This is a genomic window from Actinomadura sp. DC4 (genome assembly GCF_030406325.1).
In the GTDB taxonomy this organism is placed as follows: domain Bacteria; phylum Actinomycetota; class Actinomycetes; order Streptosporangiales; family Streptosporangiaceae; genus Actinoallomurus.
The window spans coordinates 167,137-224,807 of sequence record NZ_JAUEQY010000005.1 but is presented as its reverse complement, the minus strand read 5'-3'; the positions used below and the strand labels follow the sequence as shown (position 1 = coordinate 224,807).

Below are 57,671 nucleotides of genomic sequence, written 5' to 3'. Positions count from 1 at the left end.
CGGTGCCCGGGAGGAGCACGATGTCGTGGACGGCATGGTCGGTGAGCCAGGGCCGGTCGTCGGCCGAGAGCGTCCCGGTGAGGAGCAGGCCGCCCTCGTCCGCGATCTCGACGGCGGCGGCGAGCAGCGGATGCCCGGTCGCCCGCAGCCCGGCCGATCCGAGGTCGGCCGAGGAGCCGCGCTCCAGCCAGTACCGCCGATGCTGGAAGGGGTAGGTCGGCAGCGGCACCCGTCGCCCGCCCGGGAAGGCGGGCGACCAGTCGACGTCGACGCCGTGGGTGAACGCCTCGCCAAGGGACCGCAGCATCTGCGTGACGTCGTCCTCACCGCGCCGCAGCGACCCCAGCACGGCCCCGCCCGCGTCTTCCACGACCTCCCGGAGGCCCACACCCAGCACCGGATGCGGACTGACCTCCACGAACACGTCACAGCCTCGGTCGACCAGCCGCCGTACGGCGCCCTCGAACCGGACCGTCTCCCGAAGGTTCCGGTACCAGTACTCCGCGTCCAAGGTCACCGGCTCGTCCGTCACCGACGACTCGAACCACACCTCACCCCGCGTACCGGCGACTCCGTCCAAGTCCGCCAGCAACCGCTCCCGCAACACCTCGACCGCCGGAGAGTGCGAGGCGTAGTCCACGTCGATCAGCCGGGCACCCTCGACCCGCTCCAGCGCGGCCACCTCACCCGCGAGCACGGTCGAGCGCGGTCCGTTGATGGCCGCGATCGACAGTCCGTCTTCCACGGGGATCTCGGCGGCGGGTCGCGGTACCGACGCCATCCCGCCCGAACCCGACAGGTCACGGAGAGCCCGGCTGCGCAGCGCGACCACCCGCGCGCCGTCCTCCAACGACAGCGCGCCCGCCGCACACGCCGCCGCGATCTCACCCTGCGAATGCCCGACGACGGCGGCGGGCTCGACACCGAAGGACCGCCACACCTCCGCCAGCGACACCATCACGGCCCACAACACCGGCTGAACCACATCGACCCGACCCAGCAACTCTTCATCCGCCACCGCTTCGCGAAGGTCCCAGTCCACCCACCGGCTCAGCGCCTCACCACACTCGGCGAACCGCCGCGCGAACGCCGGCGACCACTCCAGCAGCCCCGCGCCCATCCGCACCCACTGCGAACCCTGGCCCGAGAACACGAACGCCACGTCACCGGCCGCCTCCACCGGCCCGGCCGGAACCGGATCCTCAACCCCGACGACCACCGCACGATGCTCGAAAACCGCACGAGACGCCAGCGAGAAACCGATATCGACCGGCCGCTCCTCCACCGCCGGCAACCGCCGGGCCTGCTCGCGCACCGCCTCCGGCGTACGAGCGGACAGGACCCACGGGACGATCGGCGCGCCGGGTTCCGCCGGGGCCTGAGTCTCCTCGGGGACCTGTTCGAGGATGACGTGCGTGTTGGTGCCGCTCGCGCCGAAGGACGAGACGGCCGCGCGGCGCGGCCGGTCGGCGGACGGCCAGGGCAGCTCCCGCGTCGCCAGCTCCACCGCGCCCGCCGACCAGTCCACGTGCGGCGACGGCTCCGAGACGTGCAACGTGGGCGGCACCGTACCGTGCCGCATCGCCGCCACCATCTTGATCACACCCGCCACACCGGCGGCCGCCTGCGTGTGCCCGATGTTCGACTTCACCGACCCGAGCAGGGCCGGGCGATCGCGCCCCTGCCCGTACGTCGCCAGCAGCGCCTGCGCCTCGATCGGGTCGCCGAGGCCGGTGCCGGTGCCGTGCGCCTCGATGACGTCGACGTCCTGGGCGGTCAGCCCGGCGGCGTCGAGCGCCTGGCGGATGACGCGCTGCTGCGAGGGGCCGTTCGGGGCGGTCAGGCCGTTGGAGGCGCCGTCGGAGTTGACCGCCGAGCCGCGCAGCACGGCCAGCACCTCGTGGCCGTTCGCCCGCGCGTCCGAGAGGCGTTCGACGAGCAGCAGGCCGATGCCCTCGGCGGCGCCGAACCCGTCGGCGCGCGCGTCGAACGCCTTGCAGCGGCCGTCGGGAGCGAGGCCGCGCTGGCGGCTGAACTCCACGAGCAGCCGTGGCGTGGACATCACGGTGACGCCGCCGGCGAGTGCGAGCGAGCATTCGCCCCGCCGCAGTGCCTGCGCGGCGAGGTGCAGCGCCACGAGCGCGGAGGAGCAGGCGGTGTCGACGGTGACGGCCGGGCCCTCCAGCCCGAAGGTGTAGGCGACCCGGCCGGAGGCGATGCTGCCGGCGCTGCCGTTGCCGAGGTAGCCCTCCAGGCCCTCGGGGATGTCGCCGATGCCGTCCGCGTAGTCGTGGTACATCACGCCGGTGAACACGCCGGTCCGGCTGCCGCGCAGGGCCTCGATGTCCAGCCCGGCGCGTTCTAAGGCCTCCCAGCCGACCTCCAGCAGGAGCCGCTGCTGCGGGTCCATCGCGAGCGCCTCGCGCGGGGAGATGCCGAAGAACTCCGCGTCGAACCCGGCGGCGTCCTCGATGAACCCACCGGCCCGTACGTAGGTCTTGCCGGCCTGGTCGGGGTCCGGGTCGTAGATCTCCGGGACGCGCCAGCCGCGGTCCTCCGGCAGCGGGGTGATCGCGTCGCGGCCGTCGCGCACGAGCCGCCACAGGTCCTCCGGCGATCGGACGCCTCCGGGGAACCGGCAGCTCATCGAGATGATCGCGATCGGTTCCGCCGCGGCCGACTCGCTGTCGGCCAGGCGGCGCCGGGCGTCGCGCAGTTCCGCGGTCACCCATTTCAGGTGTTCGCGGAGCTTGTTCTCGTTGGCCACGTCACCTCATCCCTCACGGGCCGCTACTTCCCGAACTCTCGCTGGATCAGGTCGAACAGCTCGTCGTCGCTGGCCGACTCCAGTTCCTCGTCCTCCTCGGGGCGCTGCCAGCTCGACAGCACCGCGCGGAGCCTGGCGCCGACCGCCTCCTTCACGGCGTCGTCCTCGACCGCGCCGAGCAGCCGGTCGAGTTCGGCGAGCACCGCGGTCTCCGGCGCCTCGGGCACCAGCTCGGCGAGCAGATGTGCGGCCAGCACCAGCGGCGTCGGATGGTCGAACACGAGCGTCGCGGGTAGCCGCAGCCCGGTGGCGGTCGCCAGCCGGTTGCGCAGCTCGACCGCGGTGAGCGAGTCGAACCCCAGGTCGGAGAAAGCGCGGCCCGGTGCCAGCGACCCGGCCGAGGCGTGCCCGAGCACGGCGGCGGCCTGCTCCCGTACGAGGTCGACGACGAAGGGCTGCCGGTCCTCCTCGGGCATTCCGGCGAGGCGCCCCGGCAGGGCCACGGCCCCGCCGCCCGCGGCTCGGCGTACGGGCCGGCGTACCAGGCCGCGCAGCAGCGCCGGGATCCGCTCGGACGCCCGCAGCGCGCCGGTGTCCAGCCGGGCCGTCACGAGCACCGGGTCGTCGGCGCCGAGCGCGGCGTCGAACAGCGCCAGCCCCTCCTCGGTCGAGAGCGGGCCGAGGCCGAGGCCCGTCATCCGGTGCAGGTCGGTGTCGCCGAGGTGGCCGGTCAGGCCGGACCGGAGTTCCCAGAACCCCCAGGCCAGGGAGACGGCGGGGCGTCCCTCCGCGCGCATCCGGGCCGCGAGCGCGTCGACGGCGGCGTTCGCGGCGGCGTAGTTGCCCTGGCCCGCCGCGCCGAGCAGCGCGGCGGCCGAGGAGAACAGCACGAACGCGGACAGGTCGCGGTCGCGGGTCAGCTCCTCCAGGTTGAGGGCGGCGTCCAGCTTGGGCCGGAGCACGGTGTCGAGGCGCTCGGGGGTGAGCGCGGTGACCACTCCGTCGTCGAGCGCCCCGGCTGCGTGGACGACCACGGTCAGGTCCGGAATCTCGGCGAGCAGCTCGCGCAGCGCGTCCCGGTCGGCGGCGTCGCAGGCCACCGTGCGGACGTCGGCGCCGAGCGCGGTCAACTCCTCGGTGCCGGCCGTTCCGGTCCGGCTCGCGAGGACGAGCCGCCGTACGCCGTGCTCGGTGACGAGGTGGCGGGCCACCGCGCCGCCGAGCGTGCCCGTGCCGCCGGTGATGAGGACCGTTCCGGCCGCGTCCAGCTTCGCGCCGGGCCCGGCGGTGGCGCGCACGAGCCTCGGCACGTACGCCTGCCGCTCGCGTACGGCCAGCTCCGGCTCCTCCGCGGCCACGGTCGGCTCGGCCGGGTCGTCGGTGTCGAGCAGCACGAACCGGCCCGGATGCTCGGACTGCGCGGACCGGACCAGGCCCCGTACCGCCGCCGTCGCGAGGTCCTCGACCCGCTCGCCGTCGCGTACCGCGACCGCCCCGCTCGTCACGACCACCAGCGGCGGCCCGTCCGCCTCCTCCAGCCGGGACCGTACGGCCGCCAGTGCGTCGGCGAGCGCGGCGCGCACGTCGCCGGGCTCGACGCGATGGACCCGTGCGGGAGTCTCGGCGGCGGTGCCGGCCGGCGTCCACTCGACGTGGTGCAGGGTCGCGTGACGTGCCTGCCGGAGCCGGCCCTCGGCCACGGGCCGCAGCACGAGGGACTCCACCGTGGCGACCGTGCGACCGGCCTCGTCGGCCACGAGGACGCCGACCGCGTCCGTACCGGCCCGGTGCAGGTGGACGCGCAGGGCGGTGGCGCCCGTCGTGTGGAGGGAGACGCCCTGCCAGGCGAACGGCAGGCGGGGCACGCCGTCGAGGTCGGGCAGCAGGCCGCCGGCGCCGAGCGGCCGCAGCGCGGTGTCCAGCAGCGCCGGGTGCAGGCCGAACCCGGCGGCGTCCTCGTCCTCGGGCAGCGCGACCTCGGCGAAGATCTCTTCACCGCGCCGCCACGCGGCCCGCAGCCCCTGGAACGCGGGCCCGTACCGGTATCCGGCGGCGGCGATCCGCTCGTCCAGCGCCGCGAGGTCGACAGGCTCCGCGCCGGCCGGCGGCCACGCGCCGAGCGCGGACGCTTCGGGGCGGCCGGTCGCGAGGATGCCGGTCGCGTGCCGCGTCCAGGGCTCCTCGGCGCCTTCCGGGCGCGCGTGCACCGTCACCGAGCGGCGGCCGTGTTCGTCGGGGCCGCCGACGGTGACCTGGACCGCGGTCGCGCCCTGGTCGGGCAGCACGAGCGGCTCGTGCAGGGTCAGCTCCTCGACCCGCTCGCAGCCGGCCTCGTCACCGGCGCGTACGGCCAGTTCCACGAACGCGGTTCCGGGCAGCAGGATCGTCCCGGCGACCGCGTGGTCGGCGAGCCACGGCTGGTCCTGGACCGACAGCCGTCCGGTCAGCACCACACCGCCGCCGTCGGCCAGCGGCGTCACGCCGTCCACGATCGGGTGCCCGGTCGAGCCGGCGGACACCGCGCCGCCCGGCGGCAGCCAGTAGCGGCGGCGCTGGAAGGGGTACGTCGGCAGCGGCACGCGGTGCGCGCCGGGGACGGCCGGGCGCCAGTCGACGCCGACGCCATGGGTGAACGCCTCGCCGAGGGACCGCAACAGTTGCTCGGCGTCGTCCTCACCACGCCGCAGCGAGCCGAGCACCGCGCCGCCGGTGTTCTCGACGATGTCCCGCAGCCCGACTCCGAGTACGGGATGCGGGCTGACCTCGACGAACACGTCACAACCACGGTCGAGCAGCCGCCGTACGGCGTCCTCGAAGCGGACGGTTTCTCTGAGATTCCGGTACCAGTACTCGGCGTCGAGGGCCGCAGGCTCGTCCGTCGCCGACGACTCGAACCACACCTCACCCCGCGTACCGGCGACGCCGTCCAAGTCGGCCAGCAGCCGGTCCCGCAGTCCCTCGACGGCGGGGGAGTGCGAGGCGTAGTCCACGTCGATCCGCCGGGCGCCCTCGATCCGCGCCACAAGACGCTCCAGCGCGGCGACGTCACCGGCGACGACGGTCGAGCGCGGCCCGTTGACCGCCGCCACCGACAGCCCCTCCTCCAGCGGCACGTCGGCGGCGGGCAGCGGCACCGAGGCCATTCCCCCCGATCCCGACAGGTCCCGGATCGCCTGGCTGCGCAGCGCGACGACGCGGGCGCCGTCCTCCAGCGAGAGAGCGCCCGCCGCACACGCCGCCGCGATCTCCCCCTGCGAATGCCCCACAACGGCAGCGGGCCGTACGCCGAAGGACCGCCACACCTCCGCCAGCGACACCATCACCGCCCACAACACCGGCTGCACCACGTCCACCCGGCTCAGCAGGCCCTCGTCCGCCACGGCCGTCTCCAGGTCCCAATCGACCCACCGGGCCAGCGCCTCACCACACTCGGCGAACCGTCGCGCGAACGCCGGCGACCAGGTCAGGAGACCCGCGCCCATCCGCACCCACTGCGAACCCTGGCCCGAGAACACGAACGCCACGCCGCTCGCGCTCCCCACCGGCCCGGACGGGATGAGGTCGCGCAGTCCTCCGGCGGCGGTGTTACGGTCCCGGGCCACGATCGCGGCCCGGTACGGGAGGGCGGCGCGGCCGGTGGCGAGGCTGAAGGCCACGTCGCCCAGGCGGTGGTCGTCCAGGCGCGGCACGAGCCGTTCGGCCTGCTCGGCCAGGGCCGCCTCACTGTCCGCGGACAGGACGAGGGGCAGCACGGACGGCGCCTCGTCCTCCGCGGGCGCTTCCTGCGGCGGGGCGGCCTCGATGATCACGTGGGCGTTGGTCCCGGTGCCGCCGAAGGACGAGACGCCGGCGCGTCTGGGCGCGTCGCGTTCCGGCCAGGGCCGGGTGGCGGTGAGGAGTTCCACCGAGCCCGCGGACCAGTCCACGTGGGGGGTCGGCGCGTCGATGTGCAGCGTGCGCGGCAGGGTGCCGTGCCGGAGCGACAGGACCGTCTTGATCACGCCGGCGACGCCCGAGGCGCCCTGGGTGTGGCCGATGTTCGACTTCACCGAGCCGAGCAGGAGCGGGTGGTCCCGGTCCTGCCCGTACGTGGCCAGCAGCGCCTGGGCCTCGATCGGGTCGCCCAGTTCGGTGCCCGTGCCGTGCGCCTCGACGGCGTCGATGTCCGTGGTGGTCAGCCGGGCGTTCGCGAGGGCCTGCCGGATCACCCGCTGCTGGGCCGGGCCGCTCGGCGCGGTCAGACCGTTCGAGGCGCCGTCCTGGTTGATCGCCGAGCCCCGGATCACGGCCTGGATCGGATGGCCGGCACGCCGCGCGTCGGACAGTCGTTCGATGAGGAGCACGCCGACGCCCTCGCCCCAGGCGGTACCGTCGGCGGCGGCCGCGAACGGTTTGCACCGGCCGTCCGGGGCGAGCCCGTGCAGGCGGCTGAACTCGACGAACCCGGCCGGGGTCGCGTTCACCGCGACACCGCCGACCAGCGCGAGCGAGCATTCGCCCTGCCGCAGCGACTGGCTCGCCAGGTGCAGGGCGACGAGCGAGGACGAACACGCGGTCTCGACCGTGACGGCCGGCCCTTCGAGGCCGAAGGTGTAGGCGACGCGGCCGGACACCGCGCTCGGCAGGCCGCCCATCGTCAGGTGCCCGCCGACGTCCCGCGCGCCCGTCTGCCGGCCGGGCCCGTAGTGCAGGTCGGCGCCGTAGCCCTGGTAGTACGTGCCGACGAACACGCCCGCCTGCGTGCCGCGTACGGTGCCGGGATCGATCCCGGCCCGCTCGAACGTCTCCCAGGTGGTCTCCAGCAGCAGCCGCTGCTGCGGGTCCATCGCGAGCGCCTCGCGCGGGGAGATCCCGAAGAACTCCGCGTCGAAGTCGCCCGCGTCGTGGATGAACCCGCCCTGCCGCACGTACGACGCGCCGGTCGCCTCCGGGTCGGGGTCGTAGAGGTCCTCCAGGTTCCAGCCTCGGTCGGCCGGGAAGCCGGAGATCGCGTCCCGCTCGCCGGCCACCAGCCGCCACAGGTCGTCCGGCGACCGGACCCCGCCGGGGAAACGGCAGCTCATCGCCACGATCGCGAGGGGTTCGTCGAGCGCCACCGCGTTCGGCGCGACCTCTTCCTCGTCGCGCTCCCCGTACATCTGGCCGAGCAGCCAGGCCGCGAGCGCGAGGGGCGTCGGATGGTCGAAGACGAGCGTGGCCGGGAGGCGCAGGCCGGTCGCGGCGCTCAGCCGGTTGCGCAGCTCGACGGCGGTGAGCGAGTCGAAGCCCAGGTCCTTGAAGGCGCGGCCCGGCGCGACCGCGCCGGGCGAGTCGTGGCCGAGCACGGCGGCGGCCTCCGTACGGACCGTGCCGAGGAGGGCGCGCTCGCGTTCGGGTCCGGGGAGGCCGGCCAGGCGCCGCGCGATGGCGGTGTCCTCTTCCGGTCTCTCCTCGGCGGCCTGCCGGGCCTCGGGGATCGCCTCGATCAGCGGCCGCCGGCGGGCCATCGTGTAGGTGGGGACGAACGCCGGCCAGTCGATGTCGGCGACCACCGGGCAGGGCTCGCCCGCCGCGACCGCGCGCCCCAGCTCCGCGAGCGCGATCTCCGGGGCCATCTCCGGGATGCCGCGTGCCCGCAGCTGCTCGCGTACCTCGCCGTGCGCCATGCCGCCCGCCCACGCTCCCCAGGCGATCGACGTGGCCGGGCGGTTGTGTGTACGGCGTCGCCGGGCGAGGGCGTCGAGGGCGGCGTTGGCCGCGCCGTACGCGCCCTGGCCGCCGCTCCCCCAGACACCGGCTCCGGAGGAGAACAGCACGAACGCGTCCAGGTCGGCGCCGTCGAAGAGCGCGTCGAGGTTCTCGGCGCCGGCGACCTTCGCGCGGGTCAGCTCGTCCAGGTCGGCCGGGGTGAGGTCGCGGATCGGCCGGGACACCTGGGGCACGCCGGCGGCGTGTACCACCGCGGTGAACGAATGTGCTCTCACGACGGTTTCGAGGGCCGTACGGTCGGCGACGTCGCAGCGCTCGACCGTCACGGCCACGCCGAGTTCGGCCAGATCGGCGGCGAGGTCGTCCGCGCCGGGGGCGTCCGGGCCGCGGCGGCTCGTCAGCACGAGGTGTTCGGCGCCCTCGCGCGCCAGCCAGCGGGCGAGGTACGCGCCGAGGCCGCCGGTCCCGCCGGTGACCAGTACGGTGCCGCGCGGCCGCCAGGTGCCGTCCGGACCGGCGCCCGCCCTCACGAGGCGGCGCGCGAACGTGCCGGACGCGCGTACGGACAGCTGGTCCTCGCCGGTGCTGCCGCCGAGCGCCGCGGCGAGCCGGGTTCGCGCCGGTCCGTCCATCGTCGCGGGAAGGTCGATCAGGCCGCGCAGGAGGTCGGGCTGTTCGAGGGACAGGGTGATGCCGAGCCCCCAGACCATCGCGGCGCGCGGGTCGGTCTCGGCGTCGCGGGTGAGCAGCCAGAGGGGGAGCTCGGCGTCGCCGAGGCCGCGCACCAGGGCGACGGTGTCCTCGAAGCCGAGCAGTGTCACGACGCCCGCGTACGGGGCGGTGTCCGGGGTATCGCCGCGCCACTCGTACGTGACGGCCTCGGCGCCGTGCTCGTCCAGCGCGGTGGCGATCGGTTCCACGTCCTCGTCGGGGCCGTGGACGACGAGCCAGGTTCCGGACAGCGCCGGGGACCCGTCCGGGACCGGGTGCCACTCGATCCGGTACCGGCGACCGCCCGCGGCGGGTGCGCCCGGCCGGTCCAGCCAGTAGCGGCGGCGCTGGAAGGGGTACGTCGGCAGCGGCACCCGCCGCCCGCCGGGGAACGCGGGCGACCAGTCGACGTCGACGCCGTGGGTGAACGCCTCACCGAGGGACCGCAGCAGCTGCGTGACGTCGTCCTCACCCCGCCGCAACGAACCGAGCACGGCCCCACCGGCCTCTTCCACGACCTCCCTGAGACCCACACCCAGCACCGGATGCGGACTGACCTCCACGAACACGCCACAACCACGATCGAGCAACCGCCGGACCGCGCCCTCGAACCGGACCGTCTCACGCAGATTCCGGTACCAATACTCCGCATCCAAGACCGCGGGCTCATCGGTCACCGACGACTCGAACCACACCTCGCCCTGCGCGCCCTCGACACCGGCGAGGTCGGTCAGCAGCCGATCCCGCAACACCTCGACCGCAGGAGAATGAGAGGCGTAATCCACGTCGATCAGCCGAGCACCCTCCACCCGCTCCAGCGCGGCCACCTCACCCGCCAGCACCGTCGAGCGCGGCCCGTTGACCGCCGCCACCGACAACCCGTCCTCCAAGCGGATCTCGGCGGCCGGCAGCGGCACCGACGCCATCCCACCCGAGCCCGACAGATCCCGGAGCGCCCTGCTCCGCAGTGCGACGACGCGGGCGCCGTCCTCCAGGCTCAGAGCACCCGCGACACACGCCGCCGCGATCTCGCCCTGCGAGTGGCCGACGACAGCGGCGGGCCGTACGCCGAAGGAACGCCACACCTCCGCCAGCGACACCATCACCGCCCACAACACCGGCTGGACCACGTCCACCCGGCTCAACAGGCCCTCGTCCGCCACGGCCTCGCGCAGGTCCCAGTCCACCCAACGGCTCAGCGCCTCACCACACTCGGCGAACCGCTCGGCGAAGACCGGCGACCAGGTCAGGAGACCCGCGCCCATCCGCACCCACTGCGAACCCTGACCCGAGAACACGAACGCGACGTCACCGGCGGCCTCCACCGGCCCGACCGGAACCGGCTCCTCGTCCCCGACGACCACCGCACGATGCTCGAAGACCGCACGCGACGCCAACGAGAACCCGACGTCGACCGGACGCTCACTCACCCCCGACAACCGCCGGGCCTGCTCCCGCACCGCCTCAGCCGTACGAGCGGACAGGACCCACGGGACGGGGGCGGCCACGGCCTCCGGCTCGGGTGTCTCCTCTGGCGGTACGTGTTCGAGGATGACGTGGGCGTTCGTGCCGCTGACGCCGAACGCCGACACCCCGGCCCGGCGCGGCCGGCCGGCGGACGGCCACGGCAGCTCCCGCGTCGCCAGCTCCACCGCACCCGCCGACCAGTCCACATGCGGCGACGGCTCATCCGCGTGCAGCGTCCGCGGCACCACACCGTGCCGCATCGCCGCCACCATCTTGATCACCCCGGCCACACCGGCGGCCGCCTGCGTGTGGCCGATGTTCGACTTCACCGACCCCAGCAGCAGCGGCGTCTCCCGCCCCTGCCCGTACGTCGCCAGCAGCGCCTGCGCCTCGATCGGGTCGCCGAGCACGGTCCCCGTGCCGTGGCCCTCGACGGCGTCGACGCCGGCCGGGTCCAGGCCCGCGTTGGCGAGCGCCTGGCGGATCACCCGCTGCTGCGACAGGCCGTTCGGGGCGGTGAGGCCGTTGGAGGCGCCGTCCTGGTTCACCGCCGAGCCGCGCAGTATCGCCAGTACCTCGTGCCCGTTCGCCCGCGCGTCCGAGAGGCGTTCGACGAGCAGCACGCCGACGCCTTCGGACCATCCCGTACCGTCGGCGCTCGCCGCGAACGCCTTGCAGCGGCCGTCGGCGGACAGGCCCCGCTGGCGGCTGAACTCGATGAACACCCCAGGCTCGGGCATCACGGTCACGCCGCCGACGAGGGCCAGTGAGCACTCGCCCTGCCGCAGCGACTGGGCGGCCAGGTGCAGGGCGACCAGCGAGGCCGAGCATCCGGTGTCGACGGTGACCGCCGTGCCCTCGAACCCGAACGTGTAGGCCAGCCGACCGGAGACGACGCTGCCGGTGTTGCCGGTCAGCAGGTAGCCCTCGAAGTCCTCCGGCGCCTCGTGCAGCCGCGGGCCGTAGTCCTGGACCATCGCGCCGACGAAGACGCCGGTGTCGCTGCCCTGGAGCGAGCGCGGGTCGATCCCGGCGCGTTCGAAGGTCCCCCAGGCGGTCTCCAGCAGCAGCCGCTGCTGCGGGTCCATCGCGAGCGCCTCGCGTGGGGAGATGCCGAAGAACTCCGCGTCGAACTCGCCGGCGTCGTAGAGGAACCCGCCGGACCGCGTGTAAGAACGCCCGGGGCGGCCGGGCTCGGGGTCGTACAGCGAGGAGAGGTCCCAGCCGCGGTCGGCGGGGAAGTCGCCGATCGCGTCCACGCCCTCGGCGACGAGCCGCCACAGTCCTTCGGGCGAGCGGACGCCGCCGGGCAGGCGGCAGTTCATCGCGACGATGACGATCGGGTCGTCACCGGCGGGGGCCGCCGCCACGGCGGGCGCGGCGGCGGGCGCGCCGTCGACCAGCGTGCGCAGGTGCCCGGCCAGCGCGGCCGGGGTCGGGTGGTCGAACAGCGCGGTCGTCATCAGGCTCAGTCCCGTACGGGACTGGAGCCGGTTGCGCAGGTCGACGGTGCTCATCGAGTCGAACCCGAGCCACTTGAAGGTCCGCGCCGGGTCCACGGACGCGGCCGAGCCGTGCCCCAGCACGACGGCGGTCTCGCCGCGTACCAGGTCATCGAGGGCGCGGTCGCGTTCGGCGGGGATGAGCGCGGCCAGCCGCCGCGCGTACGAGGAGTCCTTCTCGGCGGGGGCCTCGACCAGTTCGGAGAGCAGCGGGCTGTGCCGCCGCGTCGCGAACGCCGGGACGAACCGTTCCCAGTCCACGTCGGCCACCACGGTCGCGGTCTCGCCGCGGTCCAGGGCGCGCTGCAGCGCGGCGAGCGCCCGGTCCGGTCGGAGGGGCGTGACGCCCTGGTCCGCGAGGTGGTCCATCCCGGCGGCCATGCCGTCGCCGGCCCACGGTCCCCAGGCGACCGCGGTGGCGGGCAGGCCGAGCGAGCGGCGGTGGTGGGCGAGCGCGTCGAGGTAGGCGTTGGCCGCGCCGTACGCGCTCTGGCCGCTCGCGCCCCAGATCCCCGAGCCGGAGGAGAACAGGATGAAGGCGTCGAGGCCGGCGGTCAGTTCGTGCAGGTTCGCCGCGGCGGTCGCCTTCGCCCGGAGCACGGCCTCCAGCCGGTCCGGGGTCAGCTCCGCCACCGGCGCCTCGTCGAGGACGCCGGCGGCGTGGACCACCGCGGACAGGCCGGGAAGCTCCTCCAGCAGGGCGGCGAGGGCCTCGCGGTCCGCGACGTCGCACGCGGCGATCCGTACGGCCGAGCCCAGCTCTTCGGCGAGCCCGGCCGCGCCGGGCGCGGACGCGCCTCTTCGGCTCGCGAGCACGACCTGCCCGGCCCCGTTCCCGACGAGCCAGCGGGCCACGTGCGCGCCGAGCGCACCGGTGCCGCCGGTGACCAGGACGGTGCCGCGTGGACGCCACGGCGTCCCGGTCCCGTGCGGGGCGCGGGCCAGCCGCCGCACGTACGTGCCGGTGGGCCGCACGGCGACCTGGTCCTCCTCGCCGGTGCCGGACAGCACCGCGCAGAGGCGGTCGACCGCGGCCTCGTCGAGTTCCTCGGGTAGGTCGACCAGACCGCCCAGACCCTGTTCGAGCGCGTAGGCGCGGCCGAACCCCCAGACCAGGGCGCCTTCCGGATGGGGCAGCGGGTCCGACGGCGCGACCGACACGGCGCCGCTCGTGGCGAGCCGGACGGGCGTGCCGTCGAGCGCCTTGACCAGCTCGACCGTGCCCTCCAGGTCCAGCAGCGACAGTACGGTGACCGGCTCGTCGGTGTCGGGCCACGTGACCGTACGGGCGTCCGCGCCGTGCCGGATCAGGCCGGCCGTCACCGCCTCGGCGCTCGCCGAGCCGGGCGGGGCGACGACGAGCCAGCGGCCGGTCGGCGCGGGACGCCGGTCGGCGAGGCGGCGCCACTCGACGGTGTACCGCAGCCCGTCCAGGTCGTCGCCGCCGACCCGCGCCGGGGGCACGTACCAGAAGCGCTGCCGCTGGAAGGGGTAGGTCGGCAGGTCCACGCGGCGCGCGTGCGGGAACGCCGGGCGCCAGTCCACCGCGACCCCGGCGGCGTACGCCTCGGCGACAGAGGTCAGGAAGCGCCGCAGCCCGCCCTCGCCGCGGCGCAGCGAGCCGAGCACCGGCACGTCGGCCGTCTCCTGCGTGCCCGCGACGAGGACCGGGTGCGGGCTCATCTCGACGAACGCGCCGTGCCGTGCGGCGTTCCGCACCGCGTCGCTGAAGCGGACCGTCTCGCGCAGGTTGCGGTACCAGTAGTCCGCGGTCAGCTCACTCGTGCCGACCGGCTCGCCGGTGACGGTGGAGTAGAAGGGCATGGCCGACGCGCGCGGCGCGACCGGGGCCAGGTCGGCAAGGAGCCGGTCGCGGACCGCTTCGACCTGCTCGGAGTGCGACGCGTAGTCCACCGAGATCCGCCGCGCGTCCCCGACCCGTGCCAGTACCTCCTCCAGCGCGCCCGGCGCGCCCGACACCGCGGTCGAGCGCGGCCCGTTCACCGCCGCGATCGACAGCGGGAGATCCAGCCGCCGTACGTCCTCCACCGGCAGCGGGACGGCCACCATCCCGCCCCTGCCGGACAACTCGGCCAGCGCCCGGCTGCGCAGCGCGACCACCCGTGCGCCGTCGTCCAGGGACAGCGCCCCGGCGACGCACGCCGCCGCGATCTCCCCCTGGCTGTGCCCGATCACCGCGGCCGGCCGGACGCCGTACTCCCGCCAGAGGCCGGCCAGCGCGACCATGACCGCCCAGAGCGCGGGCTGGACGACGTCGACGCGGGTGAGTTCCTCCCCGCCGCGCAGGACGTCGAGCAGCGACCAGTCCGTGTACGGCTCCAGCGCCGCCGCGCACTCGGTGAGCCGTCGCGCGAAGACCGGGGAGGTGTCCAGGAGTTCCTCGGCCATCCCGGTCCACTGCGAGCCCTGGCCGGGGAAGACGAAGACCGGCTCGGCGGTGTCGGCGGCCCGGCCGCGTACGACGTGTTGGGAGGGTTCGCCGTCGGCCAGGGCGGCGAGGGCCTGTTCGAGCTCTGCCGCGTCGCCGGCCACGACGACGGCGCGGTGCTCGAACGCGGTGCGGGTCGTGGCGAGGGAGAGCCCGATGTCGTCGAGGCGCTCTCCCGTACGTCCCCGCAGGTCATGGGCCCGGTCGCGCAGAGCCTCGTCCGTACGGGCGGCGAGCACCCAGGGCAGGACCCCGTCCGTGTCCTCGCGGGGGGCGGGGGTCTCCTCCGGTACCTGCTCGATGACGACGTGCGCGTTCGTGCCGCTGACGCCGAAGGAGGAGACGCCGGCGCGTCGGGGGTGGCCGTTCTGCTCCCAGGGCTCCTCGGTGGCGAGCAGGGCGACCGCGCCGGCCGACCAGTCCACGTGGGGGGAGGGTTCGGCGGCGTGCAGCGTGCGCGGCAGCACGCCGTGCCGCATCGCCTGCACCATCTTGATCACGCCGGCCATGCCGGCGGCGGCCTGGGTGTGCCCAAGGTTCGACTTGACCGACCCGAGACGGAGCGGGCCCTCCCGCTCCTGCCCATCTCGGCCATACGTGGCGAGGAGCGCGCCGGCCTCGATGGGGTCGCCGAGAGTGGTGCCGGTGCCGTGCGCCTCGACGGCGTCCACGTCGGCGGGTCTCAGCCCGGCGTCCGCGAGCGCGGCCCTGATGACCCGTTGCTGCGCGGGGCCGTTCGGCGCGGTCAGGCCATTGGAGGCGCCGTCGGAGTTCACCGCCGTACCCCGGACCACGGCGAGCACCTCGTGGCCGGCGCGCCGGGCGTCGGAGAGGCGTTCGAGCAGCAGGACGCCCGCACCCTCGGCCCAGCCGGTGCCGTCGGCCCCCGCGCCGAACGCCTTGCAGCGCCCGTCGGGGGCCAGCCCGCGCTGCCGCTCGAACTCGGCGAAGATGCCCGGGTTGGCGAGCACCGTGACGCCGGCGGCCAGCGCCAGTTCACAGTCGCCGTGCCGCAGGGCCCGTACGGCCTGGTGGAGGGCGACCAGCGAGGACGAGCACGCGGTGTCGACGGTCACCGCGGGACCGCGCAGGCCGAGGGTGTAGGCGACCCGGCCGGAGGCGACGCTCGCGGTCGTACCGGTGAGGACGTAACCGGCCAGGTCGTCGCCTGCCTCGTGCAGGCGGGGGCCGTAGTCCTGCGCCATGGCGCCGACGAACACGCCGGTGTCGGTGCCCTTGAGCGAGCGCGGGTCGATCCCGGCGCGCTCGACCGCCTCCCAGCAGGTCTCCAGGAGCAGTCGCTGCTGCGGGTCCATCGCGAGGGCCTCGCGCGGCGCGATGCCGAAGAAGGCCGCGTCGAACTCGGCGGCGTCGTGGAGGAAGCCGCCGCGAAATCCGTCGTCGTCCCAGCCCCGGTCGGGTGGTGCGTCGCCGATCGCGTCGACGCCGTCGCGTACGAGCCGCCACAGGTCCTCCGGGGACCTGGCCCCGCCGGGGAACCGGCAGCCCATGCCGACGATGGCGATCGGCTCGTCCTCCGCGGTCGCCGGCCGGGCCTTCTCCTCCGGCTCACCTCCGGCGAGGTGCTCGGCCAGCGCGGCCGGCGTCGGGTGGTCGAAGAGAGCGGTGGTCGCGAGCCGTACACGAGTGATCGCGCTCAGCCGGTTGCGCAGGTCGACCGCGAGCAGGGAGTCGAAGCCGAGGTCCCGGAAGGTCAGCTCGGGCGCGATGTCCTCGGGCCCGCCGCGTCCGAGCGCGACGGCGGCCTGCGCGCGTACGAGGTCGAGCGGGGCCAGGTCGGGCCCGGTGGGTACCGGCTCGCCGGGCGTCGCGTCCAGCCAGTGCCGCTCGCGCTGGAAGGGATAGGTCGGCAGAGCCACGCGACGGCCGCCCGGGAACGCCGGCCGCCAGTCGACGTCGATGCCGTGGGCGAACGCCTCGCCGAGCGAACGCAACATCTGCTCGACGTCGTCCTCGCCGCGCCGCAGCGAGCCGAGCACGATCCCGTCGGTGTCCTCCAAGATCTCCCGGAGCCCGACGCCGAGGACCGGATGCGGGCCGACCTCGACGAACACGTCACAGCCGCGGTCGACGAGGCGGCGCACGGCGTCCTCGAAACGGACCGTCTCACGCAGGTTGCGGTACCAGTACCCGGCGTCCAGCGCGGCCGGTCCGTCCGCCACCGAGGACTCGAACCGTACGTGCGGCTCGATGCTTTCGACGCCTTCCAGGTCGTCGAGAAGGCGGTCCCGCAGTCGCTCGACGGCGGCCGAGTGAGAGGCGTAGTCGACGTCGATCCGCCGGGTACCCTCGATCTGTCGCACGAGGCGCTCCAGGGCGACGACCTCACCCGCGACGACGGTCGAGCGCGGCCCGTTGATCGCGGCGACCGACAACCCTTCTTCCAGCGGGACCTCGGCGGCGGGCAGTGGAACCGAGGCCATGCCCCCGTCGCCGGACAGCTCCCGTATCGCCTTGCTCCGCAGCGCGACGACCCGCGCGCCGTCGTCCAGGGAGAGCGCGCCGGCCACGCAGGCGGCGGCGATCTCCCCCTGGCTGTGCCCGACGACGGCGGCGGGCTCGACGCCGAAGTCGCGCCACACCTCGGCGAGGGACACCATCACGGCCCACAGCACCGGCTGGACGACGTCGACCCGGCTCAGCAGGTCCTCGTCCGCGACGGCCGTCTTCAGGTCCCAGTCGACCCAGCGGCGCAGCGCCTCGCCGCACTCGCTGAACCGTCGTGCGAACGCCGCTGACCAATCCAGCAGCCCGGTGGCCATGCGGACCCACTGCGAGCCCTGACCGGCGAAGACGAACGCGATGTCCCCGGGCGTACCGGCGGCCGTGGAGACCAGGTCGGTGAGACCGTGCCGGAGGGTTCCCGTTTCGGCGCCGACGACGACGGCGCGGTGCTCGAAGACCGAGCGCGTACGGGCGAGTGAAAACGCCACGTCTTCCGGCCGGCCTTCGACCCGCGACAGCCGGCGGGCCTGCTCCCGCAGCGCCTGCGGCGTCTTCGCGGACAGGACCCACGGGACGGGACCCGCGTTCCCCGCCTTGCTTCCACCTACCGCCTCGGCCTCGGTCAGGACCACGTGGCAGTTCGTACCGCCCATCCCGAACGCGCTGACGCCGGCCACGAGTGTCCGTTCCGGGTCCGGCCAGAGACTGCCTTCGCCGGTGACCCGGAGGTTCAGCTCCTCCAGGGGGATGTCGGGGTTCGGGTGGGCGAAGTGCAGACTCTTGACGAGCCGCCGGTGGCGCAGGCAGAGTGCGGCGCGCAGCAGTCCGACCACGCCGGCCGCGGCCTCCAGGTGACCGACGTTGGTCTTCGCCGAGCCGACGAGCAGCGGGGACCGGCGGCCGGGCGCGGTGCCGAGCTCCGCACCGAGCGCGGCGGCCTCGATCGGGTCGCCCAGCCGCGTCCCCGTACCGTGCAGCTCGACGTACTGCACCTCGGCCGGGTCGACGCCCGCACGCTCGTACGCCTGCCGGAGGACGTCTTCCTGGGCCTCCCGTACCGGCGCCGTCAGGCTGTGACCGCCACCGTCGTTGTTCTGCGCGCTCCCCCGGATCACGCAGTGGATCGGATCGCCGTCCCGTACGGCGTCGGCGAGGCGCTTGAGGACGAACACGACGCCGCCTTCGCCACGGACGTAGCCGTTGGCGCGGGCGTCGAACGTATGGCAGCGGCCGTCCGGCGACAGGCCGCCGAACAGGTCGACGGCGGTGGTGCTCTCGGACGTGAGGATGAGGTTCACGCCGCCGGCGAGCGCGACCGAGGACTCGCCCGTACGGAGGCTTTCGCAGGCCAGGTGCACGGCGACGAGGGAGGAGGCCTGGGCGGCGTCGACGGTGAGGCTGGGTCCGCGCAGGCCGAACAGGTAGGAGAGCCGGTTGGCGAGCATGCCGCGGCTCAGCCCGGTCAGGCTGTGCGCGGTGAGCCTGCCGCCGCCCCAGGTGAGGGCGGTGTAGTCGTCGGCCATGGCCCCGACGAAGACGCCGGCGCGGCTGTCGCGGAGGACGGCCGGGACGATTCCCGCGTCTTCCAGAGCCTCCCAGCCGAGTTCCAGCATCAGCCGTTGCTGGGGGTCCATCGCCGCCGCCTCGGGCGGGGAGATGCCGAAGAACGGAGCGTCGAACCCGTCGACGCGGTCCAGGAAGCCGGCTCGCCCGAGGTCGAACTCCGCACGGCCCGGCGGCATGTCCCGTACGGCGTCGGTGCCCGAGGTGAGCAATCGCCAGAAGGCACCGGTGTCCGGCGCCATGGGCAGCCGGCACGAACAGCCGACGACGGCGATGGGTTCGTGGGTCATCGCGACGACGAGTGGGACAAATGAGCCCCCATTTTTGACCAGAGCGGCGGACGGTTCGTTGGTAACGGCAGCCTGGCGTCTTTAGCGCAATTCTGAATTGTACGTGCGATGCCTGAAGCCCCGCTAAAGCTGGGCAGGGGTTATCGTGGTGCGAGGCGACCCTGCGGAAGGTAGCGAAATGCGGGACATCCAGGCAGCGATCACTTCCGGCGCGACATCGCAAGAATGGCAGCACCTTACTCTTCCAGAGTCGTACCGCGCACTAACGGTGCACAAAGACGAGGTCGGCATCTTCGAGGGTCTTTCGACCGCGGAGAGAAATCCACGAGAGTCACTTCACATCGACGAGGTGGCGCTCCCCGAGGTCGGCCCGAACGAGGCGCTGGTCGCGGTGATGGCGAGTTCCATCAACTACAACACCGTGTGGTCCTCGATCTTCGCCCCGATCCCGACGTTCGAGTTCCTCGAACGCTACGGCCGCACGTCCCCCTTGGCCGCCCGGCACGACCTGCCGTACCACGTGCTCGGCTCGGACCTGGCGGGCGTGGTCCTGCGCGTCGGGCCGGGCGTGCAGCGCTGGAAGCCCGGCGACCATGTGGTCGCGCACTGCCTGTCGGTCGAGCTGGAGGACCCCGCGGGCCATGATGACGCGATGCTCGACCCGGAGCAGCGCATCTGGGGCTTCGAGACCAATTTCGGCGGTCTGGCCGAGATCTCGCTGGTCAAGGCGAACCAGCTGATGCCCAAGCCGGCCCAGCTGTCGTGGGAGGAGGCCGCCTCGCCGGGCCTGGTCCACTCGACGGCGTACCGGCAGCTGGTGTCCCGCAACGGCGCCGACATGAAGCAGGGTGACATCGTGCTCATCTGGGGCGCGTGCGGAGGGCTGGGCTCGTACGCGACGCAGCTCGTCCTGGGAGGCGGGGGCGTCCCGGTATGCGTGGTGTCCTCACCGGAGAAGGCGGACATCTGCCGGGCGATGGGCGCCGAACTGGTGATCGACCGCTCCGCCACGGGTCTGGAATTCTGGAGAGACGAACATACGCCGAACCGCAAGGAATGGCGCCGATTGGGCGGATTGATTCGCGACCTGACCGGCGGCGAGGATCCCGACGTGGTCTTCGAACACCCGGGCCGGGAAACCTTCGGCGCCAGCGTCTATGTCGCCCGCCGAGGCGGCACGATCGTCACGTGCGCGTCGACGTCGGGGTATGACCATTACTTCGACAATCGCTACCTGTGGATGCACCTCAAGCGGATCATCGGTTCCCATTTCGCCAACTACCATGAGGCCTGGCGAGCGAACGAACTCGTCCGGCGAGGGCACATCCATCCGACGCTATCTCGGACTTACACCCTGGACCAGGCGGCCGCGGCCGTCTGCGAAATGCAGCAGAACTCCCACCACGGCAAGCTCGGTGTTCTCTGCCTCGCGCCAGCACCCGGCCTCGGCGTCACCGATCAGGCCCGGCGGGAGAAATTCGCCCACCGCTACAACTTCTTCCAGACCCACGATCGTTAGTTCTGCGTACTCTCACCCCGCCAGCCCTCACGCCACCGCGAAAGCGGACAAACGATGCCGCGCCTCACGCCGGATGTAGGTGTTCAGTCGCGATACAGGATCTCGTGCGGAGCCGGTACCGCGAATCCCGTGAGGTCGACGCCGAAGTCCCAGCAGTCCATCGTGAGCGAGTAGGGCCTCCCTCGCCGTCGATACTTGGTCACCGCCTGCTCGCGGGTCCAGCGGAGGTGACCGTCTTCGGTGAGCCAGACGTCGAGGGTGAGGGTCTCGATCTCGTGGCGGCGTACATGCCGATAGACGCCTGCCAACAACGGATCCTGTTCGTTCCGGCGTGGTGTGATTCGTAGCGAGTAGCGCCTTAGCTCTTCGCCGTCCAGTTCGTCGACCGTGGCGGCCACGAGCTGCGCCAGATGGCGAATCGAGGCAACCGTCTCGGCATGCCCGGTCTCCCAGTTCGCTGGGGTCGCCCCTTCGCCGTTATGGCTTCCACAGCATCGGCGATGTGGCTGAGAGGCGCCTGAACCGGTGACGGGCGGCCACCGAACGCCAGGGAGAACTTCATTTCCTGCCCTCTTCCGCGCACTCGGGAAGGATCGACGAGGTGGTCATTTCGGGGTCCATTTCACGCTGCCGGCGGACACGTCGACGGGGCCTTCCACGGAGAAGGCGTCCGACTCGGAGAAGTGCTCTGTCGTACTGAAGTCCTTGGCCTCGCCGGATGCCGTCGCGGATCCTTCGTCCCCGGTTCGCACGTAGGGCCCGGTCGAGCTCACTACGACCGTGATATCCGGATATTTAGTGATCTTCCACTTCAGGCTGGTCGGCGTGCCGAGGAGGAAGACCGAGAACGGGCAACCCTTCGGGGACGTGTCCGTGCTCTGCGCGCACTGGTCGAGGTAGGCGCGTACCTGGGTGTCGACCTCGGACTCCGCGCCCGGCTTCACGCTCGCCTGAAGCGTCGCCTGGCCGCTGTCGCCGACGTAGAGTTCCTGCTCGGTGGCCTGCACCACCGGATTGTCGGGCACCCTCAACGCGTATCCGCCGGGCAGTGCGCTGGCCTGGATCGTTCGCGGTGCGTCCGGGGTGGCGGGGGCGTCGGTCTTCACCCGTACGCCGTTGACGCTGATCTCCGTCACGCCCGCCGCCGAGATGCCGACCGGAGGGAGGCCCTGGACGCGCCAGCGGTTGAACGTCTTGTGGCGCTCGCGCGTGATCGCCAGAGACGCGGTGAGGCGGCGCTCGCCGACGCGGAAGCTCACCACCGCCAGTTCCGGGTCGCTGCGTGTGTTGATCCGCTCGATCCTCAGGTCCGCCGGCGGGACGTAGTCGTGGCTGCGCAGGACGGCACTGCGCAGGAGCGGCTCGTCGCCGGTGTCCCTGGTGTCCACCGCGCGAAGGGCCGCGGCGGCGTCACGGTGGGCCAGCGCGCCGAAGAAGCCGTGGAGCGCGGCTTCGGGCGTGAAGAAGATCCGGTCCACGATCACGGGGACGACGAGGAGGGCCAGGAGCCCGGCGGCCGTGACGACCGCGACCAGCCGGACCCGGCGGGAGACCGGCCGCCGGTCGACCCACACAGACTCGGGGCCGACCACGGCCGCCGACTCGGGCGCCTCGGCGTCCTCCCAGCGCAGGGCGCGACCGCACGCGGCGCAGGACACCGCGCCGGCCTGCTGCTGGTGGGCGCCGCACGCCGCGCACCTCCGGGACGTCATCGAAGGTTCGTCTCCCGCGCGGCACCGCGCAGGAACGCGGCCACGAAGGTCTGCGTCCTCTGGTTCCGGTGCTCGGCCAGTTCCTCATGGTGGCGTACGGGCGGCTCATGCGTGCAACCGGCGAGTTCACGCCAGTCGTAGGCCGCGCGCCGGAGGTCCGCGTGCCAGCGGATGCCCTCGGTCGGGTTCACCGCCCGGGTCATGACGTAGCGGTGCCAGTACCAGAACATGATCAGCTCGGCACGCAGGCCCTCGTGGGCGGGCCAGCAGTCCGGCAGCATGACCCACGGAGCGTACGCCTGCTCCAGCCAGCCGACCCAGGCGGTGAGACGCTGCCAGGACTGGTCGTGATGTTCGTCGGAGAGATGTTCCCAAACCCAGGGTGGTGGTTCGGGCCGGTCAGCAGCCATCAGTCACCTGCGCCTCCTCGCTCCCGATTCTCCGCAGCGGCCGACGTGTCGCCGTAGTCGTCACGGTCGCCGCCTTCCTGTTGCTCGTCGGCGGCGGCCGCGATCCGCGCCAGCTGATGATCCTCATGGTCGTCGTACGACGCGCCGGCGTCCTGACCCTGGGCGCCCTGGGCGCCCTCGGCGTCCGGGGAGTGGTCAGCCCCCTCGGCCTCGTCGTATTCGCCCGGGCCCTGCTCTTCCGGGGCGGCGTCGGCCTCGCGGGGCTCGGCGGCATCTTCGTCCACAGGCTGTGGAAAATCATCCTCGGATTCGCCGGTCTCCGGACGCTCGTCTGTGGCGCCCTGAGCCGACTCGGGTGACGCCACCTCGTCGGCCTCCGCGCTCCCCGAGGAATGCGACTCCGGCTCGTCCTGCGTCGCGTCATTCGCCTGGGACTGCTTGAGCTCAGCCTCCTTCGCGCGAACCGCCTCCAGCGCCTCGGGCGTAGAGGTGGCCAACTCGCGGGGCGGCCTTGCCGGCACGGTCGAATCGTGTCCCTGGGGGACTTCCACGCCCTCGTAGCGTTGGGCCTGCAGCCAGTCCGCCGCCAGCTCCTCATCGGCTTCGAGCGATCCGGAGCGAGAAAGCTCATAGAGAGCATGATTGTCGCTCTTTGCCTGGAAGCTCTCCGGCGTGTGAAACTGAATCTCGACGAACTGACCGGTGTCCTGGTCCGTCCACGTGGTATTGATGCCCTTATACGGAGGGTTGTTCCAGGTGTTCTTGTGCGTTTCCTCTGGTTTATAAGGCTTTAGACCCTGCGCCTTGAGATGGTCGAAGCCCGCAGCGACCCCATCGGAGTACGATTCCGACGGGAAACAGATCGTGTAACGGTTCATATCGCGCGTTTCCGCGATCACATCAGAGGCATCTGCGCCCTCGGAGACATCGGAGGCGACCTTTCGCCGCAGCGAGTCGAGGCCTTTCACGGAATTCTCCAGGCCTTCGAGTTCACCACCGTAAGGAGTGCTGGCGGCTTTCAGGCCCTCGAGTTTCGCATTCAGCGACCCTCCCGCCTCCGCCGCCTGAGCATGCGCGGCACGGACCGCCTCATCGTCCTCCGGACTGAGGAAGAGATGAGCCTCATGGCCTGTACCACGCCACCCAGCCGACGCGTCGCTCACAGCTCGGTCGCCCCGGAGACCCCTCTGATATCACGCAGAATCCGCTCGGCGGTCTCCGCGTCGACGTCCTTGAGGTAAAGCGTATTGTTAAAGGCCGGATGCTCGAACTCCACCACCGACGACGTCTTTATCCACGTGTTCTCACGACCGAACGCCTCGTCCAGTACAAGCTCTGGGCTACTCCGTCGACGAAGCACCGTGAACGGCTTGCCACCCGATTCCCAGGCCGATTCGCTGTAACGAGCCCAGTAGGACACGAAGCGCTGACGATCTCGGGACAGCTCGTCGGCCTGCTGCTCGGAGATCGGTTCGAGAACTTCGACCGGCGGTGACTGCGGCACCCTTTTCGGTGCGAGCGGATGCCATTCCCAGTCGAGGAGCGACAAGTACTCCCAGTTATCACCGGAGCTCCGCCACAGCGGCCCTGGACGTTCGATGGTCCGGTCACGGCGCGAATCCATGTAGTACTGATAATCGGTCATGCCTACCTCTCGTTCCCGTGGAAGCCCTGGATTCCCGCGTACTCGGGAATGAGCCCGGCCGGCCGCGTCTCCACCCTCAGCGGCGGGTCGCTGCGGTAGAAGAGCCACGCGTGGAACGGTGGCATCATCTGAATCGCGCTGACCGGCAGCGCCGGGTAATAAAAGCTGCTCACCGTCTGCTGAGACCCGGTCTGCCCGTGCCCGCTGATCCCCACCTTGCCCGGCCGCAGCGGACCGGACGCCTCGACCGCCATCCCCGGCTGATACGTCACCGACGACTGACGCTCCTCCCCGGCCCAGGAGGAGACGTCGGCGAGATCCTGCCCGTTCGACAGGCCCCCGTAGATCAGCTTCGCCGTGGTCGCGGCGAGGATCGCGGCCTGCTGCTCGACGCCGTACCGGACGCGGAGCTGCGCCAGGCTCTGCGCCGCCCACAGCGTGATGATTCCGCGCCCGCCGCCTTCGCTGACCAGTGACGGCAGGCTGTGCAGCGGCGCGATGTTGGCGATCTCGTCCAGTGCGAGGAGCAGCGGAGGCTCCAGGCGTCCGCCCTGCCGTGCCGCGAGTTCGGACGCGCGCTGCGCGATGCTGTCCACCAGGCCCACCACCAGCGGGGCGATGGCCTGCTGATGGTGGGACGGACCGATGATGAACAGCGAGGAGTTCGTCCGCAGGAAGGCGTCGACATCCAGGTCCGTTCGCGAACACGACTCCAGTACGGTCGGCTCCGCCGTCGCCTCGATCGTGTTGCGCGCGACCGAGAAGAAGCTGCCGCGCTCGCGGTCGCCGAGGAACTTCACCGCCTCCAGATCGTCCGCCCACATACCGCCCGCGCTCTCCGACATGCGCAGGATGGCCACGGGGTCGCGTACCTCCTGCCGGGAGAGCCACCGGCGTACGACCGACAGCGGAAGCTTCTCCAGCGCGGCCGCGTGGAAGTACGCGCGCAGGATGGAGGCCGCGCCGGCGCGCCAGTGGTCGCCGTCCTCGATGCCCTGGCCGGTCACGGCGGTCATCGCCGCCACACGGCGATAGCAGACGCCGGGGTCCTCACAGTCCGCCAGCGGCGACCAGCGCAGAGACAGCTCGGGGAACTCGCTGCCGAACGGGTCGTAGACGAGGACCTTGCCACCGTGCGCCTCCGCGATCCGCCTCCGCCACTCGCCGGTGAAGCCGAGGATGTCGCCACGGGTGGAGGTGCAGACGAGCGGTCCGCCCCACCACAGCACGGACGGGATGATCAGGCCGGACGTCTTCCCGTACCGGGGAGGCCCGACGATCCCCACGGAGTCGGACCGGTCGCTCCAGCACTTGCGGTAGCGGTCGGCCGGATCCCAGCCGAGGAAGACCTGCTGTCTCGGGGCGAGCTGGAAGGGCGGAAGTCGCGGCCAGGGGTCGGTCATCTGCGATCAGTCCTTCTCCAGCGAGCTCCTCGGCGTCCCCATCGGCGGAACGGCCGGCGCGTCGGGATCGGGCAGCGGATAGCTCTTCCCGGATTCTTCGAGAGCCTCAAGGCGCAGTTCGTACGGCGGATGCGTGGCGCATGCCGAGATGTCCCAGCCGGAGCGTCCGCCATCGAGCGTGCGGCGCATCCGTGCCAGCGCCCGCCGGATTCCGTCGCGATGACCGGCCAGGACGGCGCCGCGGTCGGAGCGGTATTCGGCCTCGCGGAGTTCGGCCGCCTGAATGGGCATGATGAAGAACCGTACGGTCACGGCCGCCGGCCAGGTGAACGCCCACAGGGCGATACGGGCGAGCGGCTGACGAATGTGGTCGACGAGCCAGCAGGTGACCGAATAGAAGAGGTACAACGGCAGCGCCATGCCCCGTACGAAAGCCGCCGCGACGGGATCGGCGTTGTTCCAGTGCGTGAGCTCGTGACTGATGACGCCGGCCAGTACCTCACGGTCGTAGTTGAACTCGTCCAGCAGCCCATGGTTGATGACGAGATGCCGGGTCAGGGCGTACGCGTTGACGTCACGCTCGTCGTCTATCAACACTCGCGGCAGGCCATCGATCCCCATCCGGTCGGCGCACTCCCGCACGATCGGCATGATGAGCTTCGCCTCGCGCCTGCTGAGCCGGCGCGCCCCGCCGACCCGGAGGGTGAGCGGCTCGAAGGCGATGGTCACCAGCGTGTACACGATGCCGAGAAAGACTCCGGCGAACACCTGCCCGATCGCGATACTGAGCGCCTGCCGCGGCGAATCATGCGCGACGAGCGTCCATGGCCAGGTGAGTCCCTTGTAGAACCCGAAGGCCGCACCGCCGGCCACTCCGAGAAGTGCCCCGAGAATGCCGCCGACCTGCAACATGCCCGTCGGAATGATGTCTCCGAACAGCGGGATGTCGGTCGCTTCCCTGGACCCGCCGATGGCCCCGGCGATCGCCCCTCCGACGGCGCCCGATGCCCCGAGAGCGATCGCGATCGGAAGATTGGACCAGGCCCCGACGAGGGCGGCCACCGCGCCACGCGGAGTGCGCATGGCCCCGGCCATGATCCAGCCCAGCGCGGAGCCGAACCGCCGCGGCCGGTACGTGCCTAAGCCGATCTCGGCCATCCGATCGGCGGAAACAATGTCCATCTCCACGCGGGTCTCGCCGGGGGGCGTCCCTTGCGGATGCGGGGGCGTGAGCGTGTACGGCCCGTACGAACTCGGCGGGGCCGGCATTCCACATCCCGTGCACGCGGCCTGACCGGGGACGAACGGACGACCGCATCGCTGACAGGTCATACGGCGTCCCTCCCGGCGTCGAGGCGATCAGTTGCATCGCGCACCAGTTGGGAATCTAATCACTTCCGCTGCTTCGACAGCGAGTCCGAATTCGCGCTTCAACGCTTTCCTCGCCCCTGTGCGGCCGCGGTCAGCGCTTCACCGTGTAGTGCAGGTGCAGCACGCGGTCGCCCTGGATCACCTGGTCGGGATCGTCGAGGAGCACCGTGCCGGCGTGGCCGCCGAAGAAGCGCACTCCTTCGCCCAGGACCACCGGGACGACGTCCATCGCGACCTCGTCCACCAGCCCCGCCGCGAACGCCTGGCCGCCGAGGTCGCCGGCGGTCAGGCAGACCAGACCGTCGCCCGCGAGGTCCTTGGCGAGCGCGATGCCCGCCTCGACGGAGCCGGCGGTGTGAAACGGTGCGTCCGGATGGTCGGCGAGCCACTCCTGCGGCAATGGCCGGTGGGTGACGACGACCAGTTCGTCCCCTGCGGCCGGTCTGCCGTCCCAGCCGTTCGTGGTGTCGAACAGGTGCCGGCCGATCACCGTGACCCTGATGGCGTCCCAGAAGGGCTGAACGTAGGCCGCGGACGTCCGCGAGACCCGGAAGGTCCAGCCGCTCGTGTCGGCGGTCAACTCGGTGTCGCCGTTGAAGTACCAGTCGAACAGCGGCCCGACCGAGTCATCGGGACGCGCGATGTAGCCGTCCACCGACACGACCGCCTGCATGACGACCCTGGCCATCTCTGCTCCTCAGCCGAACGTCGGGACGATCACGTGGGTCGGTTCGACGAGGAACGCCTCGCGCTCCTCGCCCCGCGGGTACGGGCCGCCGGTGTACTTGGCGAAGATGCGGTCGACGATCTCCCAGCCCGCGTCGCCGCCGACACGCCGTACGACACGGCCACGGACGAGCGCGCTGCGGACGAGGTTGTCCCGGTCGGTCACCGAGATCGCGACGCGGTCGTCCGCCACCAGATTACGGCCCTTGCGCGAACGGGGCGAGGTGAAGAACGCCAGGTGATCGCCCTCGATGTCGACCATCACGGGGACCGAGTGCGGGCCGCCGTCAGGCAGGAGCGTGGCGATGTGGGCGATGTTCGGCCCGGCGAAGAGGGCACGGGCCTCGGCGTCGAGTGTGGTCATGGTGGGCTTCTCCCGAGTGGTTCTGGACCGGGGGCTAGCGATCGTGGCGCCGCAGCCAGTCGGTGTAGTCCGGCACGGCGCGCTCGACGTTGTACTCCGGCTCGAAACCGGTGTCCTGCCGCAGCCGGCCGATGTCGAGGTGGTTGTCGGTGGGCCGGCCGGGATCACGGCCTTCCGGAAGGACGATGCCGGCGCCCGGCACCGTCGCGTTGATCACGGCGACCACCTCGCTGTACGGGACCAGCCGCCCGGACGAGATGTTGTAGACGCGGTGGTTCAGGTGCTCCGCGACCATGAGCAGCGCGATCGCCCGGCCGCAGTCCTTCACGTAGCAGAGGTCGGTCGCGTCCTGGGCGTACGCGGGCGGCCGAGGTGGGGTGAGGTCGGCGTCCTCGCCCCAGACCGCCGCGCTGAGCAGGCGGGGAAGCGCGAAGAACGGGTTGTCGGGCAGCCCCAGGGGTCCCCAGATGGTGCCGATCCGCAGACTCACCGTCTCGAACCCGGCGCTGTCGCCGGCCAGCGCGGCGAACAGTTCCGCGGTCCTCTTGAACACCGGGATCTGATGCGGTGCCACCACCGGCAGCGCGGCGTCCTCGCGCCACGGGACCTCGTCCACCCCCGCGTACACGGCGATCGTGCTCGCGACCGCGCACCGCCGTACGCCCCACGCCCGCGCCGCCTCGAGAACGTTGAGCAGGCCGGAGGTGTCGGTACGCAGGTACTCGATCGGATCGGGCAGATCGTGGCGCGCGGCGGCGAGGTGCACGATGCCGGTGATCTCGTGCCGCCTGCCGATGTCGAGGACGGCTTCCCGGTCGTTGGTGTCCAGTGGTTCGACCACGATGCGGCCGGGCTCCGCGGCGAGGTGTTCGGGCAGCCCGCTGGAGCGATGCGCGGTGACCACGACGGATTCGCCCAGGTCGAGCAGGGCTCGCGCGGTGTGCGACCCGATCGACCCCAGACCGCCGATGACGAGGATCACGCTTCCCCCGTCCGGGGTGGGTCTATTTCGGGATGCTGTGTGGCCGGATGCATGACCGCGACGCTATGCCGGGACCGGCCGACCCTCTTGTACGAAACGGCCATCTCCTCCGCGGAGCATCGGGAGGTAGGACGCGGCGTGGTCGTGCCCGCAGGCGCATGCGGAGCCGTACTGCGCCAGCACCTCGCCGGGCGTCGCCCCCGCGAGCCGCCGGCACTCACGGCTGAGATGTGCCTGGTCGTGGTACCCGGCCTCGATCGCCCACCGTGCGAGATCGACGTCGGACCGCTCGTCCACCGAGGCCTGGACGCGGGCGATGAAACCCTGGAAACGCAGGATGCGCTGCAGCTCCTTGGGGCCGACGCCGACCGCGGCCCGGCAGCGGCGTCGCAGCTGGCGTTCGGAGATCGACAGGAGTTCGGGCAAGGCGGCGGTTCCGCCGCCGGATGCCGGCATGAGACGTACGACGGCCTCGCTCACCAGCGGGTCCGGTTCGCCGGCGGACCGTAGGAGGAACGCCTGGAGCTCCGCGAGCGCGGCCTGCGGCGTGGCGGCCTCCCCGAGAACGTCGGTCAGGCGGGCCGGGTCGCTCCAGATGTCGGCTCCCGGGACGTTCTGGTCGACGAGCTCGTCGGCCGGCATACCGGCCAGCCCACCGAGCACCCCGGGACGCAGCCGTACCCCGACGACCGTGCCTCCTGCTGGTATGTCGTGGTAGGTCGAGGTGGTCAGGGGCCCGAGCAGCCGCGGCGGTTCACCGAGGACACACCGCACTTCGGCACCGCCGTGCGGCACGTGCCGCTGCGTCACGGCCTGGTCGCCGACCTGCTGAACCCAGACAGATGAGACGAGCGAGGCGAGCGCGGGTGTCGGCGCGCGCTCCACGTAGGACGATTCTCCGGCCATCGCCCCATCCTGCCCGCGGGAGGATTCGCCTGCACTGCGCTGGGCCGTCAGACGAGGCCCAGCGCGGGGAGACACTCCTGGACGCCGACCAGCTCGATGTCATCGCGCCGGGCCCAGGCGTCTCGGGTCAACAGCCAGCGCTGGATCGGCGCGACCTCGCCGCGGCGGGTGTCCCACGTGGTGCCGTTCTTCGTGTAGCCGAGGGCCTGGGACACCTGGTTGGACGCATGGTTGTCGGTGAAGGCGTCGCTCTCGGCCTCGCGCGCGCCCAGCCCCGCGAAGGCCAGGTGAAGTACGGCCGCGCGCATCTCCGTCCCGATCCCGCGCCCACGCCGGCCCGGCGCCAGCCACGAGAAGGTGGAGACCGTCCCGAACTTGGGGAATTCGGACCCGATCAGATCCTGCATTCCGATCGGCCCGCCGTCCAGCAGCACGACGAAGTACAGCCGCCAGAAGGCCTCCTCCACGCGGGCACGCCCCCGCCAGATACTGCGCAGCCACCGCCACTCACGGTCGGGGCTGTCGGCGTACAAGGAGATCGGGTCGTCGAACGGCCATGGTTCGGCATCGGCGACGCCGGCGCGGACGATCGGGACCAGTTGCTCCAGCAGTTCATCCGTCGCCCCGGCCAATGTCAGCCGCGGCGTCCGCACCTCAAGGTTGAGCGGAGGGTAGGTGTGGACCACACCGGCACCGTACGCAGACAGGGGCGCCTGACGCACCTGATTTCCGCCGTTCACCGCCAAGACCCGCCGACGTGTGGATCCGTCGGCGGGCCTTGGCGTTATTCGAACTAGGCCACAGCGCCGGCCCGCGGATCCGTCCGGGTGTCTGCGGCGCCGCTGCTCATTGCTCGCGCCCCTTGTGGTTCTTCGTGGGTTTGCCGGACGGGGTCGTGCAGGGCGCCTCGCCGGTCGCACCGCAGCGTGGGCACGCGCCGGGCGCCGTGGTCGGCACGACGGCCGGCTCGATGGTCGATTCGGTGGCCGGCTCGATGACCGGTTCCGTAACCGGCTCGACGGCCGGCTCCTTGGCCAGCTCGGTCGCCGGTTCCGTGGTCGTCTCGACGACCGGCTCCGCGACCGGCTCCGCGACCGGCTCGATGACCGGCTCTTTGGCCAGCTCGGCGACCGGTTCCGTGGCCTTCTCGATGGCCGGTTCCGCGACCGGTTCCGCGACCGGCTCGGTCGTCGGCTCGACGGTCGGCTCCGCGACCGGCTCGGTGGCCGTCGAGCGGCGGTCACGTCCCTTTCTCTGTTGGATGTACGCCTTGGTACGGTCGATGATCTTCACGGTTGGGGGGCTCCTAGCGTCGGGTACCGGGCCGCACGGGCAGGCTGGACACGATCTCTCGGACCGCGTCGGCGCGCCGGCGTCTCCCCGGTCGCGCTCCTCGAAGGTCATCAGATCGTAAGGCAGGTCGCGGCTGTACTCACCAGCGAGGAGCCCCGGGTCGATGTCGTCGTGCGACACGAGAGGAGTCCGCCCCGCCGACCGGATCTACTCACGGCAGAGACCCCCGCCGGCGCGTGACGGATTCAAGGGCTTGTAGCAACATCCCTGACCAGGGAGTTCGACGGCTTCCGGCGTAAAAAGCTCGACGCACCCGCGGCCGACGAACACAAACCGTTCACGCGTGAGGAAGTGCCCTCATCGGCTCCGCCCCTGGAGAACCACAAGAGACCGCGAGATCAAAAACACCCTCCCCAGTGAGCGAGTCACCGGAGAGGGTGCAGGCGGTGCGGAGGCTCGGGGATTTGAACCCCGGATGGACGAGTAGCCCAAACCGCATTAGCAGTGCGGCGCCATAGACCGGACTAGGCGAAGCCTCCTGGTAGCCCTCAGGCCGCACACAGGGTACCGGCCAACACACCCATCGAGCAAAGTGGTTGGTACTCACCCCTCTCATCGTTGGTCCTGACTTGGCGCGGACGTCTCTCAGGAACCCTCGGCATCACCCGCACGTCGATCAGAGAAGGTGACACAGGGAGGTGGCATGACGGAGAACTCGTGGGGGGTGCTCTCGCCTCGAGAGCGGGTGCGTGTCTGTCTCGAGGCGATCGTCGACGGGACCACGGCTGAGGCCGGGGACGTCCAGGGGCTCGATCAGGAGCTCATCGAAGAGATCGACAACGATCAGCCCGGGCCGATCTCCGAGGCGTACCGGGCCTTCCTCGCCGCCGCCGGCAAGGGGGCCGGGCGGTTCCTCCAGGGGAGTGACGTCTTCCACCCCCAGATCCTCGGCGTCCGGAAGGCCGCCGAGGAGTTGGTGGAACACCACGGCTTCCTCACCGACGACGACCGCGTCATCCTCATGCACCAGGGCTGCCAGTTCGACTTCACACGAGGCGGCGGGCCCGACCCCGAGGTCTGGTCCTACTGCGAAGGCAGCGAGCCCGAGCGCCACTATCCGAGTTTCACCGACTGGCTCAGGGCCAACGCCGAGGAGCAGACCAAGGCCTGGGCGCACCTCGTGCCCTGGTACGAGGAGGCCTAAGACAGCTCGATCACCTCGAGGCCGCCCTCGGCGTACATCTGGCGCAGCGTCTTCTTCGAGAACTTTCCCACCGACGTCTTCGGCACCTCCTCGATGAAGCTCCACCGCTCCGGAAGCTGCCAGTGAGGGATCCGCGACGCCAAGAACGACCGCAGGTCCTCCGCCGTCACCGACGCCGACGGACGCAGGACCACCGATGCCAGCGGCCTCTCCTGCCAGCGTGGGTCCGGTACGCCGACCACGGCGGCCTCGATCACGTCCGGATGGGCCATCAGGTGGTTCTCCAGGTCCACCGAGGAGATCCACTCGCCGCCCGACTTGATGACGTCCTTGGCCCGGTCCGTGAGCGTCAGGTAGCCGTCCGGGGAGACCATGCCGACGTCTCCCGTACGCAGCCAGCCGTCGTTGAACTTCGACGGGTCCTCGTCCTTGTAGTACGCCCCGGTGATCCACGCGCCGCGGATCTCGATCTCGCCGACGGCGACGCCGTCCGACGGGAGGACGCTGTCGCCGTCGCCGACCACGCGGGCTTCCAGACCGGCCAGGATGCGGCCCTGGGTCGCGCGGTACGGCCACGGGTCCGCGACCCCCGGCGGCTCGTGGGCGATCGAGGCGACCGGCGACGTCTCCGTCATCCCCCACGCCTGCACGACCCGTACGCCGATCTCGTCGAACGAGCGCATCAGCGACTCCGGGACCGCCGAGCCGCCGCACGGCACCAGCCGTAGCGAGCTCAGGTCCGAGTCGTGCTCGACCGCGTACCGCAGCAGGTCGTTCCAGATCGTCGGTACGGCACCGGAGATCGTCGGGCGCTCGTCCTCGATGAGGCGTACGAGCGGCTCGGCCTGCAGGAAACGGTCCGGCATCACGAGCGACGCGCCGGCCATCAGCGCGGCGTACGGCAGGCCCCACGCGTTGGCGTGGAACATCGGCACGACCGGCAGCACCCGGTCCGCCGCGGACAGCGCGAAGGCGTTGCCGGTGCACGCCGCCATCGAGTGGAGGTACGCCGAGCGGTGGGAGTACACGACGCCCTTGGGGTTGCCGGTCGTCCCGCTCGTGTAACACATCGCCGCGGCCTGGCGCTCGTCCAGCGCGGGCCAGTCGTACGTGTCCGGCGCGGCGGCGAGCAGCTCCTCGTACGAGTGCACCGTCTTGCCCGCCGACTCCAGCGGCGCCACGTCCGCGTCGCCGATGACGATCACGTGCCGCACGGTCTTCATCTGCGGCAGCACCGTGGCGAGCAGCGGCACGAGCGTGTCGCCGACGATGACGACCTCGTCCTCGGCGTGGTCGGCGATGTAGACGAGCTGCTCAGGGGCGAGCCGGATGTTGAGGGTGTGCATCACCGCGCCCATCGACGGGATGGCGAGGTACGCCTCGAGGTGCTCGGTGGTGTTCCACTGGAAGGTCGCCACCCGCTGATCGGCGTCGATCCCCAAAGCGGACAGGGCGCCGGCCAGGCGCGCGGCACGGCGGCCCAGCTCGGCGTACGAGGTGCGCCGCACGCCATCACCCGTGTACGTGGCGACCTCGCTGTCGCCGAACACCTCTGTTCCGTAGCGCCTGATCGAGGAGATGGTCAGCGGATAGTCCTGCATCGTGCTCCACACGACGGCCTCCGGGGGTCCGAGTCCACGGGTGTGAGTCGGATTCTGTCCTGCGTACGCCCGGTTGTCAGTAGTCACGCGAGGCGAGTTCGCGTGCCGCCTCGTCGCGGAGCTTGGCGATCGCGCGTGACACGGTGCTCTTCACCGTTCCCACACTGACCCCGAGGGCCTCGGCGACCTCGGTCTCGGTGAGGTCCTCATAGAAGCGGAGGACGACCGCGGCGCGCTGGCGCGCGGGCAGCCGGTCGAGAAGCCGGTCGAGGCCGTCGCGCAGTTCGCTGCGTCGGGTGTGATCGGCGATCGGAGTATCAGGAAGTTCATCCGTGGGGTACTCCTCTATCCTCCGTCGCCGCCACCACGAAATGTTGATATTGACCATCGTGCGGCGCACATAACCGTCGAGCGCGCCGCGGTCATTGATGCGTCCCCAGGCGAGGTAGGTCTTGGCCAGCGCGGACTGCAGCAGATCCTCGGCGTCGGCCCGGTCCGCGGTCAGCAACATGGCCGCACGCAGCAACGTCGACCGCCTCGCGGCCACGAAGTCGTGGAACTCATCATGTGACTCTGCACCCACGTGACCGTCCGGAAGGCTGGGGAGTTCGGTTGCCGACAGGCCCGACGATCGCACGAAGATCGTAATTATGGATCAAGTCGAATCTCATATTCCGGTCAACGCGCCCCACAAATTTGCGAACAAGTATCACGTATTCCCGGACAACATCATTGGTTTATTTGGACAAAGGAGTCGACAGAATGAAGGCTCAGGGTAAGTCTTGACTTGCAGTCTTACTAGGTGCCCTGACCACGTAAGACGTTGTCCAACCGTCCAGGACCCCCGGAGACCGTCATGCCGTCCACCCGCGATCTGGCCCTGCGCCGACGCCGGCTCCGCGAGGCCGTCCACGGCCGCTCGCCGCGCGAGGAGCCCGGCCCCGGGCCGCTGACGGGGATCGGAGGCACCATCGTCGACGCGAGCCCCCACCTGCTCGTTCTCTCCTCCGCGGACGGCTCGGAGGTACGGGTGCCGATCGCGAGCGATGCGTTCATCTGGCACGCGGGGCGGGCCGACGTGACCGCGTTCCAGCCCGGGCGCGACGTCATCTTGCGCCCGGCCGGGAGGGGCGGCCTGGTGGCCGAGCGGATCTGGGTCGACATCGCCCGGGTCACCGGGGTCATCGCCGGGCGCTCGGGGCGCGTGATCGAGGTCGACTCCGGCCGGCACCGCGGGCGTACGGCGCTCGTCGTGCCGCCCGAGTCCATGAGCCGCATCCGGGTCCGCCACCCCCGGCTGGAGGCCGGGTCACTGATCGACGTCATCGGCGTCCGCCGCGGCGGCGAGGTCCACGGGCTGAGCCCGGCGACCCACTCGCCACAGCCGGCCGCGCACGCCGACCGCCCGTCTCCGAGCCGGCGGTCCGGTTCGGTGCCGCTCGTCCTGCGCGGCACCGCGACCTGGTACGACCCCCCTCAGGACGCGTACGGCGCGGCGTACCCGGCGCTCGACCGGCACGGCGACGCGGGCGGCTGCGGTACGGGCCCGGCCTCACCGCTGCCGTTCCTGTCGATCGCCTGCGAGCTCGACGTCCGCAACGAGTGCGCCGGCCGGGCCACGCGTGTCCCGATCGTCGAGTGCGGTTGCCTCGCGGCACGCTTTTGTGACCGGTGTGTCCGTTGCGGCACGTCACCCCGCGGCAGAATCCTCGAACTCACCAGGAGTGCCTTCGTCGACCTCGGCGGCGACCTCGACAAGGGCTGCTTCAACGTCACGGCACGGGTGGATGGGGCCTCATGATCGAGATGCTGCGGGCTCTGCAGATCCCCTTCCTGGCCGGCATGCTGCTGCTGGCGTGCGCCGCCAAGCTGACCGTGCCCGACGACGATCCCGAGCCGCTGGTCGCGCTGCACCGCCGGCGTCCCTTCGTGTACGGGGTGGCGCTCGCCGAGAGCGTGATCGGCGCCGGGTTGCTGGTCACCTCGTCCGGCGTCGTACGGCTGGCGTGCGTGGTGTTCTTCGTCTCGGCCACGTGGATCATCGGCGACCTGGCCCGGCGCGGCACCGACGAGGGCTGTGGGTGCTTCGGCGGGCTGAGTACGGCGCCGGCGGGCGGGCGCGGGCTGGCGCGGGCGGCGCTGCTGACGGTGATCGCCGTCGTGGCGGCCGGAGTTCCGGACACCGGAGTTCAGGTGCTGAGCCGGGCCGGCGCGGGGGGCATCATCCTCCTCGTCGCCGAGACCGGGCTGTTGCTGGCGCTCTCTCCGGAGATCGCCCTCGCGGTCGGGCGGACTCGCAACACGACACCGTGCGAGCTGCTCGACGTGCCGCTGGCGGACACCTACGCGCGTCTGTACACGAGCGACGTCTGGCGTGAGTACGAAGACACCCTGACCTCGGCGGAGCCCAGCGAAACGTGGCGGGAGCTGTGCCACCGGTACGTGGTGTTCCCCGCCCGTGTCGACGGGCGGGCGGCCGAGCTGGTCTTCGCGGTGCCGGTCGGCGGGCGGCGGACTGCGGTCGAGGCGGCCCTGGTGTGGGAGTCCGAGCGCGACGGGCAGGACGACGACTCCGGTCCGCGCCGCGTACACAGCCCGGTTTAAGGCGCGTCACTATCGCCGTATAGCGCTCTCTTGCAGATCCGCTATAGGCCTTTATAAGGAACTCGACTGCGCGCGCCGCGCGTTGACTGAGCGTGATCCCCTTGACGTGTCCCAAGTGCCAGGGCCAGATGCGGCAGTACGAGCGGGGCGGGGTCGTGGTCGATCAGTGCGGCGAATGCCGCGGTATCTTCCTCGACCGCGGCGAGCTGGAGCATCTGGTCACCGCCGAGAGCCAGTGGTCCGGGGCGCCCGCTCCCGCCGCGTACGACGACCGGAGATATGAGCAGCGTCCGTTCGACGACGACCGGCGGCACGAGCAGCGTTCCTACGACGACGACCACGGACACCGCCCCTACGGCGACAAACACCGCCAGAAGAAGAAGCGCAAGAGCTTCTTCGAGGACCTCTTCGACGACTGAGCGGCACACCCGGGCATTGGTCTATCTACTCCTGTCTAGCGAATTTGCAAGACGCGATGATATTCGCCAACAGAGCGCGAGACGCGATGCGTTGATGGCGTTGTCTACGACTCTCTAGCCTGTGGCCAAGAGCGTCGTAGAAAGCTGTAGCGGGTGGTCAGACCGGCTGTGACCTGAGGAAATGACCGAAGTGCGGGACGGTGAAGGCGACGAGTCCTCGCTCGGCGCTGTAGATGAGGCCCTTCTTGATCAGGCCGTCGCGGGCCGGGGACAGGCTTGAGGGCTTGCGGCCGAGCTCGTCGGCGACGTTGGAGGTCGGCACGGGTTCGTCGCCGAGGGAGGCCATCGCGCGCATGTAGTCGCGCTCGGCGGGAGTGGCACGCTCGTAGCGGCTGCCGAAGAAGCCGACGGCCAGCTCGCCTTCCGCCTCGGGCGCCGCGACCAGGATGTCGCCGTCACTGATCGGCGTCTCGGGCGCGATGTCCCAGGCGACCTTGCCGTAGGCCTGGACGAAGTAGGGGTAGCCGTCGGCGGCCTCGTAGAGCGCGTCCAGGGCGTCCTTGGTGAAGGTCACGCCTTCCCGCTCGGCCGGCGCTAGCAGCGCGAGGTCGGCGGCGCCGCGGTCGAGCCGGTCGATGCGGGCGTAGCGGAACAGCCGCTCGGAGTAGGACTTGCTCGCCGAGAGCACGGCCGGCAGGTGGGGCAGGCCGGCGCCGACCACGATCAGCGGGCCGCCGCTCTGGGACAGCTCGTGGCAGGCGGCGCACAGCGCCGAGACGTCGTCGGACGGGATGTCCTGCATCTCGTCGACGTAGAGCGCGACGCCGACGCCGAGGTCGGTGGCGACCGAGGCCGCGTCGACGAACAACTCGGTGAGGTCGATCTCCAGGTCGCCGGAGTCGGCCCGGCCGCGCGCCGCGGGCACGTCGATGCCGGGATTCCACCGGCGGATCGGCGCCTTGCCCTTGGCGGGCTCGGCGTCGGCCTGGGCGAACGCCTTGAGCACGCCGAGGAACTCCTCGATGCGATCGGGCGCGCGGTGCCGTGGCGCCAGCTCGCGTACGGCCATGTGCAGGGCGGCGGCGACGGGGCGGCGGATCGACTGGTCGGGCCGCGCCTCGATCTTGCCGGTGCCCCAGAGCTTCTGGATGGCCATCGACCGGAACGTGTTGAGCAGGACGGTCTTGCCGACCCCGCGCAGCCCGGTGAGGATCATGCTCCGCTCGGGACGGCCGCGGGCGACACGCTCCAGCACGACGTCGAACTGCTGCAACTCGCGGTCGCGGCCGGTGAGCTCGGGCGGCCGCTGGCCGGCGCCGGGGGCGTAGGGATTGCGAACGGGATCCACGCTCTCGGACTTTATGAGGGAATATAGCTGCGGCCGTAGATTTCCGTAGAAAGTGCTACGGCGTGTCGCGCGCGGCCCACGCCGGCAACGCGTCGCGCCCGGAGCGCTGAGTGTCGCCACCGGCCCCGCCTCCCCGTCAATACGCACGCAGACTGTCGAACCTCTGTTCGAAGAGGTCCTCACGGTAGCGCACGGGGCGCGAGGCCGTCAGGGGAAAGCGGGCTATTTTTCGAACAAAGAATCGACCAGCGCGTTCATCGCCGCACCCATCTCCGCGCGCCGTCCGTGCGCGTCCGCGACGACCAGGCCACCCTGCTGCAACGCCCCGAACAGCAGGTGGGCGAGCGGCTCGGGCGGGCCGGGCGCCAGCGACGCCACGGAGGCCCGCAGCAGCCGGCGCGCGCAGTGCGGGTCGTCGAAGCGCAGCGAGCGCTCCCAGCCCAGCACCAGCGGGCCGTCGATGAGCAGGATGCGCCGGACCTGCGGCTCCATGCAGGCGTCGAGGTAGGCGCCGACGCCGGCCTTCAGCGCGGCGACGCCCTCACGGCCGTGGGCGGCGGCCAGGCAGCGCTCGAAGATGTCCTCCTCGATCGCCTCGTACGCGGCACGGAAGAGCTCTTCCTTGTCGGCGAAGTGGTGGTAGAGCGCCCCGCGCGTCACGTCGGCGCGCCGGACGATCTCGGTGGTCGAGGTGTCCGCGAAGCCGTTGGCGGTGAACAGGGCGACGGCGGCGCCCACAAGGGCCCCACGCGTCGCCTCGCCCTGCTCGACCTTGCGGCTCATGCGCTCATCGTAGGGAGTAGATGTTGACGCTCTCGTCCACCCCGAACTCCGCCGGGTCCACGCGGCCGGTGGCGGCGAGCACGAAGCGCAACGGATCGCCGCGCAGGACCGGGCCGCCGGTGCCGATCGATCGTTCGTCCACGCCGTCGAGCGCGATGCGCGCCGGCCCCCACCCGCGGCGTTCGAGCTCCTCGCCGACCCAGTGCAGGCTCGCCTCCAGGCCGGCGCCACGGGCGGCGGGACGCCCCAGCGCCGTACGGATGTCGTCGGCGTGCACGAACGTGTCGTACACGAGCGTCAGGACGGCGTTGCCGAGGGACCGGTCGGCCACCGGGCTCGGGCCGGCCCACGCCTCCTCGTTCAGCGCGGTGAAGAACGGCCGTACGCGATCGGCCGCGTCGCGAAGACGGCCGGCGAGCTCGGCGGGCGTCTCGTCCCGCAGCGCCCGCGCCTGGTCCTCCGGGGTGCGCGAGCCGACGGCGCCGGACGACACGTCGATCGCCGTGCCGGCCACGTGGCCGGCGACGTCGCGCACCTGCCAGCCCTCGCAGCGCGTCGGCGCCCGCCACTCGTCCGGCGAGAGCGGGGAGATCAGCTCCGCGAACGCGTCGTACTCGGCGAACACTCCGGTGATGGTCTCGGCCCGTTCCATGGCAGCGCCTCTCCGTACGATCAAGGGGCGCTCACTTTTACATACATACAGTCTGTATGTATAGGCGTCAGGCCTCCACGGACTCGTCGGCGCTGCCGCGGTGCGGCATGCGCTCGGCCGGTACGGTGCCCATCCGACCTGCCTGGAAGTCCTGGAACGCCTCGACGATCTCCTCGCGCGTGTTCATCACGAAGGGGCCGTATCTGGCCACGGGCTCGCGGATCGGCAGCCCGCCGAGGACGAGGATCTCCCAGCCGCCCTTGGCCGCGAGCGGCTGCGAGTCGGCCGCGGTCACACTCAGGGCGTCGCCCTTCCCGAACACCGCGAGCTGCCCCTCGTCGACGGGGCGGTCGCCCGGCCCGGCCGCGCCGCACCCGCTCAGGGCGTACACCATGGCGTTGAACTCACGGGGCCAGGGCAGGGTCAGCTTCGCGCCGGGCGCGACGGTGGCGTGGAGGTAGGTGATCGGGGTGTACGTCACGCCGGGCCCCTTGTGCCCGGCCAGCTCGCCGGCGATCACTCGTACGAGGGACGAGCCGTCGTCGCTGCTCAGCAGGGACACGTCGCGCGACTCGATGTCCTGATAGCGCGGCGGTGCCCACTTATGGTCACGGGGCAGGTTCACCCAGAGCTGCACGCCATGGAACATGCCGCCCGAGGCGACAAGTTCGGGCGTGGGCTGCTCGATGTGCTGCAGGCCGCTTCCCGCGGTCATCCACTGGGTGGCGCCGTCGGTGATGAGGCCGCCCCCGCCGGTGGTGTCCTGGTGCTGGAAGGCGCCGTCGATGATGTAGGTCACGGTCTCGAAGCCGCGGTGCGGGTGCCAGGGCGTGCCCTTCGCCTCACCCGGCGCGTACTCCACCGCGCCCATGTGGTCGAGCAGCAGGAACGGGTCGGCGAGCGAGAGGTCGACGCCCGGGAACGGCCGCCGTACCGCGAAGCCCTCGCCCTCCAGGTGACGGCCGGCGGTGATGACGCGGGTGACGGGACGCCAGGTGGTCTCCTGCTCGGGGAGCCGGGGCAGGCGGGTCAGAGTCAGCGGGTCTGCGGTTACGGCAGGCATCGTGCCCTCCTCGATCGGGGTTGCGCCCTCGTCAACAAAGTTGAAATTTCAACTATTCCTCCGCGACCGGGCGGGTGCCGCGCCGAGATGTCCAGGGTAACGCTTCCGGTTGAAGATTCAACGATCGCTGAACAGGCGGTATGGACGATACGGTGAGTACCGCTCGCAGTCTGAGCAGGATGTTTTTCGTTGAAACTTCAATCAGTCGTGTAGGATCATGGTATGACCGAACCGCGCTGGCTCGACGCCTTCCAGCAGCGCGACTGGCGTGCCTACGTCGAGGGCAGTGTCCGGCTCACCGACCTCCTCGACCGCGATCTCAAGGCCAAGCACGGTCTGACCATGGCGGAGTACGAAATCCTCGTACGCCTGTCGGAAGCCCCCGACCGGCGCCTGCGGATGGCCGAACTCGCCGAGGTCGCCAGCCAGTCGCGGAGCCGTCTCTCCCACACCGTGTCCCGCCTGGAGTGCAAGGGCCTCGTCGCCCGCGGCACCTGCGGCGCGGACAAACGCGGCGTCAACGCCGAGCTCACCGAGGATGGGTTCGCGTTCCTGTCGAAGGCCGCCGTGGACCACGTCGCGACGGTACGTGAGTTCTTCGTCGACGTGATCGACCCCGCCGACCTGGCCGCCATCGGCCGCGCCTTCACCGCCATCGCGGAGCAGGTCGCCAAGGCCCGCTAGCGGGGCGACCGTGGCTTTGGAGTTCGAGCATCGCGACGCCGAGATCGAGATCGTCGACCGCGTGTGGCGCAGCCGGAGCGACGCCGAGCAGACGATGACCTCCGCGGCGCGCACCTGCTGGCATCTGATCGTGTGGCGCGAGAGCGGGGTCCTGCTCGCCGGGCTGCGGGGACCGGAGACGAAGGCCACGACCGCCCCGGTGGCGGACGAGACCGAGTTCCTCGGGATCCGCTTCGCCCTCGGCACGGTGCTGCGACCGATCCCTGTGTGCACGATCGTCGATGGGTTCGCGCCCCTCCCGGTGACCGAGTCCGGCCGGATCATCATCGGCGGCGACGACTGGGAGGCGCCGGCGTACGACAACGTCGAGGCCTTCGTCCGGCGTCTGCAGCGAGCCGGGCTGCTGGCGCGGGCCCGGCTCGGCGACGAAGACCACGAGGTCCGCGAATGCGCCGATGACAGCCCGACCGTGCGTACGCTCCAACGTCGCTACCGCGCGATCACCGCGCTGTCGCGGACGGCCGTGCAGCAGATCGACCGCGCCAACGCCGCCGCGACCATGCTTCGTGACGGGCACGACTGGCGGACCGTGACCGACCGGCTCGACTACTTCGATCAAGCCCACCTCGGCCATGCGCTACGCCGCTACATCGGGCAGACCGCGGGGGAACTTCAGGCCGACGACCGGCCCGACTCGATGTCGTTTCTGTACAAGAGCGGATCCGGCTCCGGCAGCTAACGTCCCCTGATGCCGACCACCCTGGTCGAGCCCGACCCTGGAGAACAACTCGTGCTGCTCAGCGTCAACACCTTCGTCAGTCTCGATGGCGTCATGCAGGGCCCCGGAGCGCCCGACGAGGACCGTACCGGCGGCTTCGACCGCGGTGGCTGGCTCGTCCCCCATGCGTCCGCGCACATCAACCAGGTTGTCGAGGGCTGGTTCCGTGAGGCTGACGCGTTCCTCTTCGGCCGCACGAGCTTCAGGATGCTCCGGGACCACTGGACGAAGGTCACCGACCCCGCCGACCTGATCGCCACCAAGCTCAACACCCTGCCCAAGTACGTCGTCAGCTCGACCCTCGCCGACGACGAGACCGCCTGGGAGCCCGCCACCGTCGTACGGGGCGAGCTGGTGGACGAGGTGCGCCGGCTCAAGGAGCTGCCCGGCCGTGAGCTGCAGGTGCACGGCAGCTGGAAGCTCGTCCAGGCGCTGCACGAAGCAGGACTCGTCGACACCTACCGCCTGCTCCAGTTCCCCGTCATCGTCGGAGCCGGAAAGCGACTGTTCCCGGACGGATCCACCCCTGCCACTTTCACGACAGAGGAACAGACCTCACGCGTGCTGCCCGGCGGAGTCATCGCACTGGACCTCAGCCCCACCGCGTTCGGCGCCATCGCCGCCGGCGCGTACATCATCGACGACGGACGCTCGGCGACGGAAGTCGCCTGAGCGCCCGCCACCCAACGGCTAGGCGTTCAGGCCCGTGCAGAAGCCGAGCGAGAAGAGCGTCAGGAACGTCCAGCCGCACATGAGGCCGACGCCGTAGAGGCGGGTGAAGCCGGTCATCTTCCAGGCCAGGAAGCCGCCCAGGCCGAACGCCAGCAGCAGCAGGGCCAGGGACTGGGCGACCAGGTTCAGGTCCTTGCCATGGACGACGTTCCTCTCGAAGGCGGAGTACATCATGATCGCGTCGACCAGGATGAACGTGCCGAGTCCGCTCCCCACGGCGGTGATCTCACGCATGCCGAGGGGCGGCCGGCGTCTTTCGTCCGTTTCCACCATGATCGGTCCTCTGCTGACCGGGATCCAGGAGCCTCATCGTCCCGCATCGCCTTGGCCGAAGCACGGCTTCGGGCGTGCAATCCTTCGGCTATGGAACGCGTGAGCCTCGGCATCCTCGCCACCGGACTGTGCGTGACCCTCATCTCGGGCTGTGGCGGAGACAAACCGTCCACCGCCGCCTCGCCGCCGGAGGCCGTCGTCCCGTCGCTGAACACCAGCGCCAGCGCCAGTGCCTCGCCCTCGGCGCGACCGTCGCCGACCGGGCCGCGGCCCTTCGCCGCCAAGATCAGCAAGGTCACGCGCGCGACCGTCAAGCACTCCTGGCACGCCGGCTGTCCCGTCGGGATCAGCGGGCTGCGGCTCATCACGATGACTTACTACGGCATGGACAAGAAGTCCCACGAGGGCAAGATGGTGGTGAACGCCGACTCCGCCACCAAGATCGTCAAGGTCTTCCGCAAGCTGTACGGCGAGCGCTATCCGATCCGGCGCATGGAACTCGTGGACAAGTACGGCGGCAGCGACTTCAAGTCGATCGAGGCCGACAACACCTCGGCCTTCAACTGCCGCAACGCCACCGGAGCGAGCTCGTGGTCGCAGCACGCGTACGGGCACGCCGTCGACCTGAACACCTGTGAGAACCCCTACGTCCACCCGAACGGCCACATCGAGCACCCGCGGTGCGTGAAGTACGGCAACCGCAAGCGCAAGGACCCCGGGCTGATCCACGCAGGCGACAAGGTCGTCAAGGCGTTCCGCTCGATCGGCTGGGGCTGGGGCGGCACCTGGGGCGGCCCGTGGGACTTCCAGCACTTTTCGGCAACAGGGCACTGACCGACCGGCACCTGAAGGCGCGCCCGCCGGTCTTCCCTCCGCCGCCGCTAGCTGAGCGCGAGGACGGCGATCACCGCGATCACGACGATCACGCCGACCACCACACCGACGATCACGCCGGTGTTCGGACTCTTCTTGGCCGCCTCACCACGGTTGGCGAACGCTCGGAACTGCTGCGTGCTCGCCGCGGGATCCTGTTCGTTTCTCGCCATGAGCCGACCCTAGTGAAGCAAGAAGGAGGTCATCGGGCTTTCCCGGCATCCAGTACGGCCGCCTCTTCCGGCGTCGGGGCGGTACCGCCGAGGTGAGAGGGCAGCCACCAGGGGTCCTGCGAGGGTTTTTCCGGATAGTCCGTTTGTACGCGGTCGACCAGTTCCTGCATCCGGGCGCGCATCTCGGCGGTGACCTTCTCCGGATCGTCGTCGGGCTCGGGCCGCAGCGGCTCGCCGATGAGGATCGCGACCGGTACGTGCCGGGTGCCCAGCGCGCGCGGGCGTCCCTTGGTCCACAGCCGCTGGGTGCCCCAGACCGCCATCGGGATCAGCGGCACGCGAGCCTCGGCGGCCATCCGGGCGGCGCCGCTCTTGCACTCCTTGACGGTGAAGGACCGGCTGATCGTCGCCTCCGGGAACACGCCGACGACCTCTCCGTCGCGCAGGAACCGCACGGCGTGCTCGTACGCCGCCGCCCCGGCGTTCCGGTCGACCGGGATGTGGTGCATGCCGCGCATCAGCGGCCCGGAGATCCGGTGCGCGAACACCTCCTGCTTGGCCATGAAGCGCACCAGCCGCCTGGCCCGCCGCGCGCCGAGGCCGACGAAGATGAAGTCGAGGTAGCTGACGTGGTTGCTCGCCAGCACGGCGCCGCCGTCGGCGGGCACGTGCTCGGCCCCGTCGATGCGAATGCGCATGTCGAGCGCGCGGAACATCGAGTGCGCCGCGACGAGGACCGGGGGATAGACGATCTCAGCCATGCCGGAACCGTACGGCATGGATCCTGCGCTGTGCGTGCGGCCCGGACCGCGTTTCGGTCCGGGCCGCACGCAGGTGGGTCACTTACGGCTGGCCCACAGGGCCTTCTTGTCCTTGCCGTACACGACCAGATTGCCGTCGTCCTGGACCACGATGGACGCGCCCGGGTGCCCGGTCGTCTTGGTGCTCCAGAGCGCCTTGGTGCCGTCGTAGACGACGAAGTTGCCGTCGCCCTGCATGAGGGCGTAGGTGTCCGTGCCCTGGGTGCTCGTGCTCCAGATCGGCGTCTTGGCGTCCTTGTAGAGGACGAGGTTGCCGTCGGTCTGCTGCTGCAGGGAGTACACCCCGTTCGGCGAGCGTACGGCGTTGCCCTCGGTCACCTTCTGCCCGGATTGCAGGCCGCCGACCGCGGTGTGCCGCGACCACAGCGCCTTCTTCGCCGTGCTGTAGATCACCAGGTTGCCGTCGTTCTGCACGTCGAGGACCGCTCCCGGGTGGCCGCTGGTGTTGCTGTACCAGAGGGCCTTCTTGTCCTTGCCGTACACGACCAGGTTGCCATCGGTCTGCATCGCGGCGTACGCGCCCGGATGCCGGCCGGTCTCCGTGCTCCACAGCGCCGTCTTGCCCCGGTAGAGCACCAGGTTGCCATCGGTCTGCTGCTGCAGGACGTAGTCACCGTTCATCGACCGCACGGCCTGGCCCGCGGGCAGGGTGTAACCCGGGCGGAGGGTGCCGAGCGAGACGTGCCGCGACCACAGGGCCTTCTTGCCCTGGTAGATCACCAGGTTTCCGTCGTTCTGCACGGCCAGGAACGCGCCCGCGTGCCGGCCGGTGTTGCTCGACCAGAGGGCTTTCTTGTCCTTGCCGTAGACGACCAGGTTGCCGTCGGTCTGCATGACGGCCGTCGCGCCGGGATGCCGTCCGGTCACGGTGGACCACAGCGCCTTCTTGCCCTGGTAGAGGACCAGGTTGCCGTCCGTCTGCTGCACCAGGCCGTACTTCTCGTTCGGCGACCGTACGAACGTGCCCGCGCGGAGGACCTGGCCGCCCTTGACCAGCCCGGTCGGCGCGCTCTTGGCCTGCGGGTCGGAGGTCGTGGCCTGGGCGGGCTCGGCCGCCGCGTTCACCTTCGGCCGAGCCGCCGGCGCGGCCTTGGCCTTCGCCTCCTGGTGCGCGCCCCCCGTCGCCGCCCACGCCCCGACCGAGAGAGACGTCGCCGCGGCGGCCACGCCCGCGGCGACCGCGATGGTCTTGATCCGCTTCACTGAGTCTGCTCCCCTGTTTCGGACTGAATGCTCAGAACGTAGGGGCGCGGACACACCACGCGGCGATGCTTCACAAAGCGTGGAAATGTCATAGCGTCGCATGAATGGGTGGATGGCCGCTGCGAGCGGAAACGGCGTGCGGACGGTCGTACGAGGCTCCCGACGAAGCGCTGCTGCTCCGGCTGCTCGGTGAGCTCGGCCCGGGCAACCAGTTCCTGGTCGTCGACCGGCTCGACGCCGCGGGCGGCGAGCACTACATGCAGGTGTACCGCGAGGTCGACGGAACCTACGTCGTGGAGTACCGGGCGGGCGCGGCCGACCGTCACTTCGAGACCGTGGTCCCCGACCTTCCCGCGACCCTCACGGTCCTGACCGGCTGGGCCGCCGGCTCACCGGGCTGGCGCGACGCCCACGACTGGCGTCAGTGGCCGATGCCCTAACCCGTGAGGGCGGGCGCTAGTTCGCGCAGGTGTTCGGTCTGCTGCTCGATCGTCGGCGCGATCGTCTGGACGCAGACGTGGTCGGCGCCGGCGTCGTGGTGGGCGCGTACGCGTTCGGCGATGGCGTCCGGGTCTCCCCAGGCCACGACGGCGTCGACGAGCGCGTCGCTGCCCTTCAGGTCGTCGTCGGTGAAGCCGAGTTCGCGCAGGTGGTTCTGGTAGTTCGGCAGCTTGAGGTAGCGATCGGCGTACTCCCGCGCGGCGGCGCGGGCGCTGCCCTCGTCGGTGTCGAGGACCACGGCCTGCTCGACCGCCAGGACCGGCTCGTCGCCGAGGATGTCGCGGGCGCGCCGCGTGTGCTCGGGCGTGGTGAAGTAGGTGTGCGCGCCCTGGGCGTGGGTCTTGGAGAGTTCGAGCATCTTCGGGCGCAGCGCCGCGATCAGCCGGGGCGGCGCCTCGGCCAGCGGCAGCGCGAAGGGCACCGTGTCCATGGCCTCGAGGTAGGACCGCATCACCGCCAGGGGCTTGCCGTAGTCGTGTCCGCGCGTGTCGACCAGCGGCGCGTGGCTGACCCCGAGCCCCAGGACGAAACGGTTCCCCCAGGTGTCGGCGAGCGTGGCCGCGCCGTTGGCGGCGGCGGACGCGTCACGGCCCCAGATGTTGGCGATGCCGCTGGCGACCTGCATGTGCTCGGTCCAGGAGAGCAGGGCGGCGGCATGCGTGAACGCCTCTTTCGACGAGGGGTTCTCGCCGAACCAGAAGGCGGAGTACCCGAACTGCTCGATCGCGACCACCGCGGGCCGCTCGACCTCGGCGGACGCCGCCGAGGCGGATATGAACCAGACGCCGACCCGGCCGAGCCGATGCTTCACGGCCGCGAGATCCGACGGCGCCGGTGGTGTGCGCTGGGCCATCGTCGCTCCCTTCCCCTGTGGCTAGCCTTCCCACCCCAGGTCAGGGCCACCCACGGAACGGATGAGACGACAGCGCGACCGGCCCGCTATCGTGGACCCTCTTGGAGGGTTCGCATAGTGGACTAGTGCAGGCGCCTTGAAAGCGCCCAGGGCTGGTGACAGTCCTCGTGGGTTCGAATCCCACACCCTCCGCTCCTAGTGCGGCCAGGCGAAGCCGTCGCCGACCGTGGCGGCCAGCACCAGATAGGCGTCCAGGGTCGCCGACGACAGCTGCTCCAGCTCCACCTCCGCGCCCTCCTCCAGGTGCGGGTCGTACGGGATGCGCACCACCGCGCGGCAGCGGCTCTCGAAGTGGGCCTCCAGGCGGTCGAGGTCGACCGTACTCCGGCTGCGGGAACGCACCATCGACAGCACGACGACGCCGCCGCGTACGAGGTCGCCGTAGTGGTGGGCCTCCAGCCAGTCGAGTGTGGCCGAGGCCGACCGGGCGCCGTCGACCGACGGTGAGCTGACCAGCACCAGTTGGTTCGCCAGGCCCAGCACGCCCGCCATCGCCGAGTGCAGCAGACCGGTGCCGCAGTCGGTCAGGCAGATCGAGTAGAAGTGCTCCAGCACGTGCGCGACGGTGCGGTAGTCCTCCTCGCTGAACGCCTCCGACACCGCCGGGTCGCGGTCGGAGGCGAGCACCTCCAGGCGTGAGGAGGACTGCGAGGTGTAGGCGCGCACGTCGGCGTAGCGCTGGATCTGCTCGTGCTCGTTGAGCAGGTCGCGCACTGTCGTGGCCGTCTCCAGCCGCACCTTGTCCGACAGCGTGCCGCGGTCGGGGTTGGCGTCGACCGCGATGACGCGGTCGCCGCGCAGCGAAGCCAGCGACGCGCCGAGCCCCACCGTCGTCGTGGTCTTGCCCACGCCGCCCTTGAGGCTCATCACGGCGACGCGGTGGTGGCCGCCGGCCACCGGGGTGCGCGCACGCGCGAGAAGCTCGCGTTTGCGGAGTTCCTGCGGCGACTCTCCCGGGTGGATCACTCCGCCGGAGGCCTTGTAGACGGCACGCCGCCAGCCGCCCGCGGGGGCGTGGCGCCTGCCGCGCAGCAGCATCTCGGCGCTCAGGCTGTCGGCGGTCTGGCCCCCGCCTTCGAGCGGCTGCGCGTACGCGTCCGGAAGCGGCGCGAGCGGCGGGCCCTGCTCGACCACCGGCGGCGGAGCGTACTGCTGGGGATACGCCTGGCCGTACTCGGGACCGGGCGGCGGGGCGTACTGCTGGGGGTACGGCTGCTGCTGCTGGTAGGTCTGCTCGTAGTCCGGCTGCGAGGGATAGGGGTACGGAGGCGGCCCCTGCTCGGCGCCGGGCGGCGGCGCGTAGTACTGCTGCTGCTGGGGGTACCCCTGCTCCGGCTGCTGGCCGTACTGCGGCGGAGGGTACTGGGAGTAGGTCGGGAAACCCTCGGCGTCCGTCTGAGTGGCGTCGGCCGCCGGGCGCGGCTCGACGTACTGCGTGCGCTCGCCGTCGTCGTACTGCCGCTCGGCCTCGGGAGCCCCGGCGCCGTTCGGCGGCACGCCGCCGCCGTTGGGCGGACCGGTCTCCTGCGCCGGAGGTTCGTACGCCTGCTCCGGCTGCTGATACTGCGCCTGGGTGTACTCCTGCCCCGGCGCACCCGGGAACTGCGGCGGCTGGTGCACACCGCCGAAGTCCTGCGGCGGGTAGCCCGGGAAGCCGTAACCGTACGGCTGCGGTGCGTCCGCCGCCGACGGGTCCTGCGCAGGTGCGCCGTACGAAGGGAAGGTCGGTGCGGGCGGCGTGTTCGTCCACGCGTCGGCGGGTACCTCGGACTCCTTGGAGGAGTCCTCTTCGCTCGGCTCGCCGGACTCGGCGCCGCTCATCGCATCAAGGGACGCGAGCTGTTCTTCGAGAGAACGACCCGGTTTATCCTGATCATTTCTTGCCACTAGGTCCCCCTCGTGGACGCAGAGTGGATGAACCCGCAAAAAGACGCTCATCCGCAGCCTAAGCCACTCTAGGTACCGACCAATACCGTGTCGCGTCACCATGCCCAGCTAACGTGAGGCCCATGCATGCGATCGTGATCGAGAATCCGGGCGAGCCGGACGTATTGCGATGGACCGAGGTTCCGGATCCCGTCGCCGGCCCCGGGGAGGTGCTGCTCGACGTTGCCGCCGCAGGCATCAACCGCGCGGACACCTCCCAGCGAATGGGCTCCTATCCACCACCGCCCGGAGCGTCGGAGTATCCAGGGCTGGAGGCCTCCGGCCGGATCGCCGCGCTGGGCGAGGGCGTCACGGGATGGAGCGTCGGCGACGAGGTGTGCGCGCTGCTCGCCGGCGGCGGTTACGCCGAGCGGGTCGCCGTTCCCGCCGGTCAGGTGCTACCGATCCCGAAAGGCGTGAGCCTGGTCGAGGCGGCCGCATTGCCCGAGGTCGCCTGCACCGTTTGGTCGAACGTCTTCATGCTGGCCGGACTGCGCGAAGGCGAATCATTCCTGGTCCACGGCGGATCGAGCGGAATCGGCACGATGGCCATCCAGCTCGCCAAGGCCCGCGGCGCACGTGTGCTGTGTACGGCCGGCAGCCCGGAAAAGGTCGCGCGCTGCCGCGAACTCGGTGCCGACATCGCCATCAACTACCGGACCGAGGATTTCGTCAAAGAGGCCGCCCCGGTCGACGTCATCCTGGACAACATGGGTGCGTCCTACCTGGCGCGTAACGTGGAGACCCTGGGGACCGGCGGCCGGCTCATGATCATCGGGTTCCAGGGCGGCGGGACCGCCGAGCTCAACATCGGCAAGCTGATGAGCCGGCGCGCCTCGATCCAGTCGACCGGGCTGCGGGCCCGGCCGATCGAGGAGAAGGCGGAGATCGTCGCGTCGGTGCGCGAGCACGTGTGGCCGCTGGTGGAGTCCGGGGCGGTGCGTGCGATCGTCGACCGTACGGTCCCGATGCGTGACGCCGCCACCGGGCACCGCATCCTGGAAGAGAGCACACACGTCGGCAAAATCGTCCTTACGGTGCGAGACTGAGGTTTCATGAACAACCCCATGGACAACAGCCAAGATCCACATATCGTCGTCGTCGGCCAGAACGGCATGGCTCCCGGCGAGGACGGCGACTCGGAGGAGCGCTCGGTCGCGGAGATGGTCGAGCAGCCCGCCAAGGTCATGCGCATCGGCAGCATGATCAGGCAGTTGCTGGAGGAGGTCCGCCAGGCCCCCCTCGACGAGGCGAGCCGGGCCCGGCTGGCCCAGATCCACCAGCGTTCGATCAAGGAGCTCGAAGACGGTCTCGCGCCGGAGCTGATCGAGGAGCTGGAGCGCATCTCGCTGCCGTTGCTCACCGACACCGAGACGACTCCCAGCGAGGCCGAGCTCCGCGTCGCCCACGCGCAGCTCGTCGGCTGGCTCGAGGGTCTGTTCCACGGCATCCAGACCACGCTGTTCGCCCAGCAGATGGCGGCCCGCGCCCAGCTCGAGCAGATGCGCCGCGCCCTGCCGCCCGGCGCGATCCCCCAGGAGGAGAGTGCCCCCGGCCGTACCTCCGGGCCGTACCTCTAAGCGCTTTATGCTTCGGGGAACAGCTCCTCGATCGTGCGGGCGACGCCGTCATCGTCGTTGCCCGCCACCGTGACGTCGACCGCGGCCAGCACCTCGGGATGGGCGTTGGCCACGGCGTAGGACCGGCCGGCCCACATCAGCATGGGCAGGTCGTTGGGCATGTCACCGAAGGCGACGACGTCGGCGGCGTCGATGCCGTGCCGGCCGCACAGCTCCGCGAGCGTGCTGGCCTTCGACACCCCGGGCGCGCTCATCTCGATGAGCCGCCGCCCGTTGGAGTGGGTGGGCAGCACGACGTCGCCGACCAGGCCCGTGGCCTCGGCCAGGAGCGCGTCGGAGTCGAGTTCGGGGTGGCGGGCGAGCAGTTTGGCGGCCGGCCGCGACATCAGCTCCGTGAGCCCGATCGAGTCCTCGCTCCGCTTGTTGTCCCAGCCCGAGAGCTCGTAGTCATGGGCGTAGCGGATGCCGTCCTCGTACTCCACCGCGAAACCGAGGCCGGGCAGCGCCTCACCGAGCACCTCGATCGCCGTACGCAGCGCCTCGGCCGTCATGAGGTGCGTGCCGATCACCCGCTCGGTGTGCAGGTCGTACACGAGCGCCCCGTTCGCGCAGATCGCCACGCCCCGGTGCCCGACGGCGTCGGCCACCGGGTGGATCCAGCGCGGCGGCCGGCCGGTCACCATGACGAGCATGGAGCCGGCCCGCTCCACCCGGGCGAACGCCTTCACGGTGCGCTCGGACACCGTGTAGTCGGTGCGTACGGTCGTGCCGTCCAGGTCCGTGGCGACCAGCCGCGGAGGCGTCATTTGGCGATGGGTTCGAGCACTTCGCGGCCGAGGAAGCGCTGCAGGGCCTTCGGCACGCGTACGGAGCCGTCCGGCTGCTGGTGGTTCTCCAGGATCGCGACGATCCAGCGCGTGGTGGCGAGCGTGCCGTTGAGCGTCGCGACCGGGCGCGTACGGCCGCCTTCGTCGCGGAAGCGCACCGACAGGCGTCGCGCCTGGAAGTCGGTGCAGTTGGAGGTGGAGGTCAGCTCGCGGTAGCGCTCCTGTGTGGGCACCCACGCCTCACAGTCGTACTTGCGCGCCGCGCTCGTGCCGAGGTCGCCGCCGGCGGTGTCGATCACGCGGTACGGCAGCTCGACCTTGGCGAGCATCTCCTTCTCCCACTCCAGGAGGCGAAGGTGCTCCTCGTGGGCGTTCTCCGGGTCGCAGTAGGAGAACATCTCCACCTTGTCGAACTGGTGCACGCGGAGGATGCCGCGGGTGTCCTTGCCGTACGAGCCGGCCTCGCGCCGGAAGCAGGAGGACCAGGCGACGTAGCGCTTGGGGAGATCGGCGATGATCTCGTTCATGTGGTAGCCGGCCAGCGGGACCTCGGAGGTGCCGACAAGGTAGAGGTCGTCCTGGGGCAGTTGGTACACCTCGGCCGCGTGCGCGCCGAGGAACCCGGTGCCCTCCATCGCCTCGGACTTGACCAGCACGGGCGGGACCATCGGGACGAAGCCGTTTTCGATCGCCTGCTCCATGGCGAGGTTGAGCAGGGCGAGCTGGAGCTGGGCGCCGACGCCGGTCAGGTAGAAGAACCGGGCACCGGAGACCTTCGCGCCGCGCTCCATGTCGATCGCGCCGAGGGCCTCGCCGAGCTCCAGGTGGTCTTTCGGCGTGAAGTCGAAGGACGGCAGGGCGCCGACGGTCTCGAGCACGACGTAGTCGTCCTCACCACCGGGCGGCGCGCCCTCCTCGACGATGTTGGGCACGCTGCGCAGGAGGTCGTTAAGCTCTGTTTCGAGCCGCTGCGACTCGGCGTCGGCCTCCTTGACCTGCTGTGCGAGCTCCTTGGCGCGATCGAGGATCTGCTGACGCTCCTCGCCCTGCGCCTTGGAGACGGACCGCCCGACGTTCTTCTGCTCGGCCCGCATGGACTCGAACGAACTCAACGCCGACCGCCGGCGCTCGTCGAGCTCGAGCAGCCGCTCGACGACGGAGTCGTCCTCACCTCGGGTGCGCTGGCTGACGCGCAACCGGTCCGGGTCATTACGCAGAGTTCGCAGGTCGATCACATGGACGAGGTTACCCGTAGCCGGTCCGGCCCCGCGCGCCCGTTTCCGCCCTACGGGTCGCTTCAGCGCACGTCGACGTAGTCGCCCGTCCCGGTGACCGCGAGGTAGGTGGTGGTGCCGGCGTAGGTCGCGCGCCAGGTGCCGTCCTTGACGGCATTGAAGGCGTGGGAGAAGTGGCCGGCGGGGCTCGTCTTCGCGGACCCCTCGTACGTCCAGCTCGTCGCGCCCTTCGCCGCGAAGTAGATCTGTACGCTCTGGCCCGAGAACGCCTTCCACGACGTCGTGTCGCGCTTCAGCGTCCCGGCCACGGTCAGCCGCTTGCCCTTCGCGATCGGCTCCGGGGACGCGTTGAATCCTGAGATGGCCGTCCGGTAGCGCACGTCGACGTAGTCCGCGCCGCTCGTGGCCGGCAGTTCGCCGTCGCCCGGGGCCCGGCTGGTGTCCGCGCGCCAGTACCCGTCGCGCACGGCCGGGGTCGTCACGGTGAAGTAGCCCTCGGCGTCCGGCCTGGCGGCCAGCACGTCGGCCCACTTCTTCCCGTCGGTGGAGAACTGCACCATCGGCGTGCCCGTCGCCGGCTCGACCGCGCCATTCGCCGACATACGCGTCACCCTGCCGCCAACGGTGATCATCGCGTTCCTGCCGACGGGCTCAGGTGAGGCGTTGAAGCCGGTGATCGTCGTGCGGTAGCGAGCGGTCACGGGATCGCCGTCCGCCCTCGCGCCGACGTACGGGCCGTTCCCCGGCGCGTACGGAAGTGGACGGGGGTAGATGAAGGGTGTCTCCACATGCCAGGAGCCCGAGCCCGGAACCGTCGTGGTGATGCGGTAGCGGCCGTCGGCGGCGGTGAGGCCCAGGCCGACCTGCGTGTCGCCCACGTAGACCCGCACCGGCTGGTTTCGCACCGCGATCCACCCGCCGTCCGGCTTCTCCCGCTCGAACAGGCCGACGACGTCCACCTGGTCCCCGATCACGGACGGAACCGGCTCGAACGCCATCGTGATCCGGGTCGCGGCCGGCGTGACGTGCAGGTAGATCCCGGGGTCGAGGTTGGCGAAGTGGAAGTCCTTGCTCCCGGAGTAGGACACGAAGGCGTTCCCCTCGACCATTCCGGGATGATCGCCCTCTGTCGACAGGGTCACCGAGCCCGTGAACCGGCCGTCCGCGCCCGTGTTCGTACGGAGGAGGCAGCCGGTGTCCTTCCTCAGGCAGACGGTCGCGCCTGGCACGCCTTCCTCCGCACCGGCGGCGTCGGTGAAGACCAGGCGTCCCGTGTACGTGACTGTGGGGTGGTCGACGTCGATCGTGTCCGGCGTGATCGCGAACTCGCTGAAGCGCGTCGGCGCGGGGGTGTCTTCGGCGCTCGCCGGGACCTGCGCGGCGGCCAGGACGAAGCCGACGGCCAGAACGGCGCCGAGGGTTCTGAACAACACATGTCTCCAAGGGGTGGGCCCAAATCCCTTAGAAGACGTGATGCCTCGGCCGTACGTTGTCAGTGCTTATGACACGAATTGATCACTTAGCCGCCGAAGCGGATCGAGGCGATCGGCTGGGTGAAGCCGGCCGCGGCCAGGTCCGGGACGTCGGCGCTGACGACCTTGGAGGTGCCGGTGCAGTTGGGGCCGGTCCAGATCTTGATCGGGCCGCCGGAGAGCTGCAGCGACAGGGTCGTGAACGGGCGTCCGAGGGTCTGGCAGCCCGGGCCGGCCGCGCCGACCGAGCCGTCGGGCTCGGTGAAGTTCTTCCCCGAGTCCAGGATGACGCTTCCGTTCCCCAGCGCCGGCGCGGGCTGGGTGCCGGTCGAGCCGCCGGCCGGCAGCACCTTCCCGCCCTGCGGTGACACGGCGAACCACGTGTTCCCGACGCCCTCGCCGTTGGTCTGGCCCGGCGCGGTGTCCTTGCTGAAGTGGTAGATCGGCCAGCCGCCGAGGGTGACCTGCAGCTTGCCGTCGTCGCGCTTGGTCACGCCGATCGCGTTCCTGGGCACGCCGTTGAAGAAGATCTTCGAGCCCGGCTGGACCAGCACGGGCGGCCAGGTCACGGCGCAGGCGTCGTTGCAGTTGGACTTCGACGGGCTGGCGGTGTCCTTGTCGAACCGGTACAGCGTGAACCCGGCGCCGTCGTGCACGATCGGGCTCAGGCCGTTCGCCGAGCCGGCGGTCAGCTCGACCCACTTCATCGCGGCCGGGTTGTCGCGGGGGCCGCGGAAGAAGTCGCCGGTGCCCGGCGCCGCGTTGTGCTGCTTCGCCGTGCCGCTGGAGAAGTTGAGGGACGCCAGGCCGGCCTTTGCCGCCCCGACCGCCTTGCCGCCCTCGGCCCCGCAGGCCGTCAGGGCGCACGCACCGGCCATGGCGAGCGCGGCGACCACCGAAGTACGGATCATGTCTGAATCTCCTTACAGATCGCTGTCAACAGCCACCTGTACGGGCCCCGCCGTGGACGGGTTCAGACGATTTTCAACGACAGGAGATCAGCGGTCGTGGCCCGAGCGGATCGCCGACAGCCAGGCCGACGCCTCGGTGAAGTCGTCGTCGTGGGTGCCGCGCCGGATCTCCGGGCGCACCTCGTCGGCGCGCGGGTAGCTGCCGAGGAAGCGCACGTCGTTGCAGATGCGGCGCAGGCCCATGAGGGCCTCGCCGACCCGCGCGTCCGCGACGTGGCCCTCGCAGTCGATCCAGAAGCGGTAGCGGCCGAAACCGTCGCCGGTCGGGCGGGACTGGATCAAGGTCAGGTTGACCCCGCGCACCGCGAACTCGGTGAGGAACTCCAGCAGCGCGCCCGGGTGGTCGTCGGTCAGATAGGCCATCAGCGACGTGCGGTCCATGCCGGTCACCGCGCCGGGCGGGCCCGGGCGGCGTACGAGGACGAACCTCGTCACGGCGCCCGCGCGGTCGGCGATGCCCTCGGCCGCCGGGACCAGGCCGTAGCGCTCGCCCGCGATCGGGGCGGCGATGGCCGCGTCGAACTCCGAGGTCGGGTCGGAGACGGCCATGGCGGCGCCGGCGGTGGAGGTGTTGGTGGAGACCTCGGCGTCCGGGAGGCGGTCGGCGAGCCACCGGCGGCACTGGGCGTACGCGTGCGGGTGGGTGCAGATCCGCTTGATGTCGCCGAGCCGCGTGCCGGAGCGTACGAGCAGGGAGAACTCCACGGGCAGCAGGACCTCGCCCGCGATGATCAGTGCGTCGCCGTCGGCGAGGTCGTCGACCGTGGTGGTCACCGGGCCCTCGACGGAGTTCTCCAGGGGCACCATCGCGGCGTCGGCGTCGCCGCGGCGTACGGCGTCGAGCGCGGCGGGGACGGTGGCGAACGGCTCGCGGAGCGCGCCGGCCGCCTCGGGCACGGTGAGGAGGGCGGCTTCGGTGAAGGTGCCTTCGGGCCCGAAATAGGCGAAGGAGGCGAAAGAGTCGGGGTTATCACCCGGAATGTCGCCTCGACGCACGTCGTACTCGGTCACGAAGGTCCCCCAGAGCCCGGTCCGGACTGATTTCCCCCAGGTTACGGGCTGTGGAGGACCCTTACGCGCGGTTCGGCGTGATCATGAGGACGGCGCGGACGGCTGGCCGTTGACGCGCACGTCGAGCCGGTCGTCGAGCCGGATCGCCGGGCCCCGGCCGAGCCGCGCGGCGCGTACGACGTGGTCCTCCTCCGGGGACAGGACCTGCTGGCTCCGGCCGCCCTGGATCACCCGCGCGTACGTGCGGGTCTCGGTGCGGCCGTTGATGGAGGTCAGCACCAGGCCGTCGCCCAGGGCGTTGAGCATCGCCAGTGAGAACGACAGGCCGCCCGATACCTCCTTGAGCGCGTCGTAGTGGACGATGGCGACGTCACGGATGGCGCGGTTGTCACCGGCGCCGGAGGTGACCTGGAGTTGCCGGCGCATCATCTCGGCGCACTCCTCGAAGGCCTGCACCGCACGCTTGCGCGCGGTCAGACCTGCGTAGAGTCCGAGCCCTCCGAGGAGGATGCCGATGACGGCCAACGTGATGAGGATCACGATCCGAGCGTACCCACCGGGGACTCATTACGCGATGTATCCACGCCGCCACTTTCCGCAACCGGGGTACTCCGGGAGCGGAGCAGCACGAGCAGGCCGAGCGCGCCCAGGCCGTACGCGTCCTGCACGATGCGGCCCAGGAACCTCGGCCCCGTGTGGTGGGCCAGCATCGTGATGCCCCACCAGGGCACTTCCATGATGTAGAAGACCCAGACGCAGACGGCGAGCGCGACGCGCCGCCGGTCGCGTC

46 protein-coding genes and 2 tRNA genes (2 of these 48 only partly in view) are annotated in these 57,671 nt (G+C 71.1%); 13 read left to right on the top strand and 35 right to left on the bottom strand.

The window, feature by feature from the left end; genetic code table 11:
* Together QWU11_RS10565 and QWU11_RS10560 are read right to left on the bottom strand one after the other, a co-directional pair.
* Positions 1 to 2,767 carry the start of a type I polyketide synthase gene (locus tag QWU11_RS10565; RefSeq protein WP_290104946.1) on the bottom strand. The gene continues 16,478 nt to the left of window position 1, outside the view, so 2,767 of the gene's 19,245 nt are visible here — the first part of the coding sequence; it begins with the start codon at positions 2,765 to 2,767; its stop codon lies off the left edge, out of view.
* A 23-nt stretch (positions 2,768 to 2,790) separates the two neighbouring features.
* On the bottom strand, positions 2,791 to 18,903 hold the full coding sequence (locus QWU11_RS10560; protein WP_290104945.1) for a type I polyketide synthase: 16,113 nt from the start codon (positions 18,901 to 18,903) through the stop codon (positions 2,791 to 2,793).
* A gap of 178 nt (positions 18,904 to 19,081) precedes the next feature.
* Between QWU11_RS10560 and ccrA the strand changes: the two genes are divergently transcribed.
* Complete coding sequence (ccrA, locus tag QWU11_RS10555; RefSeq protein WP_290105116.1) at positions 19,082 to 20,422, top strand: crotonyl-CoA carboxylase/reductase; 1,341 nt, start codon at positions 19,082 to 19,084, stop codon at positions 20,420 to 20,422.
* Positions 20,423 to 20,505: 83 nt separating this feature from the next.
* Here ccrA and QWU11_RS10550 read toward each other — a convergent pair whose 3' ends face one another.
* The 14 genes from QWU11_RS10550 to QWU11_RS10485 form a co-directional block, all read right to left on the bottom strand.
* A complete protein-coding gene (locus tag QWU11_RS10550) occupies positions 20,506 to 20,730 on the bottom strand; it encodes a hypothetical protein (RefSeq protein WP_290104944.1) in 225 nt (74 codons plus the stop codon).
* A 297-nt stretch (positions 20,731 to 21,027) separates the two neighbouring features.
* On the bottom strand, positions 21,028 to 22,134 hold the full coding sequence (locus tag QWU11_RS10545; protein ID WP_290104943.1) for a hypothetical protein: 1,107 nt from the start codon (positions 22,132 to 22,134) through the stop codon (positions 21,028 to 21,030).
* On the bottom strand, positions 22,131 to 22,544 hold the full coding sequence (locus tag QWU11_RS10540; protein WP_290104942.1) for a hypothetical protein: 414 nt from the start codon (positions 22,542 to 22,544) through the stop codon (positions 22,131 to 22,133). The genes QWU11_RS10545 and QWU11_RS10540 overlap by 4 nt, the downstream gene beginning before the upstream one ends.
* Positions 22,544 to 23,707 (bottom strand): hypothetical protein, encoded by a 1,164-nt coding sequence (locus QWU11_RS10535; protein WP_290104941.1) that lies wholly within the window; start codon positions 23,705 to 23,707, stop codon positions 22,544 to 22,546. The genes QWU11_RS10540 and QWU11_RS10535 overlap by 1 nt, the downstream gene beginning before the upstream one ends.
* Positions 23,704 to 24,189 carry a hypothetical protein gene (locus tag QWU11_RS10530; protein WP_290104940.1) on the bottom strand — a complete coding sequence of 162 codons (486 nt, stop codon included), beginning with the start codon at positions 24,187 to 24,189 and terminating at the stop codon, positions 23,704 to 23,706. Before QWU11_RS10530 ends, QWU11_RS10535 begins: the two co-directional genes overlap by 4 nt.
* A gap of 2 nt (positions 24,190 to 24,191) precedes the next feature.
* Complete coding sequence (locus QWU11_RS10525; protein ID WP_290104939.1) at positions 24,192 to 25,592, bottom strand: type IV secretory system conjugative DNA transfer family protein; 1,401 nt, start codon at positions 25,590 to 25,592, stop codon at positions 24,192 to 24,194.
* 6 nt (positions 25,593 to 25,598) lie between these two features.
* Complete coding sequence (locus QWU11_RS10520; RefSeq protein WP_290104938.1) at positions 25,599 to 26,774, bottom strand: M48 family metalloprotease; 1,176 nt, start codon at positions 26,772 to 26,774, stop codon at positions 25,599 to 25,601.
* A 280-nt stretch (positions 26,775 to 27,054) separates the two neighbouring features.
* Complete coding sequence (locus QWU11_RS10515; RefSeq protein ID WP_290104937.1) at positions 27,055 to 27,651, bottom strand: dihydrofolate reductase family protein; 597 nt, start codon at positions 27,649 to 27,651, stop codon at positions 27,055 to 27,057.
* Positions 27,652 to 27,660: 9 nt separating this feature from the next.
* On the bottom strand, positions 27,661 to 28,053 hold the full coding sequence (locus QWU11_RS10510) for a pyridoxamine 5'-phosphate oxidase family protein (RefSeq protein ID WP_290104936.1): 393 nt from the start codon (positions 28,051 to 28,053) through the stop codon (positions 27,661 to 27,663).
* Positions 28,054 to 28,087: 34 nt separating this feature from the next.
* Positions 28,088 to 29,035, bottom strand: a complete 948-nt coding sequence (locus QWU11_RS10505) for an NAD(P)-dependent oxidoreductase (RefSeq protein WP_290104935.1) — start codon at positions 29,033 to 29,035, stop codon at positions 28,088 to 28,090.
* 63 nt (positions 29,036 to 29,098) lie between these two features.
* A complete protein-coding gene (locus QWU11_RS10500) occupies positions 29,099 to 29,941 on the bottom strand; it encodes a helix-turn-helix domain-containing protein (RefSeq protein ID WP_290104934.1) in 843 nt (280 codons plus the stop codon).
* 47 nt (positions 29,942 to 29,988) lie between these two features.
* Positions 29,989 to 30,627 (bottom strand): GNAT family protein, encoded by a 639-nt coding sequence (locus tag QWU11_RS10495; RefSeq protein ID WP_290104933.1) that lies wholly within the window; start codon positions 30,625 to 30,627, stop codon positions 29,989 to 29,991.
* 160 nt (positions 30,628 to 30,787) lie between these two features.
* A complete protein-coding gene (locus QWU11_RS10490; RefSeq protein ID WP_290104932.1) occupies positions 30,788 to 31,234 on the bottom strand; it encodes a hypothetical protein in 447 nt (148 codons plus the stop codon).
* Between the two features lie 449 nt (positions 31,235 to 31,683).
* A tRNA-Ser gene (locus QWU11_RS10485) sits at positions 31,684 to 31,773 on the bottom strand.
* A gap of 164 nt (positions 31,774 to 31,937) precedes the next feature.
* Here QWU11_RS10485 and QWU11_RS10480 point away from each other — a divergent pair.
* Positions 31,938 to 32,438, top strand: coding sequence for a hypothetical protein (locus QWU11_RS10480; protein WP_290104931.1), 501 nt, complete (start codon positions 31,938 to 31,940; stop codon positions 32,436 to 32,438).
* Here QWU11_RS10480 and QWU11_RS10475 read toward each other — a convergent pair.
* On the bottom strand, positions 32,435 to 34,051 hold the full coding sequence (locus QWU11_RS10475; RefSeq protein WP_290104930.1) for a fatty acid--CoA ligase: 1,617 nt from the start codon (positions 34,049 to 34,051) through the stop codon (positions 32,435 to 32,437). The two genes, QWU11_RS10480 and QWU11_RS10475, sit on opposite strands and share 4 nt — an antisense overlap.
* 64 nt (positions 34,052 to 34,115) lie before the next feature.
* Positions 34,116 to 34,622, bottom strand: a complete 507-nt coding sequence (locus QWU11_RS10470; RefSeq protein WP_290104929.1) for a SigE family RNA polymerase sigma factor — start codon at positions 34,620 to 34,622, stop codon at positions 34,116 to 34,118.
* Between the two features lie 273 nt (positions 34,623 to 34,895).
* Between QWU11_RS10470 and QWU11_RS10465 the strand changes: the two genes are divergently transcribed.
* The 3 genes from QWU11_RS10465 to QWU11_RS10455 all read left to right on the top strand — a co-directional run bounded on the left by QWU11_RS10465 (position 34,896) and on the right by QWU11_RS10455 (position 37,062).
* Positions 34,896 to 35,840 carry a hypothetical protein gene (locus tag QWU11_RS10465; RefSeq protein ID WP_290104928.1) on the top strand — a complete coding sequence of 315 codons (945 nt, stop codon included), beginning with the start codon at positions 34,896 to 34,898 and terminating at the stop codon, positions 35,838 to 35,840.
* Positions 35,837 to 36,643 (top strand): MauE/DoxX family redox-associated membrane protein, encoded by an 807-nt coding sequence (locus QWU11_RS10460; protein ID WP_290104927.1) that lies wholly within the window; start codon positions 35,837 to 35,839, stop codon positions 36,641 to 36,643. Before QWU11_RS10465 ends, QWU11_RS10460 begins: the two co-directional genes overlap by 4 nt.
* Positions 36,644 to 36,744: 101 nt before the next feature.
* Positions 36,745 to 37,062 (top strand): zf-TFIIB domain-containing protein, encoded by a 318-nt coding sequence (locus QWU11_RS10455; RefSeq protein ID WP_290104926.1) that lies wholly within the window; start codon positions 36,745 to 36,747, stop codon positions 37,060 to 37,062.
* A 157-nt stretch (positions 37,063 to 37,219) separates the two neighbouring features.
* On the opposite strand, the gene QWU11_RS10450 is transcribed toward QWU11_RS10455, so the two are convergent.
* The 4 genes from QWU11_RS10450 to QWU11_RS10435 form a co-directional block, all read right to left on the bottom strand.
* Positions 37,220 to 38,410: an ATP-binding protein gene (locus QWU11_RS10450; protein WP_290104925.1), complete on the bottom strand. Its 1,191-nt coding sequence runs from the start codon at positions 38,408 to 38,410 to the stop codon at positions 37,220 to 37,222.
* 222 nt (positions 38,411 to 38,632) lie between these two features.
* Positions 38,633 to 39,193: a TetR/AcrR family transcriptional regulator gene (locus QWU11_RS10445; RefSeq protein WP_290104924.1), complete on the bottom strand. Its 561-nt coding sequence runs from the start codon at positions 39,191 to 39,193 to the stop codon at positions 38,633 to 38,635.
* A 4-nt stretch (positions 39,194 to 39,197) separates the two neighbouring features.
* Positions 39,198 to 39,845 carry a maleylpyruvate isomerase family mycothiol-dependent enzyme gene (locus QWU11_RS10440; RefSeq protein ID WP_290104923.1) on the bottom strand — a complete coding sequence of 216 codons (648 nt, stop codon included), beginning with the start codon at positions 39,843 to 39,845 and terminating at the stop codon, positions 39,198 to 39,200.
* A 67-nt stretch (positions 39,846 to 39,912) separates the two neighbouring features.
* Positions 39,913 to 40,908, bottom strand: a complete 996-nt coding sequence (locus QWU11_RS10435; RefSeq protein ID WP_290104922.1) for a pirin family protein — start codon at positions 40,906 to 40,908, stop codon at positions 39,913 to 39,915.
* Positions 40,909 to 41,130: 222 nt separating this feature from the next.
* On the opposite strand from QWU11_RS10435, the gene QWU11_RS10430 reads away from it, so the two are divergent.
* The 3 genes from QWU11_RS10430 to QWU11_RS10420 are packed head-to-tail and all read left to right on the top strand — an operon-like array spanning position 41,131 to position 43,042.
* On the top strand, positions 41,131 to 41,592 hold the full coding sequence (locus QWU11_RS10430) for a MarR family transcriptional regulator (RefSeq protein ID WP_290104921.1): 462 nt from the start codon (positions 41,131 to 41,133) through the stop codon (positions 41,590 to 41,592).
* Between the two features lie 10 nt (positions 41,593 to 41,602).
* On the top strand, positions 41,603 to 42,331 hold the full coding sequence (locus QWU11_RS10425) for a hypothetical protein (protein ID WP_290104920.1): 729 nt from the start codon (positions 41,603 to 41,605) through the stop codon (positions 42,329 to 42,331).
* A 9-nt stretch (positions 42,332 to 42,340) separates the two neighbouring features.
* Positions 42,341 to 43,042, top strand: coding sequence for a dihydrofolate reductase family protein (locus QWU11_RS10420; RefSeq protein ID WP_290104919.1), 702 nt, complete (start codon positions 42,341 to 42,343; stop codon positions 43,040 to 43,042).
* A gap of 18 nt (positions 43,043 to 43,060) precedes the next feature.
* On the opposite strand, the gene QWU11_RS10415 is transcribed toward QWU11_RS10420, so the two are convergent.
* The gene (locus QWU11_RS10415; RefSeq protein ID WP_290104918.1) at positions 43,061 to 43,375 is read right to left on the bottom strand and encodes a hypothetical protein; all 315 of its coding nucleotides are present in this window, start codon (positions 43,373 to 43,375) and stop codon (positions 43,061 to 43,063) included.
* A gap of 90 nt (positions 43,376 to 43,465) precedes the next feature.
* On the opposite strand from QWU11_RS10415, the gene QWU11_RS10410 reads away from it, so the two are divergent.
* Positions 43,466 to 44,209: a M15 family metallopeptidase gene (locus tag QWU11_RS10410; protein WP_290104917.1), complete on the top strand. Its 744-nt coding sequence runs from the start codon at positions 43,466 to 43,468 to the stop codon at positions 44,207 to 44,209.
* Positions 44,210 to 44,256: 47 nt separating this feature from the next.
* On the opposite strand, the gene QWU11_RS10405 is transcribed toward QWU11_RS10410, so the two are convergent.
* The 3 genes from QWU11_RS10405 to QWU11_RS10395 all read right to left on the bottom strand — a co-directional run bounded on the left by QWU11_RS10405 (position 44,257) and on the right by QWU11_RS10395 (position 46,445).
* Complete coding sequence (locus tag QWU11_RS10405) at positions 44,257 to 44,421, bottom strand: hypothetical protein (protein ID WP_290104916.1); 165 nt, start codon at positions 44,419 to 44,421, stop codon at positions 44,257 to 44,259.
* Positions 44,422 to 44,450: 29 nt separating this feature from the next.
* On the bottom strand, positions 44,451 to 45,182 hold the full coding sequence (locus tag QWU11_RS10400) for a lysophospholipid acyltransferase family protein (protein WP_290104915.1): 732 nt from the start codon (positions 45,180 to 45,182) through the stop codon (positions 44,451 to 44,453).
* 78 nt (positions 45,183 to 45,260) lie between these two features.
* Positions 45,261 to 46,445, bottom strand: coding sequence for a hypothetical protein (locus QWU11_RS10395; protein ID WP_290104914.1), 1,185 nt, complete (start codon positions 46,443 to 46,445; stop codon positions 45,261 to 45,263).
* Positions 46,446 to 46,549: 104 nt separating this feature from the next.
* Between QWU11_RS10395 and QWU11_RS10390 the strand changes: the two genes are divergently transcribed.
* Positions 46,550 to 46,885 (top strand): hypothetical protein, encoded by a 336-nt coding sequence (locus tag QWU11_RS10390; protein WP_290104913.1) that lies wholly within the window; start codon positions 46,550 to 46,552, stop codon positions 46,883 to 46,885.
* On the opposite strand, the gene QWU11_RS10385 is transcribed toward QWU11_RS10390, so the two are convergent.
* Positions 46,882 to 47,799: a TIGR03620 family F420-dependent LLM class oxidoreductase gene (locus QWU11_RS10385; RefSeq protein WP_290104912.1), complete on the bottom strand. Its 918-nt coding sequence runs from the start codon at positions 47,797 to 47,799 to the stop codon at positions 46,882 to 46,884. The genes QWU11_RS10390 and QWU11_RS10385 overlap by 4 nt on opposite strands.
* A 103-nt stretch (positions 47,800 to 47,902) precedes the next feature.
* On the opposite strand from QWU11_RS10385, the gene QWU11_RS10380 reads away from it, so the two are divergent.
* Positions 47,903 to 47,991 (top strand) — tRNA-Ser (locus QWU11_RS10380).
* Between the two features lie 3 nt (positions 47,992 to 47,994).
* Here QWU11_RS10380 and QWU11_RS10375 read toward each other — a convergent pair.
* Positions 47,995 to 49,680 carry an AAA family ATPase gene (locus QWU11_RS10375; RefSeq protein ID WP_290104911.1) on the bottom strand — a complete coding sequence of 562 codons (1,686 nt, stop codon included), beginning with the start codon at positions 49,678 to 49,680 and terminating at the stop codon, positions 47,995 to 47,997.
* 188 nt (positions 49,681 to 49,868) lie between these two features.
* Here QWU11_RS10375 and QWU11_RS10370 point away from each other — a divergent pair, with 188 nt between their 5' ends.
* Together QWU11_RS10370 and QWU11_RS10365 are read left to right on the top strand one after the other, a co-directional pair.
* Positions 49,869 to 50,834, top strand: coding sequence for an NAD(P)H-quinone oxidoreductase (locus tag QWU11_RS10370; protein ID WP_290104910.1), 966 nt, complete (start codon positions 49,869 to 49,871; stop codon positions 50,832 to 50,834).
* Positions 50,835 to 50,840: 6 nt separating this feature from the next.
* Positions 50,841 to 51,365, top strand: coding sequence for a bacterial proteasome activator family protein (locus QWU11_RS10365; RefSeq protein ID WP_290104909.1), 525 nt, complete (start codon positions 50,841 to 50,843; stop codon positions 51,363 to 51,365).
* Between the two features lie 5 nt (positions 51,366 to 51,370).
* On the opposite strand, the gene QWU11_RS10360 is transcribed toward QWU11_RS10365, so the two are convergent.
* The 7 genes from QWU11_RS10360 to QWU11_RS10330 form a co-directional block, all read right to left on the bottom strand.
* Positions 51,371 to 52,171, bottom strand: a complete 801-nt coding sequence (locus tag QWU11_RS10360) for an HAD family hydrolase (RefSeq protein WP_290104908.1) — start codon at positions 52,169 to 52,171, stop codon at positions 51,371 to 51,373.
* Complete coding sequence (gene serS / locus QWU11_RS10355) at positions 52,168 to 53,427, bottom strand: serine--tRNA ligase (RefSeq protein ID WP_290104907.1); 1,260 nt, start codon at positions 53,425 to 53,427, stop codon at positions 52,168 to 52,170. The genes QWU11_RS10360 and serS overlap by 4 nt, the downstream gene beginning before the upstream one ends.
* A 62-nt stretch (positions 53,428 to 53,489) precedes the next feature.
* Positions 53,490 to 54,860, bottom strand: a complete 1,371-nt coding sequence (locus QWU11_RS10350) for a hypothetical protein (RefSeq protein WP_290104906.1) — start codon at positions 54,858 to 54,860, stop codon at positions 53,490 to 53,492.
* Positions 54,861 to 54,946: 86 nt separating this feature from the next.
* Positions 54,947 to 55,810, bottom strand: coding sequence for a hypothetical protein (locus tag QWU11_RS10345; RefSeq protein WP_290104904.1), 864 nt, complete (start codon positions 55,808 to 55,810; stop codon positions 54,947 to 54,949).
* Positions 55,811 to 55,897: 87 nt separating this feature from the next.
* On the bottom strand, positions 55,898 to 56,851 hold the full coding sequence (gene pheA, locus QWU11_RS10340) for a prephenate dehydratase (RefSeq protein WP_290105115.1): 954 nt from the start codon (positions 56,849 to 56,851) through the stop codon (positions 55,898 to 55,900).
* Positions 56,852 to 56,962: 111 nt separating this feature from the next.
* Positions 56,963 to 57,421: a DUF4446 family protein gene (locus QWU11_RS10335; protein ID WP_290104902.1), complete on the bottom strand. Its 459-nt coding sequence runs from the start codon at positions 57,419 to 57,421 to the stop codon at positions 56,963 to 56,965.
* Positions 57,418 to 57,671: the final stretch of a glycosyltransferase 87 family protein gene (locus QWU11_RS10330; RefSeq protein ID WP_290104901.1), read on the bottom strand. Its footprint extends 979 nt past the window's final position; 254 of the gene's 1,233 nt are visible here — the last part of the coding sequence; its start codon lies beyond the right edge, outside the window; its stop codon occupies positions 57,418 to 57,420. Before QWU11_RS10330 ends, QWU11_RS10335 begins: the two co-directional genes overlap by 4 nt.

Bases quoted from the DNA above. Each gene is read 5' to 3' on its own strand.
- QWU11_RS10560 (WP_290104945.1), bottom strand. From the start codon at position 18,903: ATGACCCACGAACCCATCGCCGTCGTCGGCTGTTCGTGCCGGCTGCCC.
- ccrA (WP_290105116.1), top strand. From the start codon at position 19,082: ATGCGGGACATCCAGGCAGCGATCACTTCCGGCGCGACATCGCAAGAA.
- QWU11_RS10545 (WP_290104943.1), bottom strand. From the start codon at position 22,134: ATGACGTCCCGGAGGTGCGCGGCGTGCGGCGCCCACCAGCAGCAGGCC.
- QWU11_RS10540 (WP_290104942.1), bottom strand. From the start codon at position 22,544: ATGGCTGCTGACCGGCCCGAACCACCACCCTGGGTTTGGGAACATCTC.
- QWU11_RS10530 (WP_290104940.1), bottom strand. From the start codon at position 24,189: ATGACCGATTATCAGTACTACATGGATTCGCGCCGTGACCGGACCATC.
- QWU11_RS10525 (WP_290104939.1), bottom strand. From the start codon at position 25,592: ATGACCGACCCCTGGCCGCGACTTCCGCCCTTCCAGCTCGCCCCGAGA.
- QWU11_RS10520 (WP_290104938.1), bottom strand. From the start codon at position 26,774: ATGGACATTGTTTCCGCCGATCGGATGGCCGAGATCGGCTTAGGCACG.
- QWU11_RS10515 (WP_290104937.1), bottom strand. From the start codon at position 27,651: ATGGCCAGGGTCGTCATGCAGGCGGTCGTGTCGGTGGACGGCTACATC.
- QWU11_RS10510 (WP_290104936.1), bottom strand. From the start codon at position 28,053: ATGACCACACTCGACGCCGAGGCCCGTGCCCTCTTCGCCGGGCCGAAC.
- QWU11_RS10500 (WP_290104934.1), bottom strand. From the start codon at position 29,941: ATGGCCGGAGAATCGTCCTACGTGGAGCGCGCGCCGACACCCGCGCTC.
- QWU11_RS10480 (WP_290104931.1), top strand. From the start codon at position 31,938: ATGACGGAGAACTCGTGGGGGGTGCTCTCGCCTCGAGAGCGGGTGCGT.
- QWU11_RS10465 (WP_290104928.1), top strand. From the start codon at position 34,896: ATGCCGTCCACCCGCGATCTGGCCCTGCGCCGACGCCGGCTCCGCGAG.
- QWU11_RS10460 (WP_290104927.1), top strand. From the start codon at position 35,837: ATGATCGAGATGCTGCGGGCTCTGCAGATCCCCTTCCTGGCCGGCATG.
- QWU11_RS10445 (WP_290104924.1), bottom strand. From the start codon at position 39,193: ATGAGCCGCAAGGTCGAGCAGGGCGAGGCGACGCGTGGGGCCCTTGTG.
- QWU11_RS10440 (WP_290104923.1), bottom strand. From the start codon at position 39,845: ATGGAACGGGCCGAGACCATCACCGGAGTGTTCGCCGAGTACGACGCG.
- QWU11_RS10435 (WP_290104922.1), bottom strand. From the start codon at position 40,908: ATGCCTGCCGTAACCGCAGACCCGCTGACTCTGACCCGCCTGCCCCGG.
- QWU11_RS10430 (WP_290104921.1), top strand. From the start codon at position 41,131: ATGACCGAACCGCGCTGGCTCGACGCCTTCCAGCAGCGCGACTGGCGT.
- QWU11_RS10420 (WP_290104919.1), top strand. From the start codon at position 42,341: ATGCCGACCACCCTGGTCGAGCCCGACCCTGGAGAACAACTCGTGCTG.
- QWU11_RS10415 (WP_290104918.1), bottom strand. From the start codon at position 43,375: ATGGTGGAAACGGACGAAAGACGCCGGCCGCCCCTCGGCATGCGTGAG.
- QWU11_RS10410 (WP_290104917.1), top strand. From the start codon at position 43,466: ATGGAACGCGTGAGCCTCGGCATCCTCGCCACCGGACTGTGCGTGACC.
- QWU11_RS10405 (WP_290104916.1), bottom strand. From the start codon at position 44,421: ATGGCGAGAAACGAACAGGATCCCGCGGCGAGCACGCAGCAGTTCCGA.
- QWU11_RS10400 (WP_290104915.1), bottom strand. From the start codon at position 45,182: ATGGCTGAGATCGTCTATCCCCCGGTCCTCGTCGCGGCGCACTCGATG.
- QWU11_RS10390 (WP_290104913.1), top strand. From the start codon at position 46,550: ATGGGTGGATGGCCGCTGCGAGCGGAAACGGCGTGCGGACGGTCGTAC.
- QWU11_RS10385 (WP_290104912.1), bottom strand. From the start codon at position 47,799: ATGGCCCAGCGCACACCACCGGCGCCGTCGGATCTCGCGGCCGTGAAG.
- QWU11_RS10375 (WP_290104911.1), bottom strand. From the start codon at position 49,680: ATGAGCGGCGCCGAGTCCGGCGAGCCGAGCGAAGAGGACTCCTCCAAG.
- QWU11_RS10370 (WP_290104910.1), top strand. From the start codon at position 49,869: ATGCATGCGATCGTGATCGAGAATCCGGGCGAGCCGGACGTATTGCGA.
- QWU11_RS10365 (WP_290104909.1), top strand. From the start codon at position 50,841: ATGAACAACCCCATGGACAACAGCCAAGATCCACATATCGTCGTCGTC.
- QWU11_RS10360 (WP_290104908.1), bottom strand. From the start codon at position 52,171: ATGACGCCTCCGCGGCTGGTCGCCACGGACCTGGACGGCACGACCGTA.
- QWU11_RS10345 (WP_290104904.1), bottom strand. From the start codon at position 55,810: ATGATCCGTACTTCGGTGGTCGCCGCGCTCGCCATGGCCGGTGCGTGC.